This window comes from Candidatus Nanopelagicales bacterium, assembly GCA_030700225.1.
Lineage (GTDB): Bacteria > Actinomycetota > Actinomycetes > S36-B12.
In genome coordinates, this window is record JAUYJT010000056.1 from 1 (window position 1) to 55705 (window position 55705).

At 65.2% G+C, this 55705-nt stretch carries 59 protein-coding genes (1 of these 59 cut by a window edge); 21 read left to right on the plus strand and 38 right to left on the minus strand.

Features of this window, described 5'->3' with window-relative positions:
- Positions 1 to 162: 162 nt before the first annotated feature.
- Positions 163 to 687: a pentapeptide repeat-containing protein gene (locus tag Q8P38_08215; protein ID MDP4014580.1), complete on the plus strand. Its 525-nt coding sequence runs from the start codon at positions 163 to 165 to the stop codon at positions 685 to 687.
- Between the two features lie 216 nt (positions 688 to 903).
- Here Q8P38_08215 and Q8P38_08220 read toward each other — a convergent pair whose 3' ends face one another.
- From Q8P38_08220 to Q8P38_08250, 7 genes are read right to left on the minus strand one after another with little or no spacing between them, the layout of a single operon-like run.
- Positions 904 to 1545, minus strand: a complete 642-nt coding sequence (locus Q8P38_08220) for a hemerythrin domain-containing protein (GenBank protein ID MDP4014581.1) — start codon at positions 1543 to 1545, stop codon at positions 904 to 906.
- Between the two features lie 27 nt (positions 1546 to 1572).
- A complete protein-coding gene (locus Q8P38_08225) occupies positions 1573 to 2859 on the minus strand; it encodes a citrate synthase (GenBank protein MDP4014582.1) in 1287 nt (428 codons plus the stop codon).
- A gap of 22 nt (positions 2860 to 2881) precedes the next feature.
- Positions 2882 to 3325: a hypothetical protein gene (locus Q8P38_08230; protein ID MDP4014583.1), complete on the minus strand. Its 444-nt coding sequence runs from the start codon at positions 3323 to 3325 to the stop codon at positions 2882 to 2884.
- Positions 3322 to 4437: a succinyldiaminopimelate transaminase gene (dapC, locus tag Q8P38_08235; GenBank protein ID MDP4014584.1), complete on the minus strand. Its 1116-nt coding sequence runs from the start codon at positions 4435 to 4437 to the stop codon at positions 3322 to 3324. The genes Q8P38_08230 and dapC overlap by 4 nt, the downstream gene beginning before the upstream one ends.
- Positions 4438 to 4457: 20 nt before the next feature.
- Positions 4458 to 5498 carry a prephenate dehydrogenase/arogenate dehydrogenase family protein gene (locus Q8P38_08240; GenBank protein ID MDP4014585.1) on the minus strand — a complete coding sequence of 347 codons (1041 nt, stop codon included), beginning with the start codon at positions 5496 to 5498 and terminating at the stop codon, positions 4458 to 4460.
- Positions 5462 to 6406 carry a prephenate dehydratase domain-containing protein gene (locus tag Q8P38_08245; protein MDP4014586.1) on the minus strand — a complete coding sequence of 315 codons (945 nt, stop codon included), beginning with the start codon at positions 6404 to 6406 and terminating at the stop codon, positions 5462 to 5464. The genes Q8P38_08240 and Q8P38_08245 overlap by 37 nt, the downstream gene beginning before the upstream one ends.
- Positions 6403 to 6735, minus strand: coding sequence for a ferredoxin family protein (locus Q8P38_08250; GenBank protein ID MDP4014587.1), 333 nt, complete (start codon positions 6733 to 6735; stop codon positions 6403 to 6405). Before Q8P38_08250 ends, Q8P38_08245 begins: the two co-directional genes overlap by 4 nt.
- An 89-nt stretch (positions 6736 to 6824) precedes the next feature.
- On the opposite strand from Q8P38_08250, the gene Q8P38_08255 reads away from it, so the two are divergent.
- Entirely contained in the window at positions 6825 to 7823 is a 999-nt protein-coding gene (locus Q8P38_08255; GenBank protein ID MDP4014588.1) for a GNAT family N-acetyltransferase, read from the plus strand.
- On the opposite strand, the gene Q8P38_08260 is transcribed toward Q8P38_08255, so the two are convergent.
- Positions 7765 to 8202 carry a DUF6113 family protein gene (locus Q8P38_08260; GenBank protein MDP4014589.1) on the minus strand — a complete coding sequence of 146 codons (438 nt, stop codon included), beginning with the start codon at positions 8200 to 8202 and terminating at the stop codon, positions 7765 to 7767. The two genes, Q8P38_08255 and Q8P38_08260, sit on opposite strands and share 59 nt — an antisense overlap.
- The gene (gene mshB, locus Q8P38_08265) at positions 8199 to 9089 is read right to left on the minus strand and encodes an N-acetyl-1-D-myo-inositol-2-amino-2-deoxy-alpha-D-glucopyranoside deacetylase (protein MDP4014590.1); all 891 of its coding nucleotides are present in this window, start codon (positions 9087 to 9089) and stop codon (positions 8199 to 8201) included. Before mshB ends, Q8P38_08260 begins: the two co-directional genes overlap by 4 nt.
- Before the next feature lie 336 nt (positions 9090 to 9425).
- Here mshB and Q8P38_08270 point away from each other — a divergent pair, with 336 nt between their 5' ends.
- Entirely contained in the window at positions 9426 to 11504 is a 2079-nt protein-coding gene (locus Q8P38_08270) for a prolyl oligopeptidase family serine peptidase (GenBank protein ID MDP4014591.1), read from the plus strand.
- A 9-nt stretch (positions 11505 to 11513) separates the two neighbouring features.
- On the opposite strand, the gene Q8P38_08275 is transcribed toward Q8P38_08270, so the two are convergent.
- The 8 genes from Q8P38_08275 to Q8P38_08310 all read right to left on the minus strand — a co-directional run bounded on the left by Q8P38_08275 (position 11514) and on the right by Q8P38_08310 (position 20914).
- On the minus strand, positions 11514 to 12527 hold the full coding sequence (locus Q8P38_08275) for an ATP-binding cassette domain-containing protein (GenBank protein MDP4014592.1): 1014 nt from the start codon (positions 12525 to 12527) through the stop codon (positions 11514 to 11516).
- Positions 12520 to 13500 carry an ABC transporter ATP-binding protein gene (locus tag Q8P38_08280; GenBank protein ID MDP4014593.1) on the minus strand — a complete coding sequence of 327 codons (981 nt, stop codon included), beginning with the start codon at positions 13498 to 13500 and terminating at the stop codon, positions 12520 to 12522. The genes Q8P38_08275 and Q8P38_08280 overlap by 8 nt, the downstream gene beginning before the upstream one ends.
- Positions 13501 to 13506: 6 nt before the next feature.
- Positions 13507 to 14424, minus strand: coding sequence for an ABC transporter permease (locus Q8P38_08285; protein ID MDP4014594.1), 918 nt, complete (start codon positions 14422 to 14424; stop codon positions 13507 to 13509).
- Entirely contained in the window at positions 14417 to 15343 is a 927-nt protein-coding gene (locus Q8P38_08290; protein MDP4014595.1) for an ABC transporter permease, read from the minus strand. Before Q8P38_08290 ends, Q8P38_08285 begins: the two co-directional genes overlap by 8 nt.
- 23 nt (positions 15344 to 15366) lie before the next feature.
- A complete protein-coding gene (locus Q8P38_08295; protein ID MDP4014596.1) occupies positions 15367 to 16998 on the minus strand; it encodes an ABC transporter substrate-binding protein in 1632 nt (543 codons plus the stop codon).
- Positions 16999 to 17108: 110 nt separating this feature from the next.
- Entirely contained in the window at positions 17109 to 18353 is a 1245-nt protein-coding gene (locus tag Q8P38_08300) for a Coenzyme F420 hydrogenase/dehydrogenase, beta subunit C-terminal domain (protein MDP4014597.1), read from the minus strand.
- 5 nt (positions 18354 to 18358) lie between these two features.
- On the minus strand, positions 18359 to 19954 hold the full coding sequence (locus Q8P38_08305) for a hypothetical protein (protein MDP4014598.1): 1596 nt from the start codon (positions 19952 to 19954) through the stop codon (positions 18359 to 18361).
- A gap of 54 nt (positions 19955 to 20008) precedes the next feature.
- On the minus strand, positions 20009 to 20914 hold the full coding sequence (locus Q8P38_08310) for a polyphosphate kinase 2 family protein (protein ID MDP4014599.1): 906 nt from the start codon (positions 20912 to 20914) through the stop codon (positions 20009 to 20011).
- Positions 20915 to 21193: 279 nt separating this feature from the next.
- Here Q8P38_08310 and Q8P38_08315 point away from each other — a divergent pair, with 279 nt between their 5' ends.
- Positions 21194 to 21793, plus strand: a complete 600-nt coding sequence (locus Q8P38_08315; GenBank protein ID MDP4014600.1) for a methyltransferase domain-containing protein — start codon at positions 21194 to 21196, stop codon at positions 21791 to 21793.
- Positions 21794 to 22094: 301 nt separating this feature from the next.
- Here the strand turns inward: Q8P38_08315 and Q8P38_08320 are convergent, their stop codons facing one another.
- On the minus strand, positions 22095 to 22592 hold the full coding sequence (locus Q8P38_08320) for a hypothetical protein (GenBank protein MDP4014601.1): 498 nt from the start codon (positions 22590 to 22592) through the stop codon (positions 22095 to 22097).
- Positions 22589 to 23326 (minus strand): TIGR02391 family protein, encoded by a 738-nt coding sequence (locus Q8P38_08325; protein MDP4014602.1) that lies wholly within the window; start codon positions 23324 to 23326, stop codon positions 22589 to 22591. The genes Q8P38_08320 and Q8P38_08325 overlap by 4 nt, the downstream gene beginning before the upstream one ends.
- Positions 23327 to 23389: 63 nt before the next feature.
- Between Q8P38_08325 and Q8P38_08330 the strand changes: the two genes are divergently transcribed.
- Positions 23390 to 23635, plus strand: coding sequence for a hypothetical protein (locus Q8P38_08330; GenBank protein ID MDP4014603.1), 246 nt, complete (start codon positions 23390 to 23392; stop codon positions 23633 to 23635).
- A gap of 189 nt (positions 23636 to 23824) precedes the next feature.
- On the opposite strand, the gene Q8P38_08335 is transcribed toward Q8P38_08330, so the two are convergent.
- Together Q8P38_08335 and Q8P38_08340 are read right to left on the minus strand one after the other, a co-directional pair.
- Positions 23825 to 24604, minus strand: coding sequence for a hypothetical protein (locus Q8P38_08335; GenBank protein ID MDP4014604.1), 780 nt, complete (start codon positions 24602 to 24604; stop codon positions 23825 to 23827).
- 47 nt (positions 24605 to 24651) lie between these two features.
- Complete coding sequence (locus Q8P38_08340) at positions 24652 to 24912, minus strand: hypothetical protein (GenBank protein MDP4014605.1); 261 nt, start codon at positions 24910 to 24912, stop codon at positions 24652 to 24654.
- Between the two features lie 69 nt (positions 24913 to 24981).
- Between Q8P38_08340 and Q8P38_08345 the strand changes: the two genes are divergently transcribed.
- The 5 genes from Q8P38_08345 (at position 24982) to Q8P38_08365 (ending at position 30174) form a co-directional block, all read left to right on the plus strand.
- Positions 24982 to 26043 (plus strand): type I restriction-modification enzyme R subunit C-terminal domain-containing protein, encoded by a 1062-nt coding sequence (locus Q8P38_08345; GenBank protein ID MDP4014606.1) that lies wholly within the window; start codon positions 24982 to 24984, stop codon positions 26041 to 26043.
- Positions 26044 to 26115: 72 nt separating this feature from the next.
- Positions 26116 to 26709, plus strand: a complete 594-nt coding sequence (locus Q8P38_08350) for a hypothetical protein (GenBank protein ID MDP4014607.1) — start codon at positions 26116 to 26118, stop codon at positions 26707 to 26709.
- Positions 26706 to 27560 carry a nucleotidyl transferase AbiEii/AbiGii toxin family protein gene (locus Q8P38_08355; GenBank protein ID MDP4014608.1) on the plus strand — a complete coding sequence of 285 codons (855 nt, stop codon included), beginning with the start codon at positions 26706 to 26708 and terminating at the stop codon, positions 27558 to 27560. Before Q8P38_08350 ends, Q8P38_08355 begins: the two co-directional genes overlap by 4 nt.
- Positions 27557 to 29053 (plus strand): class I SAM-dependent DNA methyltransferase, encoded by a 1497-nt coding sequence (locus Q8P38_08360; protein MDP4014609.1) that lies wholly within the window; start codon positions 27557 to 27559, stop codon positions 29051 to 29053. The genes Q8P38_08355 and Q8P38_08360 overlap by 4 nt, the downstream gene beginning before the upstream one ends.
- Positions 29053 to 30174: a restriction endonuclease subunit S gene (locus Q8P38_08365; GenBank protein ID MDP4014610.1), complete on the plus strand. Its 1122-nt coding sequence runs from the start codon at positions 29053 to 29055 to the stop codon at positions 30172 to 30174. Before Q8P38_08360 ends, Q8P38_08365 begins: the two co-directional genes overlap by 1 nt.
- Here Q8P38_08365 and radC read toward each other — a convergent pair.
- Positions 30167 to 30823, minus strand: coding sequence for a DNA repair protein RadC (gene radC / locus Q8P38_08370; GenBank protein MDP4014611.1), 657 nt, complete (start codon positions 30821 to 30823; stop codon positions 30167 to 30169). The two genes, Q8P38_08365 and radC, sit on opposite strands and share 8 nt — an antisense overlap.
- A gap of 70 nt (positions 30824 to 30893) precedes the next feature.
- Positions 30894 to 31232 carry a DUF3024 domain-containing protein gene (locus tag Q8P38_08375; protein MDP4014612.1) on the minus strand — a complete coding sequence of 113 codons (339 nt, stop codon included), beginning with the start codon at positions 31230 to 31232 and terminating at the stop codon, positions 30894 to 30896.
- A 214-nt stretch (positions 31233 to 31446) separates the two neighbouring features.
- Between Q8P38_08375 and Q8P38_08380 the strand changes: the two genes are divergently transcribed.
- Positions 31447 to 32358, plus strand: coding sequence for a GIY-YIG nuclease family protein (locus tag Q8P38_08380; GenBank protein ID MDP4014613.1), 912 nt, complete (start codon positions 31447 to 31449; stop codon positions 32356 to 32358).
- A gap of 92 nt (positions 32359 to 32450) precedes the next feature.
- Here Q8P38_08380 and Q8P38_08385 read toward each other — a convergent pair whose 3' ends face one another.
- Together Q8P38_08385 and Q8P38_08390 are read right to left on the minus strand one after the other, a co-directional pair.
- Positions 32451 to 32651, minus strand: coding sequence for a hypothetical protein (locus tag Q8P38_08385; GenBank protein MDP4014614.1), 201 nt, complete (start codon positions 32649 to 32651; stop codon positions 32451 to 32453).
- Complete coding sequence (locus Q8P38_08390) at positions 32642 to 33226, minus strand: MarR family transcriptional regulator (protein MDP4014615.1); 585 nt, start codon at positions 33224 to 33226, stop codon at positions 32642 to 32644. Before Q8P38_08390 ends, Q8P38_08385 begins: the two co-directional genes overlap by 10 nt.
- Before the next feature lie 104 nt (positions 33227 to 33330).
- Between Q8P38_08390 and Q8P38_08395 the strand changes: the two genes are divergently transcribed.
- Positions 33331 to 33576, plus strand: a complete 246-nt coding sequence (locus Q8P38_08395) for a hypothetical protein (GenBank protein ID MDP4014616.1) — start codon at positions 33331 to 33333, stop codon at positions 33574 to 33576.
- 61 nt (positions 33577 to 33637) lie between these two features.
- On the opposite strand, the gene ychF is transcribed toward Q8P38_08395, so the two are convergent.
- Complete coding sequence (gene ychF, locus Q8P38_08400; GenBank protein ID MDP4014617.1) at positions 33638 to 34717, minus strand: redox-regulated ATPase YchF; 1080 nt, start codon at positions 34715 to 34717, stop codon at positions 33638 to 33640.
- 274 nt (positions 34718 to 34991) lie between these two features.
- Here ychF and Q8P38_08405 point away from each other — a divergent pair, with 274 nt between their 5' ends.
- Both Q8P38_08405 and Q8P38_08410 read left to right on the plus strand, forming a co-directional pair.
- On the plus strand, positions 34992 to 36293 hold the full coding sequence (locus tag Q8P38_08405) for a DNA recombination protein RmuC (GenBank protein MDP4014618.1): 1302 nt from the start codon (positions 34992 to 34994) through the stop codon (positions 36291 to 36293).
- A gap of 57 nt (positions 36294 to 36350) precedes the next feature.
- Complete coding sequence (locus Q8P38_08410; protein ID MDP4014619.1) at positions 36351 to 37139, plus strand: hypothetical protein; 789 nt, start codon at positions 36351 to 36353, stop codon at positions 37137 to 37139.
- Between the two features lie 24 nt (positions 37140 to 37163).
- On the opposite strand, the gene Q8P38_08415 is transcribed toward Q8P38_08410, so the two are convergent.
- Positions 37164 to 38144 (minus strand): 4-hydroxy-3-methylbut-2-enyl diphosphate reductase, encoded by a 981-nt coding sequence (locus tag Q8P38_08415; protein MDP4014620.1) that lies wholly within the window; start codon positions 38142 to 38144, stop codon positions 37164 to 37166.
- 142 nt (positions 38145 to 38286) lie between these two features.
- On the opposite strand from Q8P38_08415, the gene xseA reads away from it, so the two are divergent.
- Both xseA and Q8P38_08425 read left to right on the plus strand, forming a co-directional pair.
- Positions 38287 to 39630, plus strand: a complete 1344-nt coding sequence (gene xseA, locus Q8P38_08420) for an exodeoxyribonuclease VII large subunit (protein ID MDP4014621.1) — start codon at positions 38287 to 38289, stop codon at positions 39628 to 39630.
- A gap of 26 nt (positions 39631 to 39656) precedes the next feature.
- Positions 39657 to 39893: an exodeoxyribonuclease VII small subunit gene (locus tag Q8P38_08425; GenBank protein MDP4014622.1), complete on the plus strand. Its 237-nt coding sequence runs from the start codon at positions 39657 to 39659 to the stop codon at positions 39891 to 39893.
- A 5-nt stretch (positions 39894 to 39898) separates the two neighbouring features.
- On the opposite strand, the gene Q8P38_08430 is transcribed toward Q8P38_08425, so the two are convergent.
- Together Q8P38_08430 and Q8P38_08435 are read right to left on the minus strand one after the other, a co-directional pair.
- A complete protein-coding gene (locus Q8P38_08430) occupies positions 39899 to 40507 on the minus strand; it encodes a DUF4245 domain-containing protein (GenBank protein ID MDP4014623.1) in 609 nt (202 codons plus the stop codon).
- A 51-nt stretch (positions 40508 to 40558) separates the two neighbouring features.
- A complete protein-coding gene (locus tag Q8P38_08435; GenBank protein ID MDP4014624.1) occupies positions 40559 to 41335 on the minus strand; it encodes a DUF1707 domain-containing protein in 777 nt (258 codons plus the stop codon).
- A 69-nt stretch (positions 41336 to 41404) separates the two neighbouring features.
- On the opposite strand from Q8P38_08435, the gene Q8P38_08440 reads away from it, so the two are divergent.
- Positions 41405 to 43069 carry a fumarate hydratase gene (locus Q8P38_08440; protein ID MDP4014625.1) on the plus strand — a complete coding sequence of 555 codons (1665 nt, stop codon included), beginning with the start codon at positions 41405 to 41407 and terminating at the stop codon, positions 43067 to 43069.
- 21 nt (positions 43070 to 43090) lie between these two features.
- Here the strand turns inward: Q8P38_08440 and Q8P38_08445 are convergent, their stop codons facing one another.
- Complete coding sequence (locus tag Q8P38_08445) at positions 43091 to 44386, minus strand: PhoH family protein (protein MDP4014626.1); 1296 nt, start codon at positions 44384 to 44386, stop codon at positions 43091 to 43093.
- A 53-nt stretch (positions 44387 to 44439) separates the two neighbouring features.
- On the minus strand, positions 44440 to 45195 hold the full coding sequence (locus Q8P38_08450) for an isoprenyl transferase (GenBank protein MDP4014627.1): 756 nt from the start codon (positions 45193 to 45195) through the stop codon (positions 44440 to 44442).
- Positions 45196 to 45274: 79 nt separating this feature from the next.
- Between Q8P38_08450 and Q8P38_08455 the strand changes: the two genes are divergently transcribed.
- Both Q8P38_08455 and greA read left to right on the plus strand, forming a co-directional pair.
- The gene (locus tag Q8P38_08455) at positions 45275 to 45913 is read left to right on the plus strand and encodes a hemolysin III family protein (GenBank protein ID MDP4014628.1); all 639 of its coding nucleotides are present in this window, start codon (positions 45275 to 45277) and stop codon (positions 45911 to 45913) included.
- A gap of 87 nt (positions 45914 to 46000) precedes the next feature.
- Entirely contained in the window at positions 46001 to 46480 is a 480-nt protein-coding gene (gene greA, locus Q8P38_08460) for a transcription elongation factor GreA (protein MDP4014629.1), read from the plus strand.
- Positions 46481 to 46514: 34 nt separating this feature from the next.
- Here greA and Q8P38_08465 read toward each other — a convergent pair whose 3' ends face one another.
- The 7 genes from Q8P38_08465 to Q8P38_08495 form a co-directional block, all read right to left on the minus strand.
- On the minus strand, positions 46515 to 47609 hold the full coding sequence (locus Q8P38_08465; GenBank protein ID MDP4014630.1) for a lysophospholipid acyltransferase family protein: 1095 nt from the start codon (positions 47607 to 47609) through the stop codon (positions 46515 to 46517).
- A complete protein-coding gene (locus Q8P38_08470; GenBank protein ID MDP4014631.1) occupies positions 47602 to 48618 on the minus strand; it encodes an NAD-dependent epimerase/dehydratase family protein in 1017 nt (338 codons plus the stop codon). Before Q8P38_08470 ends, Q8P38_08465 begins: the two co-directional genes overlap by 8 nt.
- 64 nt (positions 48619 to 48682) lie before the next feature.
- Complete coding sequence (locus Q8P38_08475; GenBank protein MDP4014632.1) at positions 48683 to 48778, minus strand: AURKAIP1/COX24 domain-containing protein; 96 nt, start codon at positions 48776 to 48778, stop codon at positions 48683 to 48685.
- A gap of 129 nt (positions 48779 to 48907) precedes the next feature.
- Positions 48908 to 51448, minus strand: coding sequence for an ABC transporter permease (locus tag Q8P38_08480; protein MDP4014633.1), 2541 nt, complete (start codon positions 51446 to 51448; stop codon positions 48908 to 48910).
- Between the two features lie 2 nt (positions 51449 to 51450).
- The gene (locus Q8P38_08485) at positions 51451 to 52647 is read right to left on the minus strand and encodes an acetoin utilization protein AcuC (protein MDP4014634.1); all 1197 of its coding nucleotides are present in this window, start codon (positions 52645 to 52647) and stop codon (positions 51451 to 51453) included.
- A gap of 85 nt (positions 52648 to 52732) precedes the next feature.
- Entirely contained in the window at positions 52733 to 53530 is a 798-nt protein-coding gene (gene proC / locus Q8P38_08490; protein ID MDP4014635.1) for a pyrroline-5-carboxylate reductase, read from the minus strand.
- 29 nt (positions 53531 to 53559) lie between these two features.
- Positions 53560 to 54486 carry a proline dehydrogenase family protein gene (locus Q8P38_08495; GenBank protein MDP4014636.1) on the minus strand — a complete coding sequence of 309 codons (927 nt, stop codon included), beginning with the start codon at positions 54484 to 54486 and terminating at the stop codon, positions 53560 to 53562.
- Positions 54487 to 54563: 77 nt separating this feature from the next.
- Here Q8P38_08495 and Q8P38_08500 point away from each other — a divergent pair, with 77 nt between their 5' ends.
- Positions 54564 to 55037 carry a DUF2933 domain-containing protein gene (locus Q8P38_08500; protein MDP4014637.1) on the plus strand — a complete coding sequence of 158 codons (474 nt, stop codon included), beginning with the start codon at positions 54564 to 54566 and terminating at the stop codon, positions 55035 to 55037.
- Positions 55038 to 55063: 26 nt separating this feature from the next.
- A protein-coding gene (locus Q8P38_08505; GenBank protein ID MDP4014638.1) for an ATP-binding cassette domain-containing protein crosses the window boundary here: on the plus strand, positions 55064 to 55705 show its 5' portion. Its footprint extends 48 nt past the window's final position; the window shows 642 of its 690 coding nt (coding positions 1–642); its start codon is at positions 55064 to 55066; the stop codon falls past the right edge of the window.

Sequence of the window (55705 nt, forward strand, 5' to 3'; positions counted from 1 at the left end):
CCCGCTCCTCATGAGCCGCATGACCGCTGAGGACTCCGGTCTGGTCGTACGGCACAGCGGCGAGCCGTCCAGCCATCGCGGCGCGGCAGCCGACAGAATCGATCCGGCCACGGATCTGGCTGTCAGCGAGCGACCGTAGCCAAGCCAAGGCATACTGCCAACATGCACGGTAAACGAATAGGAATCGCAACCCTCGCCGTAGGCGCAGCCCTAGTACTGGGCGCGTGCTCAAGCCAACCCGACACCGAACCAGCCCGCGACGTCGGCCCATCACCATCCACGTCGGCCCCAGCCCTCCGAGACTGCACGAACATCCCAAGAACTCCCAGAGCCAACCTGTCCAGCTGCGACCTGCGCGCGGCGGACCTGCACTGGGAGAACCTGACCGAGGCGAATCTGGCCGGGGCGGACCTGACCAGGGCGAATCTGACCAGGGCGAATCTGACCGAGGCGAACCTGACCGGGGCGAACCTGCGCGGGGCGAACCTGACCGAGGCGGACCTGCGCGGGGCGGACCTGCCCATGGCGGACCTGCCCATGGCGAACCTGACCGAGGCGGACCTGCGCGGGGCGGACCTGCGCGCGGCCAACCTGACCGGGGCGAAACTGGCCGGGGCGAAGCTGAGACGCGCCACTTGGACAGATGGTCGGGTATGCGCGGAGGGATCAATCGGCGAGTGTAAGTAGGTCCTAGGTCTCCCGAGCCGCTGCGGGCACTCGTTTTCGGCAACGCCAATAGCTTGTAGTTCTAAGCGCGCCGGAATCGCCCGCCAACCCCGCCACGAGCGCGGAGCCACCCCCCGGCCGTTCCGTCAAACCGCGGCAGATGCATCTGCCGTCATGAGCTTCGTCGAGCGAACTGAGGATTCCCGAGGGAGCCGCCCTCCCCTACGCGGCGTCCTGTCAGCAGGCAAATGACCGGGAGAGTGCCCGGTACCTGCGCGTGCGAATCGGTCGAACAAACCAGCGCGCGAAGAACGGCACGGCTCGCCAGACAGTCGCCTGATCCGCGGGGCTCGCACCATCGCTCATCCAAGGCAGCAGGAGTCGGCCACACTCATGCGCACTCGAGAACTTCCGGTACTCGCGCAGGTCCTTCTCCGTCAGGTACTTCCGCAGGATCTTCGTGGCGTCGCGCTCCTCATGCGCGGCGTGCCCGGAGAAGGCAACAACCAAATCGTCGAGCCTGGCCAGGATCGCGTCTACGTCAGCGATGCGGCCGACTGCCAGCGCGGCGAACTCGTCATCCAAGCTCGCGATCGGTTCAGCGAGGACGTTGTGCTCGGCAACCATGGCGTTGATGACAACTAGCTCCTCAGGCTTGCGCGACCTCTCCCTGACGACAGGCCACATGTACTTGTCCTCGGCGGCTTGATGCGTCCTCAATTGACATGACACGAACTGCCACCTGGCCGCCGCTGAACACGCGCGCTCCCTATCGCCCTCCTTGATCTCCTTCAGGCAGCTTCGAACGCGGACGAAGTCCCGCTTGCAGGCGGCGTGCATGAGCCGGTTCGTGGTCAGGTCCGCTGGCTTGTCGCTCATCACCAAGCTCCTAAGCCAGCGGGCATCTCAGCGGCTGGCCATCGGCACGTAGTCGCGAGCGCGCTCCCCCACATACACCTGACGCGGACGCCCGATCTTGGTTTCAGGATCGTTGATCATCTCGCGCCACTGAGCGATCCATCCTGGTAGCCGACCCAAGGCGAACATCACCGGGAACATGCGGCACGGGAACCCCATCGCCTTGTAGATCAGGCCCGTGTAGAAGTCCACGTTCGGATAGAGCTTGCGGGACACGAAGTAGTCATCGGCCAAGGCCACCTCTTCCAGATGGAGCGCGATGTCCAGAAGCGGATCCTGCACCTTGAGGGCTTCAAGAACGTCGTGTGCCTTGTCCTTGATGATGGCCGCGCGCGGATCGTAGTTCCTGTACACGCGGTGCCCGAACCCCATCAGGCGGATCCCTTCCTCACGGCTCTTCACCTGCTCAATGAACTTGCTGGCTCCGACCCCGGACTGGTGAATCTGCTCCAGCATCTCCACGACCGCTTGGTTCGCACCGCCGTGCAGGGGTCCAAACAGCGCGTTGATGCCCGCGGACACAGAGGCGAACAAGTTGGCGCGCGCGGACCCCACGAGCCTGACCGTCGAAGTCGAGCAGTTCTGCTCATGATCCGCGTGCAAGAGCAGCAGCAGATCCAGAGCCTCTACGACTACGGGATTCGCCTGGTAGTCCTCAGCGGGCACGCCGAATGTCATTCGCAGCAAGTTGTGCACGTAGCCATACCGGTTGTCCGGATACAGGTACGGCTGGCCTACAGACTTCTTGTACGCGTACGCGGCGATCGTAGGCAGCTTCGCCAGTAGTCGGACCGTGGAGATCTCAACTTGCTCATCGTCGTCAGGATCAAGGGAATCTTCGTAGAAGGTCGACAGCGCGCTCACCGCGCTGGAGAGCACAGGCATTGGATGCGCCTCCCGCGGGAATCCGTCGAACAGGCGCCGCAGATCCTCATGCAAGAGAGTGTGCCTATTGATCCGCTGCTGATACTCGGCCATCTGACCGGCCGTCGGCAGCTCTCCGTAGATGAGTAGATACGCGACCTCGAGGTAGTTGGACTGCAGGGCCAACTGCTCGATGGGATAGCCGCGGTAGCGCAGGATTCCCTCGTCACCGTCGATGTAGGTGATCTTCGAACGGCACGATGCCGTGTTACCGAAGCCGATATCGAACGTCACGCCGCCGGTGGACTTCAGCAGCGACGAGATGTCGATCCCCGACGGCCCCTCCGACGGTGACACGACCGGCAGGTCCAAGTCCAGACCCGCATGGCGCAGACTCGCGATGTCGTTCACGCACGCTCTCCAACCATCGCCTTCACGCCGCTCCGGGTGGCAGATGGTCACTCGGTCCGCCCACGCCAAAGTACTCACGCGCTGCTCTTGTGTTGTTCAGCACTAGGGCTACCGCGTTGAGCGCCAACACGGCACAACCGGTGCCATAGGCGAGCGAGAATAGAGCGAAGAACAGGTTGATGACCATCAGAATATTGGCCAGCATCCACGACTGCGGATCTCCAGCGAGCTGCTGCCGGGCAACCCACAAGTAGATGAATCCAAGCAGCCCCGAAAGCATCGCTGCCAGAATCCAGTACCAGTCGCTGATCGGTGCCCCGTAGAACTCCTGGATTTCACCCGGCCGAATCGCCAGGACGGCATAGAGTCCTGCCGTGATGAACTGCAGGACAGCCCCCACTACGAACAGGACGGCGACTCCCGTCACGGAGCCGGGTCGGCTGGGCACACGTAGCTGACTACTCATGGTTCGCATACTAGACGCTCGGGTGACCCTAATGCCCAACCCCAGGTGAGTTCCGCGATCCTCGCCGCGGCCTCGTCGACCTGAGAGTCACTGGCAGTCAGCGACAACCTGATGTGCCGCCCGCCCAGCGCGCCATAGAAGTCTCCAGGGGCGACGACGATCCCGGCGTCGGCAAGCCTGCCCACAGTCACGTCACAGGGTTCATCCAGGGACGCCCACACGAACAGCCCGGCTTGGTCATCATCAACGACGAACCCGCGCTGCCGCAGGGCAGCGGCTAGGACTTCGCGCCGACTCTGGAAGCGCTTCCTTGCCAGCGCGGCCAGGCTGTCGTCGGACAGGGCGGCGGCCCCGGCGGCCTGCACAGGAGTCGGGACAAGCAACCCAAGATCGCGTCTGCGCTGAAGCAAGCGGCGAACCACGCCCTGGTCACCGCTGACGAATCCGCATCTGTACCCCGCCATCGAGTAGGTCTTGGACAACGAGTGGAGCGCTAGGACGTTGTCGAAGGAACCGCCGCTGACATCTGGATGCAGTACCGAGTGCGGGCGATGCCCAGTCGGCGCCAGTTCTATGTAGCACTCATCGCTGACTAGCAGGCTGCCCCGGTCCCGCGCCCACTGGACCATCTTGTGCAGATGCTCAGGCGGGAGCACCTGTCCTGTCGGATTGGACGGGGTGTTCACCCACACGATCGACACCCTCGCGGGCCCCAGCGCCAGCAGGGAATCGGAGACCACTACCCGACAGCTGGCAAGATCGGCGCCGACCCGGTACGTCGGATACGCCAGATGGGGAATCACAACAGTGTCGGCGGCTCCCAAGCCCAGCAGCGTGGGCAGCAGTGCGATCAGTTCCTTGCTCCCGATAGTCGGCACGACATCGCGTGGGTCTATCGCCGCGCCAATCCGTCGTGATGCCCAGCTCGCGAACGCCGACCGCAGGTCATCGGTTCCGTGGGCGGTTGGATAGCCGGGAGCATCGCCAGCGTTGGAAAGGGCATCCCGGATCGGCGCTGGTGTTTCATCGACCGGCGTCCCTTGCCCGAGATCGATCACGGCTAGGCCCGATGCGATTGCCCTCGGGCGCACTTCCGCGATCCGTTCAACCACGTTCCTCGGGGGAACCATGCTCACTGACCAGCCCGAGCCGACCACGTCGACGCCCAGGAGCCGGGCCCGTCACCGCGTAGATCCAGCATCACCGACCCCGTGTCAACCAGCCCGGCCATGTGAGCCCTGAGGTCAGCCGGGGAAGCGTGGCTGGCTGATTCCCCTGGGCTGCGCTCGAGCCGTTCGAGATCGAGCCGAGCCTCGTGAGCCGACTTCAGCCACTCCTGAAGCCCAGCGATGTCTCCATCATCTAGATACCGCGCCGCCCGCAGAAGTTCGGCACTTGCCAGGCGAGCCCGCTCGGCCGCGCACCGAGCGTTGGCGGCGACGAACTCCGCTGTGCGCGCTGGGGGTGAAGCGCACACCCGACTGATGTCGCGGAATGAGCCAGCCGCCAGCCGCAGCGCCAGTGTCCGGTGTGGTTCGGTGGCCGCCGCTCGCCCCAGCGCCCCGGCTAGAAGGTGAGGCAGATGCGACACCTCAGCGACGACAGCGTCATGTGTGGCCGCCGTGACCGGCACGGGAAACGCCCCGAAAGCCAGGACCGCCCTCAACACGACGATCAGCGCCTTCGGGTCAGTCAACTCGTCGATCACTACTGGCCACGCGGCTCCGACGAACAGGTCCGCGCTGCCCGCACCAACGCCGGAAAGCTGCGACCCGGCCATCGGGTGCGTCGCGACGAACGGGAACCGGCCACTGTCAGCGCGCCACACTTCGACAATGGGCGACTTCGCCGAACCCAAATCCATCGTCGGAACCCGCGGCCCCGACTCCTGCAACCGGGCCAGGATCTGCGCGTTCACCCCCGTCGGCGCCGCCAGCATCATCAGATCCACGCCGGACATCTCGTCGGTCGAAGCCACGGGCCTCACGCCGAACTTCAGCGCCTCATCCATGATCCGCGAGTCCAGATCCAGTCCCAGGACTTCAACCCCTTGGCCGGTCAGCGCCCGGGCGGCGGAGGAACCAATCAAGCCCAGGCCGCAGATGCCCACGACCCGCAACATCTCCGACCCCCCGCTCACGGTGCCTTGTGCTCCAGCAGTGAATCGATCCACGAGTCCAGCGTGGCGGCCCCGACAGACCCTGGGGGCGGAAACTCTCCGATCCGGCCTTCGCTGACAGCCGGATTGAGCGGGTAGCAGCCAAGGATCTTGACCTCGGCCGGAACTCGCGCGGCGCAGGCCAGAGCTTCGCGAATCCGCGAATCCGCGAGGTGCCCGCGTGCGGTTAGCAAGAAGCAGTACTCCCCCAGGCGAGTTCTCAACCGTCGGGAGCTGATCGAGGTCAGTGCGATGTCTCTGCTTGAGAAGCAGGCGAGGATGTCCGCCAGGACGCCTGTGCGGTCCCCCACGGGCGTCACCACGACGGCCGTTGTGTCATGCCCAGTCGCAGGAGCTGGCTTACGCCTCAGAACGGCCATGCGCGTGGCCACGCCGGAGTGGTCTTCCGCGACGCCGCGCAGAACAGCGAGCGCGTGCAAACGGCCAGCCTTCGCGGAAGCTATCGCCGCGACAGCCGGGTCGTCCTGACCGGCGACGCGAGCGCAGGCCTCCGAGACCGACTCGACTAGGGTCAGTTCCGCGCCAGAGGATTCGATGAACCGCCGGCACTGAGCCGCTGCGGCCTGGGTCGTGATCAGGCGCCGAACTCCCGCCGCACGGGCGCCGGCCAAGCCGACGACCACGTAGCTGATGGGCACGACGAGTTCTTCGTTTATGAAGCAAATGGATGACCGGAAGATCAACTCGTCGATAGTGCTCGACACGTCCCCCTCGACCGAACTCTCCAGCGGCACAATGCCAGCCGCGGCCTCTCCCGCTTCGACGCTGAAGATCACATCAGGCACGCTGGCACGCGGCGAGACCTCGCCAACCCACGGAACCGCCAACATGTCGACCGCGGAGTGCGTGAACGATCCCGGCGGGCCAAGGTAGGTCAGCAACTCCCCCGCACCATCAGTCACTCGTCGTGTTCCTGCGGCGGCAGGGCAGTCACGAGAGGAACGTCCTTCTCCCATGGCCCATGCTTGGCCGCGCCGCCGAGGTCGGAATCGGGGATTCCTGTGAAGAACTCCGCGTTGGCGTCGGTGTATGGCGTGTACTCGTCCGGAACGTCGTCTTCGTAGAAGATCGCCTCCACGGGACATACCGGTTCGCAGGCGCCGCAGTCGACGCACTCATCAGGGTGGATGTAGAGCATGCGGTCGCCCTCATAGATGCAATCCACCGGACATTCATCCACGCAAGCCCTGTCCTTGAGGTCAACACAGGGCTGGGTGATGACGTAGGTCATCTGTCCTCCTCGCCAATTCTCGAACGCGGATTGGGCACCGCTTGGACCTAGTATCGTCAATTCCACCACGCCTTGTACAAGGGGGCACCGTGCCGTCATTCCCTGCCGCCAGGGGTTCTATCAACGCGTCGCCGTCAGACATCGGCCGTCGGCTCACCGTTCGCTATCGGGATGGCTTCGCGAAGCCGGAGCGTGAAGCCGCTGGAGTCCTTGACCGCTGGACCGGTGGACTCGCTGACGGGATCCTGCAGATCCGGAGCCGCGATGGCAGCGAACTGAGGATCCGGGCAGAGGACCTAGTCGCGGCCAAAGTCATCGAGCCTGAGATCTCGGCATACGAACTCCAGTGGCTCGCCGAGCAGGCGTGGCCGCCGATGGAATCGCAGTCCCTCAACGGCTGGGAGCTCCGCGCATCTCAGGGAGCCACCTGGCGAGCGAACAGCGTCCGCGTCGCGGGCAGGCCGCCGAAGTCGCTGGCTGACACGTTGCGCAAGGTCGAGCGGTGGTACGCCAAGTTCGACGTCACGCCCAAGCTGCAAGTCCCGGCGCCATCAGGACTCGACTCGGAACTGGACGAACTCGGCTGGACTGTCGCGCGGACGAGTCGAATGATGATCGCTTCGGTGTCGCACTTGGCTGCCACGGCTGGAGCCGCGCGCAGCCGGTCCGATCTGGACATCGAGGTCCGCGACGGCCAGAACCCGGAATGGATACGTCTGATCGCCAGCTATAGGCCAGAGGCCGCCCAGGAATTCGACCACATCATGGACGCGCCAGGTCCTGCCGCGTTCGTGTTCTGCCGAAACGCCGACGGAGTGCTGCTGGGAGCCGGGCGGGGCCTGGCCCTTGGCGACTGGGCGAGCATCACGAACATCGACACGCTCTCCCAGTCGAGGCGTGAGGGGATAGCGACAGCGATCTTGGCACGCCTTGCCCAGTGGGCCGTGGAACAGAACGCCAAGAACTGGTTCCTGCAGGTGTCAGCCGACAACACCGCCGCCCGCGCCTTCTACGAGAAGCACGGGTTCGTCAAGCATCATCGATACCAATACCGCAGTCCGACCCAGTCTCAGCCCCCGGGGGAGTGACGGGCTCCGGACTCCGGTCCGCGGGTCTGATCCGGGCGGGAAGCGAAGCTGCCGCGGCCCCAAGCACTGCGCCGCCAAACAGGTAGACGACGGGCACGACGCCTTCGGCGATCACGACGTTCCCGCCCGGCAGCGGCACCGCCAGCACCAGAGTCATCACTAGCCATCCAACGAACCAAGCCGCGGCCGGCGTGCGGGATTCCCAGCTGTGGACTAGCGCTCGCTGAGTCGCGCCCAACGCGGCCAGAACCAGCACAAGTCCGACGGGGATCTGAACGCTCGCGACGTTGGCGCCGATCGCCTGGACGAACCCACCCAAGAGTCCGAGTGCCGCGCCTCCGAGGACCACCGGCAGCAACCACCAGCGGGACTCACTCATAGGACTACGCCGCTGAACAAGTCATCTTCCGGCTGTCCGCTGGGGCCGTCCCCGCGCTGGCCCTTGGCTAGACGGAAGTGCTCAAAGGCGAACACTGGGGTGCCGACATTGTCCGCAAGCGCGAAGAAGCCGCTTCCCATGTTGATCTGGCTGGCGTGCGCGTGCAGGGCCGCGACCTTTCGGTCCATCACGCTCGAGACGTCGATGGACGCCCCGATCCAATCCGTGGGGCAGGCGAAGGGCAGATCGTCGGCATCCAACGACGCGAAATCAGACTGGTCCCCCATGGCCCTGAGGGCCTCGATACCGGCGCGGACCATGTCGATTGGGAATGCCGTCCAGTAGATCTTGGGTACGTCCCAAGCCGGTCCGATGTCAGGCCGGTACGACGCGACCTGAGCCAGGGCCGCGGCATAGGTCGTGACGCGGTGGGCCTGGATGTGGTCCGGATGACCGTAGCCGCCGAAGTCGTCATATGTGACGAGCACGTGCGGCCGCGCGTCCCTGATCACCTCAACCAAGTCGGTCGCGGCCTCGCGCAGATCGGCCCGCCAGAAACTGTCCGGGTCCTCGTTCGACGGCTCGCCCATCATCCCCGAGTCGCGGTACTTGCCCGCACCGCCGAGGAACCGGAAATCCGTCACTCCCAGGGCTGACATCGAGGCCGCCAGCTCCGACATCCGGTGTTCCCCCAGCCCACCCTCGGCGCTTGAGCGCAGGTGTTGGATTCCGGGGAGCAGAATCTCGCCCTCTTCGCCGAGAGTGCAGGTCACCAGAGTGACGCTGCCCGTCCCAGCGGCATGCTTGGCCATCAGGCCACCTGTGGTGATGACCTCGTCGTCCGGATGCGCGTGCACAACCATGAGTCGGCGTCCGTGTTCAGCCATTGACACACACTAGAGCCTGCCCCTGACCCGCCCGTGGCCTGCCGGCGGCCTGCGGGCGGCCATGGCCTGCCCCCGCCTGACGAAGCGGCCGTTTCCGACAAACGCGACCGTTACGCAAAGAAACGCTCGTTGTAACGGGCGCGTCTGTACCCAAACGGGCGCGTTTGCGCGAAGCGGCCGGTTCCGCGGGGGCGGGCGGGGCGGGCGGGGCGGGCGGGTAGGGCGCGCGGGTCGGGCGGGTCGGGCGGGCGGGGCGCGCGGGTAGGGCGCGCGGGTCGGGCGGGTCGGGCACGGGGACGCGAGCAACGCCCCCCAGGTTTGCGGCAGGATCCTGGCATGGCAAGCGACTTCCCACGAAGGCACGCGCTGACTAGAGGGTTCCGGCTTGGAGCGCCCCGCAACCTGGCTATCCCCCCAGGCGGCTCTGGCGTGATGTTCCTCAGATCCAGTAGCGGAGTAGATCCGGTCAATGACCTGTGGATCGCGGAGCTCGCCACATCCGGGGACATCCGCGAGGAGCGACTGGTGGACGCGCGGTCACTGCGCGATGGCGTCGACCACGAGTTGCCAGCGGCGGAGCGCGCGAAGCGGGAACGCGTCCGAGAGATCGGTGAGGGCATAACGTCGTTCTCGGCTGACGAATCCGGAGCCCGCGTCTGCTTTCCGCTGACGGGCAGGCTGTTCGTGACGGAGGTGTCGGCACGCGAGACTCGGCGAATCGGCAGTGACACAGATGTGGCTGAATGCCGGATCGCGCCAACCGGCGAAGCCGTCGCGTACACCACTGGGGGTTCGGTCAAGATCGCCGACCTACGCACAGGCCAGACCCAGGTTCTGTGCGCCCCGGAGACTCCAGAGCAATTCTGGGGGACAGCGGAGTTCATCGCCGCCGAGGAGATGAACAGGTTTGACGGCATGTGGTGGTCGCCAGCGGGGGACCGCCTGCTGGTGACTCTGACCGACGAGTCGGAGGTGCCGGTTTGGTGGATATCGGACCCCGCGAACCCAGCCACGCCGCCAGTCCAGCATCGCTACCCCGCAGCCGGCACAACCAACGCCGACGTCTCACTCTGGCTGGTGAATCTGGCCGGTGACAGGGTCCGCGTGGACTGCGGCGACTTCGAGTACCTGACCCGCGTGAGTTGGTCGATGCATGGCGACCCGATAGCGCAAGTACAAAGCCGCGACCAACGCACCTGCCGCATCCTGTCAGTCAACCCCGCCGACGGCTCCACGACATGCGTTCGGGAACGCACGGGCGACTCCGTGATCGAGCTAGTCCCGGGAGCCCCAAGACTCACCGAACATGGCGTGATCGAAGTTGTCGACGACCTCGAGACGGATACGCGCAGACTGGTCCTCAATGGCACGCCTATCTCCGAGCTCGGCCTGCAGATCGGGGCGGTCCTGTCCGATGACAGCCGTGGTTGCGTCGTCTTGGCGAGCACCGATCCAACGACAACTGACATGTACTTCATAGATTGGGATGGCGAAGCTCGGCGCCTAACCCAGCCGGGAGGCCGAGTCCTCGGCCGGGCGAGCGGTAACGTGTGCGTGACGCAACGATCAGACCTGACCGAGCCGATCACGATGACCACCGTGACCGTCGCCGACCTGGTCACCCAGATCAGGTCCTACGCCGAGCGGCCGTCGGTCACGCCGAGGCCGCGGTTCCTGCTGGCAGGTCCGGATCGGATCCGAACGGCCGTGCTGATGCCAACCGAGCCACGCCCCGGCGCCCTCCCGATCCTCATGTCGCCATACGGCGGACCGCACGCCCAGAGGGCCATCGCCTCTGCCGCCTCCTACGTCACTGACCAATGGCTCGCGGATCAGGGATTCTGCGTCGTCGTGGCTGACGGTCCCGGGTCCCCCTACCGGGGCCCTGCCTGGGAGGCGCGCATCCAGGGGGACCTCGCCGCCGGCCCGCTGGCCGGACAGATCGCCGCGCTCGAAGCGGTCATCGAGGATCTCGGAGATCGAGTGGACCCTGGCAGAGTCGGGATCCACGGCTGGTCCTTCGGCGGCTACCTTTCCGCCCTGGCGGTCCTGGAGCGACCTGACCTGTTCCACGCGGCCGTGGCGGGAGCGCCCGTCACCGAGTGGGCGCTCTATGACACCCACTACACCGAGCGGTATCTGGGGATGCCGTCGCAGGAACCGGGCGCCTACGAACGATCCAGCCTGCTGGTGCGGGCGGCTCAACTCCGGCGCCCGCTACTGATCGTGCACGGACTCAGCGACGACAACGTAGTCGTCGCGCACACGCTGCGCCTGTCAGCCGCACTGCTGGCGGCCGGTCGCGAACATTCGGTTCTGCCGTTGTCGGGAGTGACGCACATGACCCCACAGGAAGTCGTCGCGGAGAATCTGCTCCTGCGCGCTGTCTCGTTCTTGCGCGACGCTCTGGCCTGAGGCGATCCGTCATTCTCCGCTGTCGCCGGCGTCCGGGCAGTAGCAGGCCACCAAGTGGTCCGGCGAGCTTCCCGGAACCGGCTCCAGTTTCGGAGGGGATCCAGAGCACGCATCGTAGGCCTTCCAGCACCGCCACCGGAACCGGCACCCAGCGCCGAGAGTCGCGTCGGACCCAGACGCTCGCCCAGCGGTGTCCGTTAGGCTGCTCGGGACGGCCCCGGCCCTTCGTCGGGCCGCGGCCAGCAGCGACCTCGTATACGGGTGGGCCGGGCGGCTGTAGATGTCATCGCGCCCCCCCGTCTCGACTATGGAGCCCGAGTACATCACCGCCACCTTGTCGGCGATCTGGCGCACGACGGCCAGGTCGTGACTGATGAACACGTACGACAAGCCCAACTCGTCCCGCAGATCGAGCAACAGATTCATGATCTGCGCCCGGACCGACACGTCCAGGGCCGAAACCGGTTCGTCAGCAACGACGATCTTCGGCCGCAAGGCGATCGCCCTGGCGACTCCGATGCGCTGACGCTGGCCGCCGGAGAACTGATGCGGGTACCTGTTGGCGAACTCCGGGCCCAGTCCGACCTGCTCGAGCAGCCCAGCGACGGCCTGCCTGGACGATCGGTTCGGTGCCAGCGCGTCCGGATGGATGGCGAAGGGCTCTCGAAGGATCGCCGAGATGGTCATCCTCGGATTCAGCGACAGGTACGGATCCTGAAGCACGATCTGGATGTCCCGCCGCTTCCGGCGAAGCTGACGGGCCGAGAGTCCAGCCAGGTCATCCCCGGTTACTTCGACGGACCCAGAAGTCGGGGCCTCCAGCCCGAGCAGCAACCTGGCCGTGGTCGACTTCCCAGACCCGCTCTCACCGACTATTCCGACGGACTCCCCCGCGCGCAGTGTCAGCGTCACTCCGTCTACCGCCCTGACTTCGCCGATAGTGCGTTTCCAAATGACTCCGCGCCGGATCGGGTAGACCTTTGTCAGGTTCGTCGCAGCCAGGACGATCGGGCGCTCAGCCATGCGACATGACCTCATCAGCCCGCCAGCAGCGGCTCCAGTGATCTGGCGCCGCCAGGGACCACTCGGGCTCCCGCGCGCACAGATCGATCGCGAGCGCGCACCTGGGCCGGAACAGGCAACCGGACGGCAACTTCATCAGGCTTGGGGGAAGGCCAGGGATCGCGGGCAACCTGCCTAACCCGTCGTCCAGCGACGCCACGGACCGCATGAGCCCCTGGGTGTATGGATGAGCTGTGTTAGCGAGTACAACGGCCGTCTCGCCCTGTTCCATGGCGCGGCCCGCGTACATGACGGTGACCCTGTCGGCCGCGCTGGCGGCAACACCGAGGTCGTGGGTGATCAACACCAGTCCCATTCCGGTCTCAGCCCGGAGCTCTGATAGGAGGTCCATGATCGCGGCCTCGACCGTCACGTCCAAGGCCGTAGTCGGCTCGTCGGCGATCAGGACTTCGGGTCGCAGCGCGATCATCATCGCGATCAGGATCCGTTGCCGCATGCCCCCAGAGAACTGATGAGGGTAGTCCCCGTACCGCTTGTCCGCGGAGGGGATTCTCACGCGTGTCATCGCGTCGATCGCGGCCGCGCGCGCGTCCGCGTGCCCGAGATGCTCATGGACCGTGAACATCTCCGCCACCTGCCGACCCACGCTGACTACGGGGTTCAGAGCCGACAAGGCGTCCTGGAAGACGATGGCGATTCGCCGGCCTCGGATCTGCCTGTACTCCTTCTCTGTCGCGCCCACTAGCTCCGTACTCGACAAGCGGATGCTCCCGGAAACTATGCGTGCCCGTTCGGGCAGCATCCCCATCACAGCCAGCGCCGTCATCGACTTACCCGAGCCGGACTCCCCCAGCAGCGCGACGGCCTCGCCAGCGTTCACCGAGAAGCTGATCCCGTTCACCGCGCGGGCCTCACCATCCCTACTCGAGATGCGAACCGAGAGATCCGAAACTTCAAGCACTGGATCAGCCATCACTGCTCACGCCCTGAACTTCGGGTCCATGGCGTCACGTATCGCGTCGCCGAGCAGGATGAAGGCCAGCACTGTCGCGCTCAGGAACGCGGCGGGGAACAAGAGGGTCCACGGCGCCTGGAAGAACACCGATTGAGCGTCACTGATCATGGTTCCCCAGGAGAAGTCCGGTGGTCGGATCCCAAGCCCCAGGAACGAGAACGTGGCCTCCGCCGCGATGAAACCGCCCAACGACAGCACCGCGATCACGATGCCGGGACCCGCGGCATTGGGCAGGATGTGCCGCACCATGATCCGCGCGTTTCCGGCCCCCAGTGCCCGCGCGGCGAGCACGTAGTCCTGCCCTTTGGCCTCGATGGTGGTGGATCTGACGATCCGGGCCGCTGCCACCCACCCCAGGACCGATAGCACGAACACGACTCCCCAGATGCCGGGCAACGAGATCGCGCTCAGCGCCACGATCCCGCCAAGGATCAACGGCAGCCCGAAGAACACATCAACGACGCGAGACAGCACCGAGTCCAGCCACCCGCCGGAGTATCCCGCGATCAGTCCGACTGTGGCACCCAGGACCGTCGTGGCGATCGTGGCGATGACACCGACGGCCACGCTCGGCCTGGCCCCGTACACGCTCAACGCGTACACGTCGCACCCCTGCTGATCGGTCCCGAACCAATGCTCACCGCTCGGCGGTAGCAGGGAATCCGCCAGGGCGCAGCCGCCCGTCAGTGATGACGTGTGCTCGACGTCTGAGAAGAAACCTGGGAACAACACCATCCCGGAGACCAACACGATCAGCACGGCACTGATCCAGAACACGAAGCTGTGCCGCAGGTCAAACCACGCGTCACGTGCCAGAGTGCGCGTCGGCCCGGTGTCGGCTCCAGCCAGGGCGACCTCTGCGGTGGGGGTGAGGTCAGTCATACCGGATCCTCGGATCCAGAACGGCGTACAGCACATCAACCAACAGGTTCATCAACAGGTAGGCGATCACCAACGCCGTGACCGTACCGACGACCACGACAGCCTCACCCAGCCGGATGGACGAATACAGCTGCTGACCGATTCCGGGCACGTTGAAGATCCCCTCGACTACGACCGCTCCCCCCATCAGGGCCGCAAGGTCAGCGCCCAGGAAGGTGACCACGGGGATCAAGGAGTTGCGCAAGCCATACTCCCTGATGATCCGGCGCGCTGGCAGACCCTTGGCCCGGGCTGTGGAGAAGAAGTCCTGATTCACCGTTTCCAGCAGACTCTGCCTAGTCAGCCTGAGCACGTAGGCCAACGACAGCAGCGCCAGGACCGTGGCCGGCAGCAAGTAGCTGACCGGCCATCCGTCCGCGATCCCGGACGCGGGGAGCCAGCCCAGCTTCACGCCTATGACCCACTGGGCGACGTAGGCCAGCACGAACACAGGGATCGAGATCACGACCAGGGTTCCGCCCAACGCCAGTGAGTCGATGACTCCTCCCCGGCGCAGCGCTGCCCATACCCCGAGGGAGACGCCGATGAGTATCTCGATGACTAGGGCAGTGAGGGCCAGCTGCACGGTTACTGGCCAGCGTTCGGCGAAGATCTCGGTGACGGCTTGACCAGAGAAAGTGGTTCCCAGATCCCCGGTGAATATCCCCATTAGGTACTTCGCGTACTGAACGAAGAAGGGGTCATCAAGATTGAACTGCGAAGTCAGATACTCCAGGTAGGCCGGGTTCTCCTGCCGACCCCCGGCCAGGTTGTCCAGCGGGTCACCGGGCACCGCGAACATCAGGAAATAGATGAGGAACGTCGTGCCCAGAAACACCGGAACTACCTGCAGCAACCGCCGCAGAACGTAGCGACCCAAGGTCCCTCACTTCGAGGTTGGGGTTACTTCACGACCCTGATCTCGGCCAAGTTCACGAACTGCTGCGAATTCACCTTGACGTTGGACACGTTCTGAGAGTACCCGGCCACAATGTTCGGGAACTGAGTCGGAGCCAGCCAGAAGTCGTCCATGGCCACCTGCTCCGCGCGTTGCCAAATGGCCACCTGCTCGCCGGGGGATTGGGTGGCGTTGCCTTCCTGCATCAACTTGTCGAACCGGGGATTGTCGTATCCGAAGTCATTGCCACCGCCATCCCGGCTGAAGAGCGGCCCGATGGTGCTCGCCAGAGTCGGGTTGTCGGCCGCCCAACCGGCTTGGAAGAGGTCCCCGGGTTCAGCGTTGTCGAGGGCGTCGAAGTACGCCTGATAGTTGGGCAGCACCTTGATGGTGCATTCGATCCCCAAGTTGCGCTGGAGCTGGTTACAAATCGCCTTCTCCACTTGCTGCGTCGCACTCGCGAGCGACATGAGCCGGACCTTACCGCCGGGCAACCCGCCGGCCTGCTGAAGGCTCTTCTTCGCGGCGGCGGCATCAAATACGCACTTGTCGCCGCACAGGTCCGTTCCGCCGCCTGGAGCGGCATCCGACACGAAACTGAGCGCCCGCTGACGAGTGCCATAGAACAACTTGGAGTTGATCTCCGCCCAGTCGATGGCCTTGGAAATGGCCACCCGAGTGGCCTTGTCCTTGAACGCCTCGCCTTTGGGGAACCCGAAGAAGCTGACTAGCAGGGAGGCGCTGTCGTTGATGAATCGATCGCCGAGCACTTGCTCGGCATTGGCCAGCGCGTTTTGCGGAAGGATAGGCGCGACATCGAGCGTCCCGGCCTGCAAATCGGACCAGAGCGTGTTGTTATCCGCGTAAACCCGGAACTCAATGTTGTCGGCATTACCCGGGGTTCCGGCGTATCCGGAGTTCTTGGCCAGAGAAACTTCGGTGGCGCTCCACGGCCTCTTCAACTGATATGGACCGTTGCCGATCGGCTGCTTGCCATATGCCTTGATGTCCTTGAACGCGACCGATGGCATCGGTAGGACAGGCGGCCCCGCCAGGAAGTTCTTGAACAGCGCGTCGCCCAGCGGTGAGACAAGCGACACCTGAATCGCGTTCTTGCCCACAGCCTTCAATCCTGACATTGTCTTGGACTTCGGCTCGGCCTTCGGGTTGGAAGGCGCCACGTCCGCGTAGCCCTTGACGTTCAACTGGCTCGGTCCGAAGACGAACCCGAGTTGCTGGCCGTTGGGTGCGTACGCCGTGAAATTCCATGTGTCGATGAACGTCTTCGCCGTGATCGGCTCCCCGTTGGTGAACTTCCATCCGGAGTTGAGCTCGATCTTCCACGTCTTCCCGTTGTCCGCCGTGGACACCTGGCTCGTCAGGCCCGTCTGCTCCGGAACCAAAGTCCCGTCATCTTGAGTCTGGAACGCGAACAGACCCGTGAACAGAACACTGAGCACATTCGCGCAGTAGATGTCGTAGCAGTTGCTCGGCACGAAGCTGCGCGAGGACTCGATGGCAACCGAGTAGGTCCCGCCAGTCGGCCCCGGCGTCGGCTGGTCATTCTTTCCGCATGCGGCCAAGACCAGAGCCCCCGCTACGACACCACACGCTAGCAACTTGACGCGGTTCCTCATTGTCACTCCTCACGACTCGACCAAGCCTAGCGCCGCGACTCCCTGATTGGCGTTCCGTCGGATGCCTGGGCCGTGCGCGGTGCTGCGCGCGGCGACCTCACCGAGGCTGCTCAGCAACTGACTTGATAGTGCTGACTGCGATACGCCGGAGGCGCGGCTGCCGCGCGCGAGGTCCCAGCGTAAGCCGCGATGTGATCCGGGTAGCTGATCCAAAGCTCGCCAGTCGGATCGAAGTCGCGTTCGAGAGCCCGCTCCGCGCCGCGCTGGTCTCGCGTCGCCAGCTTCGCGACCAACCCCAGGTCGGGCGCGGGTTTGACCTCCAAAGCGGAGGCCGCGAACTCCATAGCCGCGCGCCCGGCGTCTGTCCTGGCGAGCACCGTGGTCCAGCCCGGGTCGCTGCCGATGCTGCCCACGGCGATGTCAGCCGACCGACCGGCGAAGTCAGCGCATTCCGCGCACCCCCGCAGGGCAGCGCTCCGGATGTCGCGGACCGGCAAGCGCAGGAGCTCTTCGCCGCCCTGTGCCCAGCCGATCATCTCGCCTGCACGCACGTCGATCCGGGCCAGTCGCGTCACGTCAACACCTGTGGCTGCCAGGGCCTCCGCGAGCTTGTCCCCGTCGAATGACCGCGTGCAGAACAAGGCGACCGTGAGCACCACAGCGTCCGCGGCGGTCTGGCGGTATCGCCACGGGAAGCGCTGGAGCGCCCGCAACACGCTCACCTGGCATGGCGTTCCAACGAAAGCGAGCCGGTGGACGTCTTCCGGCAAAGGTGAGTTGAGCTCAACGAGCGCCTGTGATTGCGTATATACACTTCCGGCGCACGCCCGCAGCTCGTCCTCGGTCCGCGCGAGAACGGGATTGCCGGCGAACACTCCATCCGGCCGGTTGACGATCGCGCCGTCGATGACCTCGTCCTTCAGGAGCTTCGACAGCAGCGCGGTCACGACACCGCCGTCCTGCGCACTCTCGACTCGAGCCGCGGCCCTGGCCGAGGACGCGTCGAGGACTTCGATCATGCCCGATTCTTGGGCGCTGTCAGCCTGGCCGTCCAAGACGGACGCGAGTCTCTCGGTGCGAAGCCCTCCCATCGGGCAGTAGTCCCAGCACGCCGAGCATCCCGTGCACATTTGGACCAGCGTCGGGCGACCGTCCTCGCCGACATTTATCGAACGCGACGGGCACGCCGCTATGCAGCCGCCACATCTGATGCACCGATCGGCGTCGATCACAGCCGCCGCGGTCCTGTGGAACCAAATCTTCTCCGGCAGCTCCGGCACGCCACTGGCCGCCGCGATCTCGTCGCGCACATCCGCGGCAGGATCGATGAACGCCGCCGGCGCCGACGTGGCCACCGGGTTCACCTCTGGCTCCCCGATGTCGCGTCAACCCTGTCCAAGACATCACCGAAATCTCGAGCATCCAGTGAGCCCAGGCTGGCTTCGCCGCTGGCGACCTCAACTAGCGCCGACGTGATCGCGTCGAAGGTCGTGCTCGCTGGCGCTCCCAGACAGGCCCAGCTCCCCAGTCTTCCCGCCCCCGAGTCTCCCCCGACGGCGACGTCAAAGGCGTCGAATATCTGAGTATCCGTCTTGCCCATCGTCGCCCTCAAGCCGATGTGAGCCAGCGGTATTTGGGCGCACGAGGCCTTGCAGCCAGACATATGAATTCGCAGACCCTCCAGACGATCCCATCCCCCGACTGGCACGTTGCGGCGAAGGTGCTCGGTCAGCTGCGTGCCGTAGGTCTTCATCGGCAGGATCGCGAACTTGCAGAATGGAGCGCTCGTGCATGCCACGACCGCGCGTTCGAACGGATCTGGTTCAGGTCGGAAGCGCTCCAGCAGTGGCTCAGCTAGCAGCCGAGCCGTGTCGCTAACGCCGGTCAGCACCAGGCTTTGGCGTTGCGTCAGGCGCACGTTGCCATCCCCATGAAGCCGGGCCAGCCGCGAGATCTCGCGCAGGTCATCAACTCCCACTCGCCCCACTGGCACCGACAGCCCAACGTAGGAAGTCCCGAACTTGTCAGTGTTCACGCCGAGGTGATCGGCGGTTTCCCATGTCGACAGATCCTCGCCACGGGGCTCAAGCGACCCGTCGGGCACGCGAGCGCGCAACTCTGAGGCGATGCGCACCGGACCCAGCCGATGGACAAGTGCCCTGAAACGATTGACGCTTGAATGCTCGTAGTCGCCTTCGGCTCGGAACAGATCCAGAAGGGCCGCGACAACTTTCGGTGCCACCGCCGGCTCGATGAACATGTCCAAAGCGGTCGCCAGCCGCGGGTAGTCGGACAGTCCGCCCCCAACGTGGACGCCGAACCCGACGCGGCCCGCGCGCCGAGCCGGGGTGAAGGCGACGCAATTCACTCTGGCCACGACGCAATCGGTCGGGCAGCCAGTCACCGCGACCTTGAACTTGCGCGGCAGGAAGGCCGTCAGACGCTCGTCGCTGCCCATCAGAGCCTCGATGGCTTCAACTACCGGGCCGACTTCGAGCAAACCTCGGCCATCGACCCCATCCACGGCACACGCCGTCACATTGCGCAGGGTGTTGCCACAGGACTCGACCGAACCAACGCCTACCGCGCCGAATCGAGCCCATATCTCGGGCAGGTTCTCGAACCGTATCCAATGGATCTGCAGGTCCTGCCGAGTTGTGATCTCGGCGAAGCGGTCGGGGTCTGAATGTCCCGGCGAGCGCACGCAGAAGTCATTGACGACTCCCACGATCGCATCCAGCTGGTCAGCGTTGAGTCGGCCGCCGGGGATCCGGACCCTCATCATGAACGTGTCTTTGAAGCGGTCGTCGTAGACGCCGACCATGCGGAGTTTGCCGATGCCAAGGGGGCCACGGTCCGACGGATGCAGATCCGCCAATTCTGTCGGGCCTGACCTCAGGATCGCCGCCATCACGTCCGACGGAGCCTGATCTTCAGCGAAGAGTTGTGTTTTCATGCCTTGAGTCCGAGCGAATGGAAGACCCGAGCATAGCAACGCTTGTACGCGGCCTCACTCGGCCTCGAGTGCTGCGCGCGCTGCCTTCAAGGCGATGCGCTCATCCGCGCTCACCTCGGGGTAGCGCAGACCCATCCCGGTGACGGTTGTGCTGACGATGTCGGCCACCAGTGCGCGCATAGCCCATTTGCGGTCCGCCGGGATAACCCACCAGGGGGCCCGATCGGTCGATGTCTCCTGGATCATCTCTTCGAACGCCACCTGGTACGCGTCCCAGAAGCCCCGCTCTTTGACATCCGCGGATGAGAACTTCCAGTTCTTGTCCGCGTGATCGAGTCGTTCGAGGAACCGCTTCCGCTGCTCTTCCTTTGACAGGTGCAGGAAGAACTTCAGTACAACTGTTCCGTTGCGGTCCAGATGCCGTTCGAAAGCGTTGATGTCCTCGTAGCGCGCCCGCCAGAAGCCCTGGTCCCGCGGTCCAGGCGGCAGTTTCTGCGACTGGAGGATCTCTGGATGGACCCGCGTGATCAGGACTTCCTCGTAGTGGGACCGGTTGAAGATCCCGATCCGGCCGCGTTCGGGTAGGGCCTTGGCCGCGCGCCAGAGGTAGTCATGGTCCAGTTCCTCAGCGCTCGGCTGCTTGAAGGACGTGACGCTGCATCCTTGAGGGTTGACGCCGCTCATTACGTGCTTGATGGTCCCGTCCTTGCCCGCGGCGTCCATCGCCTGGAACACCAGCAGCAGCGCGAACCTGTCATCGGCGTACAGGATGTCCTGAGCCGCTTCTAGCTCCGCTTTGCTCGCGGCCAGAATCTGTTCGCCCGAAGCCCGCCGCTCGTCTTTAGGCATAGCCTCCAACTGATCCGGCAGCCACTTAGTGTCGAAGGCACTCAGCCGGAACCCGCGGCTTTCCTTGTGGTCGATGCGCAATCTCTCCAGGGTGTCCCGGCTCAGCGCCATCTTGTCCCTCTCCTCCGACAGTCGATCGGTTCAAGGCATGCTCGCACGTCTGGGGGCGGGCCGCGCGTTAGCCTGAGCCCCCGCCGGGCCGCCGTCATTCGCCCCTGCGGAGGCCCAGATGGTGCGAAGCCTCTGATGATCAAGCTCGTCAGCGAGCTTCCCTTCCTGGGTGATCGTCGACCCCCATGATCAGCAGAGGATTTGCATCATCTAGCTGCCTTGAGCCTGAGCTCGCCGACCGATCACACCCGTCTGTGGATTCAGGATTAGCCTGGCTGGGTGTACCAGGAAGTCTGGCAACAGCGATACTCCGAGCCCGGGCGCGTCTGGTCCCGGACGCCGAACCGGTGGCTCATCGACCTCGCCAACACGATGCGTCCAGGATCCGCGCTCGACCTGGCCTGCGGCGAAGGCGCGGATGCGATCTGGCTGGCACTCAACGGCTGGCAGGTGACCGCTGTGGACTTCGCCCCGGCCGCTATCGAAAGGGCAGCCGCTACGGCAGCGGAGGCGGGCGTCGGTGATCGGATGACCTGGGTTTCGGCAGACGTTGACTCCTGGGAGCCCGGCCGCACGTTCGATCTAGTCAGCGTTCAGTTCCTGCACAGCCCCGCTGAGTGCAGGCGCCGCATCCACCGCAAGGCGTGGCAGGCGACAGCTCGGGCGCTCATCGTCGTCGGTCACGATCCCCGGAACGAGGCCGAGGGTCATTGCGGGCCATCCGATCCTGCGTTGCTCTACGACGCGGCGGACGTGCTCGCGAGCTTGGGCCTGTCGGAGTCCAGCCCGGAAGTCAAGGTAGCGGAATGCCGCGTCCGGAGCCCCGGGGATCCAGAGCAGATCGCGTTCGACAGCGTCGTTGTCGTGCGCCGGCTTTGAGGATCGACGCCCGCTCAAACGTTGAAGCGGAACGATCGCGTGGGGTTTCGGCTGTCGTTGGTCACCGCTGGGTGATGCCGGAGAACATGGCTTGACCTGCGGAAACGCGTTCACGGGAGCTCGGGCGTCGTCGACGATCGTCGGTCTCGGCTGGACTTCTTGCGGACTATTTGCGGACCGCAGGATGTCCGGAGCCCCTTCCGCATCTGGTCGAACTCGGCCGCCATGCGTCGACCTCAGAGCCCGAATCTGCGGGCAAACACTCGTAGCCGGGGCGACAGGGGATCCGCATCGCGACGATTCACAGCTGCGCGCCGTCGAACCTCTCGAAGAACCACCCCGCCTGGTCCGGGACGATCTCCGCCAACTCGTCGGAGACGTCAAGGTCGTACGCGGCAGCGATCTCACCCACCTGGACGCCAACGAGGGCCCGGAGGCGACCAAGAGCCATTGAGAGCGGATCTGTTCCCATCGGCCGATAGTGGCGGTCCCAGTCGTCGCCTGCGGAACCCACCTGGTCCATGAACTCGCGGAAGAGACGCTGCAGCAGCTGAACCCGTTGAATCATGTCCGGGCCAATCTCTGGGTTGTCGAGGTGCACGCCCAGCTGCTTGCGTACGTGATCCGCCGACTGCACGCAATGCTCCTCGATCTCCATCGAGAAGTCCTTCCAAAGCATGCGTCGGTCGGCCAGCAGGTTGAGCGCCCGTCGCGCAATCTCACGGTCGTCGTCCTTCCGCTCCCATTGCGCTCCGCCGAAGGGTCCAACCGATCCGCCGGTGACTCGATATCTGGTCACAAGCTGACTTCCTCGACGTCGGCCTGGTCTACCCATCGAGCCAACAGGCTGAACGCGGCCAGCTGCTCAAGAGCCAGTTGCTCCTCGCCACCCGCGCTCTCCTGTGGCTTGTGCATACCGGGGTTCCGAATCGCGGTGTAGAGCCCGTCCGCGAAAGCGCGGGCTCCCCGATGGAGATTCTGGTAGGTCTTGCCGCCGTCATCCTCCGCCAGGCGAAGACGAGGTGCTCCTTCCTTAGGCTCGTCAAGCGAGAACGCCTCGTTGAACAACGCCGTCTCCGACACGTCCATCCGCCCCAACTTGGCCTGCGTCTCCGCATTGATCCGGATCGCCGCCTGCATGACTGCCTGGTGGCAGTGGCCGGTGTTCCAGTACGACCTTCCGTTCTCCCACGACCACGGGTGGAGATTGGCAGCGTCCATGTCAGGTGCGTTGTCGCCCAACTTCTCAGCCAACTCCCCCTGACGCTGGAGCGCAGCCTTGGCACGGGAGGCCTGGTCTCGGAGCCAGTCGAAATCCTCGTCCTTCTTCGGACGCTCGCGCGACCAACCGGGAAGCACGCGGTCGAGAATCTGCTCCACAACATGCGCGCGTTGCGACGCCTCGGTTGCCGGGCCACGCATGACGGTTCCGAAGTAGGCGATGCCCGGTCCCATGTCAGGGACGACCTGTGCCGTCACGCCCAGGAACGCGTCGATCTCACTGATTGCCCACTCGGGATCCAACTTCGCCACGGAGACATCTTGCCGCGATGCGCCGACCGAACGAGTGTCGGAGGCGCGTGTCACGCTCTCTGCATGAGTAACCGTCGCAAGCCGAAGCGCCGCAACCCCGACCCGGCCTCACGCCGCGCCGAGGCGGAAGCTCTTGTCGACAAGATCCTTCATGACACGCCGGAAGGTCGAGTAGACCCGGCAATCTCAGAGAACCTGCGGCAACATCTTGCGCGGAACCCCGGCCAGCCCGACCGCGCTCTGCTCAATCACTTCAAGGACCAGATTCCCGACTTCGACGCGGCGTTCCCGGAGGACCTGGAGAAGTAGCAGGGCGGGGCTCTCACGCCCCATTGAAACGGAACGACCACGCGGGATTTGGCCGTTGGTGGTCATCCTGGGTCGATGCCGAAGAGTGCCGCTTGTCCCGCAGCAACGCACTCTCCGGTCCGTTGAGCGTCGTTGGCGCCCTTCAGGCTCGGCTGGACTTCTCGCGGACTGCTTGCGGACCGCTGGCAATCAGTCATCGGCTTCCAACTCAAGGATGGCGTTGGCGACCTCGGACGGGAAGAGCGTCGACCAGATGATCTCGCCCGAGCCAGGGTTCATCTCAGCGAGTGGCGACGGTTCGGGCTGCCAGTCCTCGGGTGTCACACCCGGGACACAGTCGAGGAGCAGCGCGAAAATCTGCGGATCGGGAACTCCCTCGGCGATGATCGCGAGGTAGGCCTCATGGCCGTTCTCTGCTCGCACAAGAGCCTTGATCCGATGGCTGCGGAACTCGGCGACGGCGAGGTGGCCGTTCTTCAAGGACATCGAGACAAGGCGGATGACCATCCGCTTCATCTCACGCCGCCAAGCAACGGCCTGTTCCGCTGCGAGGCGCTTCCAGTCCCAATCGGCCGGAAGAAGGTGATCTGAGGAGACGGTCTTCCCCGTCGTGCACTCTCGCTGCAGGGTGGCGTAGAAATCGCGCTGAGGGCTGTCCGCTTGGCGTCGACCAGCCGCTCCGATCCACCACGCCCCTCGGCTCGGGCGCACCCAGTCCGGGAGTTCCTCGCCGCGAAGCTCTGTGACGGCGGCGCGATGGTCACTGGTCTTGACCTTGAACCAGACGCGGTCGGCGAGCGCAACGACGCGCTCTGCGCCACCGGCATCCCGCTGCTCTGGAACGCTCTGAGCGTTAGCCACGACCGGGTGATCGATCTCTTCCAACCGGATCCCGAGGTCCGGCAGACCAGCCGCAAGGTCACCGAGGCAGCGCTTCGTCGGACGCACGCCGATCGGTTCCGAGACCATGGCGCGAATCTAGCGGCCAGGTCCGACGGTCAGCGGGCCGTCATGGGCTACTTCGGCAGCCCGCCGAGGTCATCGAGCTCTTCGGCGCTGAGGCCGGTCATAAGCGACACAGCAGCAGCTTCGGTGCCTTTGAGCTGACCGAGCGCAGCCTTGACGCCAGCGTTGATCTCATCGCGGTGTGCGTCGATGTACTCGCGCACGGCGGCATCGACGATGTCCTTCTTCGAGCGGGACATGAAGTGAGCTGCGTGCGACACAAGCTCGTCAGTCGCGGCGTCGACCTTGATCGGCGCAGTAGCGGTAGCCATAGCGCTGCCCTCCTTCTCGGGTACCAAAGTACCAGTATCTACCGTCATGGCAAATCCGCGTGGATGGTTATGCGTCCGGCCGCACGTCGCCGATCCGCCTGTGGGCGCCAGTGCACGCCGATAACCTCAGAGGCACCATGGGTTACCGGGGACGACGACGCCAACCGCCTTGCCGCCCAAGCGCGCGCCCGCGTGCTCATCGACCGGCAGCTCGCCGAGGCGGGCTGGTCGGCGCAGGACCTTAAGTACGTCGTCCTGTTCCGCCCGATCGGCTCGATGGTCGAGTTCAAGCAGATCGTCGGGCGAGGGTCACGTCTCTACCCCGAGAACGACAAGTACTCCTTCGAGATCGTGGACTACGTCGGCGCTTCGGTCCTTTTCTCCGATCCAGGCTTCGACGGTGAGCCGGTGCGCATACGGACCGAGCGCATCGACGAGTCCGGCGAGATCGTCGAAGACGAACTCGGGGACGTTGCCCCCGAGATGCCGTCGCTTGGCGAACCCGAGCCCCCCTTCGACCGAACCCAGTCCGAAGGAGAGCTCGAACAGCCGTCGGCGAGGAAGCATTACGTCGACGGCACAGAGGTCACTGTGACTGCCGAGGCGTACTACGTCGCTGACACGAGTACCGGCGCTCTCCGCCTCGTGGAATACACGGACTACCTGGCCGGCCAGGTGCGCGTGCTGTGTCCGACCATCGATGACCTTCGCGCACGCTGGGCCGATCCTCAGCTACGTGCGGTCTTGGAGGAGGGCCTCGCCTCGCGCGGCGTGTCCATCGAAGAGATGTCGAGGCGCCTCGAACTTGCGCCCGACACGGACCCCTTCGACGTCCTCGCACACGCCGCCTGGAACGTTCCTCAACGGACGAGGGCGGAACGCGCTCGGCTGGTGCGCGAAGACCACGCGAGCGACCTCAAGGCGCTGGTGCCGACCGCGCGCGAGATCATCTCCGCCCTCCTCGACCGCTACGAGGAGTACGGCGTCGAGGAGATGACCCACATCTACGCCTTCCAGGTGCCGCCGCTGAGCAACTTCGGCTCACCCGTCGAAGCGGCACAACACTTCGGCGGCGCTGAAGGCTGGCGCCAAGCCGTCAGCGAGCTCCAAGGTTGGCTGTACTCAGCGTGAGTTTTATTTTAGCGACGGCCGACTGCATAGAACTAAAGTCTAGATTGAGTTCGAATGCGCTATGCTTGGCCCATGGCCGGCACTCGACAGGATCTGCGGCTGGCGCTCCAACGCCTTGCCTTCAGCCAGGCTGGCTACTTCACCGCCGCCGAGGCTCTCGACCTCGGGTACAGCTATCAGGCACAGAAGTACCACGCCGATAGTGGCAACTGGCTGCGAGTCGACCGTGGTCTGTTCCGACTTCCCGACTGGCCCTCCGCTCCCGAGGACCAGTGGGTGCGCTGGACCCTATGGAGCGAGGGCCGTGGCGTCGTGTCCCACGACTCGGCCGCGCTCGTCCACGACCTCGGCGAGCTCGATCCCCGCCACGTGCACCTGTCCGTTCCCCCCGGATTCCGGGCCGTGGATCCGGCGGTGGTCACGCATGTGTACGATCTGCCTGCCGCGGACGTTCTCGACCGCGGCGCCTGGCGGGTGACTACGCCGCTGCGCACACTGCTCGATCTCGCGGGTGGCGACACCACGCAGGAGCAACTCGAGGCTGCGGTCGCCGCCACGCTGGAGCGGGGCCTGACGACCGCGCGCCGGATCCGCACTCGCTCGGACGAGGCCGGAGACCGGGCGGCGCTCCGCATCGAGCGGGCGCTCAAGGCAACGACGACATGACCGACAACCAGGCGCTCAGAACCAGCATCGAGCAACGGCTCGCCAATCTGGCGGCCGAGCGACAAGTCTCGCTCGATCGGTTGCGCCGCCACTTCGTTTTCCAGCGGATCCTGGTTCGACTGTCCGCGGACGACAACTGGGTACTCAAAGGCGGCTTCGCCCTCGAGGTCAGGCTCGGCCTCGACGCCCGGGCGACCAAGGATCTGGATCTGGCCATGCTGGAGGACCTCGACGGCGTCGAGGCGCAGGATCGTCTGCTCGATGCTCTCGACGTCGACGCCGGTGACGGATTGACCTTCCAGGTGTCCGCACCGCGAGCGATCGCCTCGGACGATGCCGGAAACCCCGGCTGGAGGTTCACCGTCACATCGGTCCTAGGCGGCAAGGTCTTCGCATCGCTGCGCCTCGACGTCGTCGCGCGGAGCGCGGAGATCGTCGGCGCCATCGGCACCATCGAGGTACGCCCGCCGATCCTCGCGGAACTCCTGAGCAGCACCGCGATGCCGACGGTGGACATCGCCCAGCACGCCGCGGAGAAGTTCCACGCGATGGCCCGGACGTACGCCGGAGATCGACCCAGCAGCCGCGTCAAGGACTTGGTCGACGTCGTACTCCTCGTGGAAGCGGGGCTGCTGCCGAATCCGGACCTGCCCGGTCGGCTTCAAACGGTCTGGCAGGTGCGGGACGGCGTGCCGCCACCGGCACAGCTCCCCGATTTCCCGGCGTCGTGGCCCAGCGACTTCGCCGCAATGGCCGCTGAACTCGATCTGGCCGTCGACTACCCCACCGCCCGCTCCACCGCCGAACGACTCTTCGCCGAGGCGGTCACCACCGAGGAGAACCAATCGTGAGCCGTGCCGCCAAGAGCGTTGCCCAGACCCCGCAGGCGCGTCTCGCGTCGGTCATCAAGACCAGTCGGGACATCATGCGCAAGGACGCCGGCCTCAACGGCGACCTGGACCGGCTTCCTCAACTGTCCTGGCTCCTCTTCCTCAAGGCCTTCGACGACCTCGAGCGGAACAGGATGATCGTCGACCCCAGCTACCGGCCAGCACTGCCGGAGGAGCTCCGATGGAGCGTGTGGGCGGCAGATCCGACCAAGCGCAAGCAGGGTGACGCCCTCATCAACTGGGTCAACGGAACCCTGCTCCCGGGGCTTGGCCGACTGAAGGGATCCGGCCGGGCGGGCGACCCTCGCACCACGCTCGCCACGGTCTTCAAAGAGACCAACAACCGAATGCTGTCCGGCTACCTGCTCGGTGACCTGATCGACCAGATCGACAAGGTGCACTTCACGTCGGCCGACGACATCCACACCATGGCCCATCTGTACGAGTCGATGCTGCGCGAAATGCGGGACGCAGCCGGAGACTCGGGCGAGTTCTACACACCCCGGCCGGTGATCCGGCTCATGGTCGAGCAGGTCAATCCGCGCTTGGGCGAGACGGTGCTGGACCCGGCTGTCGGCACAGGCGGATTCCTGGTCGAGGCATACGAGCACCTCCGCGCCCAGGCGCGGTCCGCGACCGAGATCGCGACGGCGAAACGCTCGATCAGCGGCTTCGAGAAGAAGCCACTCCCCTACCTGCTCTGCCAGATGAACCTGCTCCTGCACGAAGTGGAACAGCCCAACGTCACCCGCATGAACTCGCTGACCTTCTCGTTGGCTGACCAGCGCAAGGCCGGCGTCGACGTCGTTCTGACCAACCCGCCGTTCGGGGGTGAGGAGGAGAGCAGCAGCCTGGGGAACTTCCCTGCCGACTCGCGGACGGCAGAGACCGCCTGGCTGTTTCTCCAGGTGGTGATGGCGCGCCTGGAGAAGAGGAAGGGCCGCTGCGGGATCGTCGTCCCCAACGGGGTCCTCTTCGCCAACGAGGGCGCGCCGGCACGGATCAAGAAGAAGCTGCTCACCGACTTCAACCTGCACTCTGTGGTGCGGCTGCCCAACGGCGTCTTCGCTCCGTACACCCTCATCCCCTCCAACCTGCTCTTCTTCGAATACGGCGGGCCAACGAAGGACATCTGGTTCTACGAGCAGCCCCTGCCGGAGGGGCGGAAGAACTACACGAAGACAAGACCGCTGCGTTTCGAGGAATTCGCCGATGTCCAGGCATGGTGGGGTGGCACGGATCGAGTCGGCCGAGTCGAGAACGAGCACGCGTGGAAGGTCGACGCCGCCACACTCGCGGAGGACGGCTACAACCTGGATCTCCGCAACCCGCATCGTGCCGACGATCTGACGCATCGCTCGCCCGAGGAACTCGTCAAGGAACTGATTGCCGTGGAGGAGCAGATCCTCGCAGCCCTTCAGGACCTCCAGTCCAACCTCGGGAACGACGCCTGATGGCGGTGCGGCAGGTGCGAGTAGGGGACATCCTCTCGCTTCACCGCGTTCCCGTTCAGATTGACGAGGCAGATAGCTACAGGCAAATCGGCCTCTACTCCTGGGGCAAAGGGTTCATCCATCGACCTTCGTGTCTCGGCTTCGAACTCAGCAAGCTTCGTTACTTTCAGATCCCAGCCGGCGCTCTCGTTCTCAGCAGCATCCAGGCATGGGAGGCGGCCATCGCCGTATCGACCAACGCTGAAGCTGAATTCATCGGGTCGAACCGGTTCCTTAGCTATGTACCGCGCACCGACGACGTGGACGTGCGCTACTTACTGCACTACTTCCTCTCCGAACCTGGTCTCCACCAGATCAAGCAGGCTTCGCCGGGAACGCAGGTACGAAACCGAACGCTGGGGCAGCAACTCTTCGAGCGCCTAGCAATTCCCCTGCCCGACGTCACCGAGCAGCAGTGCATTGCCGCACGCCTCGACCGAATCGTGGCAATCTCGACGTCGTTCGGCGAACCTCCGACCGCGGCCCTTCGAGACAACTTCCTCGATAGGGTCTCGCAGAGATCACGGATCGGGCACATCATCACGCTTGCTCGACACCCTGTGAGCGTCAAAGCGAGCGAGGCCTACCCGAACCTCGGCATCCTCAACCGGGCCCGTGGTGTGTTCGCCAAGCCGCCGATGCTGGGTTTAGGGACGAAGTACTCGACCTTGTATCGGGTGCGCGCCGGACAGTTGATCTATTCGAAACTGTTCGGCCGGGAGGGATCGCTCGCCATCGTGCCCGAGTGGGCGGACGGGTGGTTCGTCTCCAGCGAGTTCCCCACGTTCGACGTGAACACCGACGCAGTAGATCTCGACTACTTCGGCCAGGTGTTGCGCTGGCGCGGTCTCGCGGAACAGCTGGCCGCCGCGACGTCAGGGATGGGTCAGCGGCGACAGCGCGTGCAGATCGACCAGTTCGAGGCGCTCGAGGTCCCGTTGCCAGACCTCCCGACCCAACGCCACATCGGCGCCGATCTCCTCCGACTCGCCGCAGTCGAGGGCCTGGTGGCCCACAGGGCAACGCTGTCGGCCGGCCTACTTCCTGCCGCTCGGAATCAAGCGTTCGCCAGCCTCACCTGACGCTGCGCCATGAACTTCCCGCGATTACTACGTGGTCAAGGAACCGGAGTCCGGCCGCATCGGCGGCCCGGCCTACGGCGCCAGTGGCCTCACGGTCGTAGATGCTTGGGGTCGGATCTCCAGAAGGATGATTGTGCGCGAGGGCGAACGCTCGACCGTCGTACCGCAGCACGGCGTGCAGCACCTCTCGGACAGGCAACGGACTCGAGTCCAGGCCTCCAGTTGCAACGGGTACAAGGCGAAGCACGCGGTTGGCGGCGTCGGCCACCAGGACCACGACCTTCTCCCGCCGTTCGCGGGCGAGCACCGGGGCGACCAGCTCAGCGATCGCGGCTGCGGAGTCCACGACACGGTTGGCCGGTGAAGCTGTAGCCCGAGCCGCTAGTTCGAATGCGGCTGTTAGGCGCACTGCCTCTGCGGGGCCGATGCTTGATGACCGCATCAGCTCCTCAGGAAACGCGGCTGCCAGGCCACTCAGTCCTCCGCACTCGTCGATCAGTTTCCGACCCACCGCAACCTCGTCGCATCCCTGTGGTGCTACGGCGGCTACCAGGGCAACAAGCTCGGCGTCGCTGAGCGCGCCAGGTCCCAGACTCAGGAGACGCTCGCGGGGCTGGTCGCCGGCGAACAGCCGCGACGTGATCGACATCCCGCAACGCTAGGTCGCAGAGCCGACGAGCACTATCGCGCCCGAGACACCTGTGGAAAGGCTAGCTTCGTCAGCCCTTGAAGATGCAGGTCGGATCGTTGTCGTACTCGGCCAGCAGCCGCTCGATCGGCTGATCCGGCTCGAGAAGGTCGTAGGCATGGGCTCGGGAGTTCCGATCGAACCAGTACAGGGTCCAGCCCTTCGTTTGCTCGTCGTACTTCATCCGAGCCTGCGGAGTGTCGGTCCACTCCGGGCCTAGCGCCGGATTCCACGGCGGCCGATGCTCGACGATCGTCACGGTGCGACCGCGCACGCGGTGCTCCACACGCACCTGTTCCCGCATCTCGGGCGGGACCTGCGTCTCGCAGAACCGCCGGATCCGCGCGAGATCGGTCTCTGGGACGGCCATGGGCTCAGTATCTGATGAGTATCGCCGGGGCCGCCATCCGCGTCCCACCCTTCCCGCTCTCGTGCCCCTCACTGACTACCGCCGACTCCTCACCGTCGCGAGAATCTCTCCCACGTCGCACCCGCCTTCGCCCTCAACCCCTTTGAGTGGCACCCATCAGACAGAACCCGCGAACCTTGCCGATTGGTCGGCCCTGGCTGCAAAGATCGATGTCATGAGCGGCAAGCACATCGAGCTCTTCCTCGTCGACGGCACCCCCGGCGGCCTGACGACTGCGGAGATCCTGAACTGGACGGGGCAGGTCTTCAGTGCTCCGCGATCGGAGATGAGCGCCCTCGTCCGCCGCGCCGAGCTCGCGGGCACGTGCGTGTACCTACTGCTCGGTCCCGACGAGCAAGGCGGCAGCCGTTGCTACATCGGCGAGACCGACGACTTCAAGGCACGCCTTCGATACCACGATGCGAACAAGGAGTTCTGGCGCAAGGCCGTGGTGATCACCTCGAAGGACGCGAACCTGACGAAGGCACACGGCCGCTATCTGGAGTCCCGCCTGATCGCACTCGCTCTCCAGGTCGGCCGCGTCGTCCTCGACAATGGGACGACTCCTCCGCCACAGGCACTGCCCGAGGCGCACGCCTCCGACATGGACTACTTCATCGACCAGCTGCAGATTGTCCTGCCGGCCCTCGGAGTCGATGCCATCCGCGGTCGGGAGACCGTCGCAGTGACGGCAGCGCGGCAGGAACAGCTGGTGTCGCCGGTCTTTCGTCTCGTGAACATGAAGCTCGGCGTCGCTGCAACGGCTCAGCAGATCGACGGGGAGTTCACGATGCTGGCCGGTTCTACCGTCGTGGGTGACTGGCAGGGCGTGGGGAAGGCCGACAGCACGATCAAGGCGTACGACTCGTACCGAACCCAACACCTCAAGCTCATCGCCGACGGCTCGATCATCGTCGAGAACGGTGTCGGTCGGGTCGCGAAGGACATCGTCTTCGGCTCCCCATCGACCGCTGGCGCGATCGCTCAGGGGCGCTCCTGCAACGGCCGGACCTCCTGGGCGGCGGAGGACGGCAGCACCTTCGGCTCCTGGGAGAGCCGCGGTGTCGGGACAACGGAGGTCTCCTGACCATGGCTGGCATCCAGCACCTGTCCATGCGCGCGCCATGGCGCGACCGACCGTGGGACCAGTTCCTCTGCGACGACCCGCTCGGCAACTCCTCATGCACTCTCCTCGCGGCGATCGGCAAACGTCGTGACGACGACACTGGTGAGGAGCGGCAATTGATTCAGGCGCTCCTCGGCCTGCCGGAGGAACGACGCCGCACGCGCGACGTCTGCGGGCACGACATCGAGACGTCCCGCCTCGACCAGCGCGAGCACGGTCGCCTGCTGGACGCGGGTGAGCGGGGTCAGCGCCACGGCAGCTCCCCGATCACGGCGACCGCCGGGCCGCTGCGCACGTTGTCCAGGAAGCCGGAGGGAGCGGCGAACTCCGCATCTGTGAGGATCGTCGGGTTCACGGGCCGGTGCACCGCAGCCTCGATCCGGGCGCACGCCTCGTAGACCGCGTCCACGTCGGGCTCACCGAGCACCATGACGTCGATGTCGTGCGGTGCCGGACCGGCATCCCCGAGCATCCGCGCGGCGAAGGAACCGTAGAGGAACGCCGACTCGATCCCGTCGATGCGAGCAAGCTCCTCGGCCAGGATCACCACCGGACCAGTAGCGACCGTGAGGATCTCGCGCAACGGCTCCACCAGCGGGCTCTCGCCGTTGGCGCGGATCAGCCTCGTGCGGCCCACCTGCCGCTCGCTCAGGATGCCAGCGTCCACCAGGCGCGCGACCTCGCGGTGCGCGGTCGGGTATGCCAGGCCCGCCCGTTTGGCCAGATCGGTGACGCTGAGCTCCTCGCCGGTCAGCAACAAGGTGGAGAGCAGGCGCGCTTGGCCGTCCGACCGGAAGATCGGAGCGAGGAGCGGTGCCTCAGTTCTCATATAACTGAGATTATCCTCCACTATATCGATAGTCAACGCCGGGGAATAGTCAAGACCTGTGGATTGGCGTGTCTCATGCTGCGGTGATCCCGTCGGGGCGCTCGATGAGTTTGAACGCCATCGCCACGCCATCTGCCCTCGAGCCTGGACCTTTGGTGACTTTGGTCCGCAGCCGGACGGTCGCGAACACGGACTCCATCGTTCATCGTTATCTGGAGGCGTCCAGCAGGGGGGTCCTTGGAGGTCTGATGCTCGTTCAGCGGGTGGCGGCACTACGAGCCGTGCTTGAAGCCGAAATCGCGCAGAATGTCGGACCCGTAGTACACAATGAGGAGGTCAACGCAGCCTAAGCGATCAACGGGCCGCTACCGAAGTTCCACGGAACTCGGGACATCCTCGAAACGCGCCGATTCACACGTTGAAGCGGAACTCCACGACGTCCCCTTCGGCCATGACGTAGTCCTTGCCCTCGATATGCAACTGGCCGCGCGCCCTGGCCTCGGCCAGGGACCCGGCCGCGACCAACTCATCGAAGGACACGACCTCGGCCTTGATGAACCCGCGCTGGAAATCAGTGTGAATGACGCCGGCGGCCTCCGGTGCCGTGGCGCCCCTGCGAATCGTCCAAGCGCGCGATTCCTTCGGGCCAGCTGTCAGGAAAGTCTGCAATCCGAGCGCGTCGAAAGCGACACGCGCCAAAGCCGCGATGCCTGACTCCTCCTGCCCGACCGACCGCAGAAGCTCAAGGGCTTCCTCTTCGGGCAGCTCGGCCAGCTCCGACTCGACCTTCGCGTCCAGAATCACGGCCTCCGCCGGGGCCACCAACGCACGTGCCTGGGCCGCGAAGTTCGGGTCCGCCAGCTCCTGCTCATCCGCGTTGATCACGTAGAGGAAGGGCTTGGCCGTCAACAAGAACAGCTCCCGGATCGCGGCGGCGTCGACGCCGGATCCGAACAGGGTCCGCCCAGAGTCCAGGATCTCCTGCGCCCGCAGGGCTGCGGATAGGGCCGCACCGCGCGACTTGTCGTTTCGAGCCTCCTTCTCCAACCTGGGGATCGCCTTCTCGAGGGTCTGCAGGTCCGCCAGGATCAGCTCAGTGTTGATCGTGTCCATGTCATCGGCGGGCGATATCCGACCCTCCAGATGGATCACATCTGGGTCCTCGAACGCTCGCAGTACCTGGCAGATCGCGTCGGACTCGCGGATGTGAGCCAGGAACCTATTCCCCAACCCCTTGCCCTCGCTGGCACCGCGCACGATCCCCGCGATGTCGACGAAGGTGACCGCCGCCGGTACGACCCTCCGCGAGGCGAAAACCTCCGCCAGAACGTCCAGCCTGGGATCCGGCACCCCAACGACGCCAGTGTTCGGCTCGATCGTCGCGAAGGGGTAGTTGGCGGACATGGCGGCCGCTGAGTTGCGAGTCAGGGCGTTCAGCAGCGTCGACTTTCCAACGTTAGGCAAGCCGACGATTCCGACAGTGAGTCCCACTAGGGCAGTCTAGGTGGGCGAAGCGGTGCGGGATTCGCGCCAGCATCGCCCAGACCCCCGCAGCCCGCGTCGGCCGACGGGGTTAGCTATCCGGACGACGGGGTTGGCGGCCGTTCCTGACAAACGCGACCGTTAGGGTACAGACGCGACCGTTGCAACGGGAGTTTCTTTGCGTAACGGTCGCGTTTGGCGGGAACGGTCGCTTCTTCACCCCAAATCCGCTTGAAGCGTGTCCCGGTCCACGTCTGTCGGACCCCTGAGGCATGGTTGCCCCATGAGCAACAGCATCGCCCAGCTTGTGGTTCCCCTAGTGATAGTCGCCATCGGGGCAGCCCTCGGCGTCGCGGCAGCAACGATCGCGGCTCGCTCCCGGATGCGGATTCAGCTCGCTGAGTTCGAGGCGGAACGTGCGACGTGGGGGCGGCGTGAGGCGGAAGTCGCCGCGCAACTATCCGTCACCCATGGCGAGCTCAAGGCCGAGACCCGCGCCCACGACGCCACTCGGATGGAACTGGCCGAGGAGCGCCGAGTCAACGGTCAGCTCGACAAGACAGTGCAGCCGCTCCGCACAGCGGTCGACGAGCTCGGCAAGAGGGTAGGTGAGGCCGAAGCGGCCAGATTGAGGGCGCGCACGGAGTTGCAGGCTCAAATCACGCAGATGGGCGTGAAGTTTGGGGAGGCAACCGCGAGTGTTCAGCAGGAGGCAAGGCGACTAAGTCAGGCCCTGACGCGCAGCGAACGGCGGGGTTCGTGGGGGGAAATGCAGCTGAAGAGGCTCGTGGAAGCGTCGGGCATGATCGAGAACGTTCACTTCGTCACTCAAGACCGGACGACCACAGATGATGGCACCTGGGTCCCGGACATGATCATCGACCTGGCGGGCGGCCGCAAGGTCGTCGTTGATGCGAAGGTCTCCCTGGATGCCTTTCTCGCGCTCGAGCAGGAACCTGGCAGCCAGGAGATGTTCAAGAAGCACGCGGATGCCGTCATTTCACACGTCGACCGGCTGTCACGCAAGGAGTACTGGAAGCGCTACGAATCCCCAGAGTTCGTAGTCCTGTTCCTGCCGGCCGAGGCATTGCTGCAACCGGCCTTGGAGGTTCGCCCGGACCTTCTGCAGTACTCATTCGAGAAGCGCATAGTGCTAGCCACACCAACAACGCTGATGGCTCTGCTACGCACGATCAGCTTCGCTTGGCAGCAAGCCGATGTGGCAGCCCAGGCAAAGGAGATACAGAGCTTGGGCGCGGAGATGTACGAGCGGCTGCTGCGGATGGCGGAGCACTTCGACTCCCTGGGCAAGTCCATCGGTATGTCAGTCAACCGCTACAACGCGACAATCGGGTCGCTGGAATCCCGTGTTCTACCCGCGGCTCGTAGGTTCCAGCCAATGAGCGCCACGTCCAAGGACCTGCCCAAGCTGCCCGGGATTGACAACACAATCCGCCCGCTCCTGCCCGAGTTGCAGCTGAATGCCGAGATCGCCCAGCCCGATGACGGCTCCGGGGACGACTCCGGGGATGATGACGCTGCCGAGGGCGATACCGGCCCGGAGCCTGGCCTGCGCAGCGCATAGCCAGACACTCGGGAGCCGCTACCGGGAACAGTCAGGCGCGCCGCCTAGAGTAGCCAGGTGACGACGCAGCCGGTCCCGGACGCTCCACCTGAGGACGACGGGTCCTCGCCCTGGTGGGAGCCTCGAACCGCGACCAACGGCGTCACCAACATCCTCCGGCGCCACGTGCTCGCCACAGCGCCGACCGCCCCCGAAGACCATTTGCCCGACCCCGAGGAGCCCCTGGGCGCTGACCCGGATCAGCCAACTACGAGCGACAAGCCGCGCTCCACCCGCCTTCAGGTGATTGAGACCCACAGCGAGCCCGAGCCACCGGCGGAAGCCCAAGCACCCGAAGCGGATGCGCCCCCCGACCAGGCCAAATCGCCCACTTCATGCGCGAAACAGCCCTCGGTCGTCAGTCTTGGTCGCGGTCTTGTGTCGCCATTCGGCTCCCTGTCACCGCGCGCTGTGCTAGTCGTCGTCCTCGCGGCGGGAGCACTGGGGTGCGTGCTGGGCTTCGTCATCTCGGGAGCGACCTTGATCCCCGCTTCCGCGAGCTGGGGTTTGGTGGCCGGAGCGTTCGTTGGCGCCGCTCTCGTGCGTCTCAGCGACACATGGGCAGCCATCTGGGCTCCGCCGTTGGCCATGCTGGGGATAGCGGCGACGCTTGGACAGATCACGCTTCTGGGTGGACCGGTGACGGTGGCGCGGGAGACCGCGATGATCTTGACCGCCCTCGCGGGAAGCGCGCCGGCACAGGTCATCGCCGTCGTCGGTGCCGCCGTGATCTGCGCCGCCCGGCGGAGATCACAACAGCACTCCACCCAGCCCAGCGAGCCGAAGTCGCCTACGGAAGCCAGCTAATCGCAGCCCCCCGGTTCAGCGGACCTAAGACCTGCTGTCCCGAATGCGCCTGTCGGCGCCACCGCCCCTCAGCTCCTTGGGTAGCGCGAATGTCAGCGTCTCCTGAGTCGCACTGACCGTTTCAACATCTAAGAACCCGCGTTCGGCCAACCACGCCAACACTTCCGAAACCAAGGATTCCGGTACCGACGCCCCGCTGGTCACGCCCACGGTCCTCGCCGACCGCACGTCCGCGTCCGTCATCTCCTCGGCCCCATCCACACGAACCGCCGCCCTCGCACCGGCCTCCAGCCCAACCTCCACTAGCCGGACGCTATTGGAGGAGTTCGCCGAGCCGACAACCACGAGGAGGTCACAATCAGGCGCCATCCGCTTGACCGCCATCTGCCGATTCTGTGTGGCGTAGCAAATGTCGTCGCTCGGCGGGTCCATAAGGCCCGGAAACCGCTCCCTCAGGACAGCGACAATCGCCATGGTTTCGTCCACGGACAGGGTGGTTTGTGACAGCCATGCCACCTTGTCCGAGTCAGCAGCGACGGTTCGGGCGGCCTCGACGCTCTCCACGAGCGTCACCCGACCCGGCGCCTCGCCAGCGGTCCCCACGACTTCCTCATGACCCTGGTGACCGATGAGGAGGATCTCGAACCCCTCTCTGGCGTAACGGCGCGCCTCGTTGTGGACCTTCGTAACCAAAGGACACGTGGCATCAATGGTCCGCAAGCCCAGCGCGGCAGCTTCCTGGCGAACAACCGGCGACACGCCATGTGCCGAGAAGACGACCGTGGCACCGCTAGGGACCTCATCGGTCCGTTCCACGAAGACCGCCCCCCGCTCGCGCAGCGCCCGCACGACGAACTGGTTGTGCACGATCTGCTTGCGCACATAGACCGGTGGGCCGTACTCGATCAGCGCCCGCTCAACCGTCTCGATCGCCCGCTCCACGCCCGCGCAGTACCCACGCGGTGCCGCCAGGAGTACCCGCAGCGGAGTCGCCGGCTCGCTCATTGCTTCATTCTACGACCCGCCACTACCTGACAGGCCGGGCAAGATCTCCCTGGCCTGCCGACTAGCCAGCGACCCAGAACCTCGACTCGCGCGCGGTCCACAGGGGTTATGCCGACTAACGCGCAGGCCATACCCTGCCCCAATGGGGTTGGAAACATCGCCGGACAGCCCGATCCAGGTGGAGAAAGCCTCCAACCTGATGAGGGACTGGATTCGCAGGCTGGGATCGATCTGGGTCGAGGGCCAGATCGCGCAACTGCGCGTCCGCCGGTCCTACGTCTGGATCACTCTGCGGGACACGGACGCCGACGTCTCCATCCCGCTTGGGTGCAGCCGGTCCGAAATCGAGAGCGCCGATGGCGGGATCACCGAAGGCCAGCGGGTCGTGGTCTATCTCAAGCCCGACTACTCCATGCGGCGGGGAGACATTCAATGGCGCGCGACCGACTTCAGACCGGTTGGCCTTGGGGAGCTGCTAGCCCGGATAGAACGGCTGAAGAAACTCCTGGCAGCTGAGGGGATCTTCGCCGAAGAGCGCAAGAGGCCGCTTCCGTTCCTGCCTCGACGGATCGGACTGGTTTGCGGCAGGGCCAGCGCGGCCCAGCACGACGTAGAAGTCAACGCGCGCCTCCGCTGGCCCGGAGCGCTCTTCGAGGTCAGAGAGGTGCCGGTGCAGGGACCGTCCGCGGTCGCCCAAGTCATAGCCGCGATCACGGATTTGGATCAGACCCCCGAAGTGGATGTCATCGTCGTCACCAGGGGCGGCGGTTCGGTGGAAGATCTGCTGCCTTTCAGCAACGAGGCCCTGGTCCGGGCTGTGGCGGCCTGCGCAACGCCCATTGTCAGCGCGATCGGACATGAGGATGACGTGCCGCTGCTGGATCTAGTCGCGGACCTGCGGGCCTCGACCCCCACCGACGCTGGCAAACGCATCGTTCCAAGCCTGAAGGAGGAAACTGCCAAGGTCGCTGACCTTCGCGAACGCGCTCACACCGCTTTGGAGACGAGGGTGCGCACAGAAAGACGACACCTCACCTCCCTGACATCGCGTCCCGCGATGTCACGGCCCGGCGCACTCGTCGATAGAGAGAGAGCGAGCTTGCGGCTAACGGCCGAGCGAGGCCGCAGAAGCCTGCGGTCGCGCGTCGTTTCCCAGAACGAGAAGATGACCGTGCTCCTGTCCAGACCGGCCTTCGCGCACCCAGAGCTGGCCATCGCGCGACGCGTCGATCTCCTCGCCGGACTGAGGGACCGGTGCGCCCGGGCCTTCTCGGGCCAGTGGCAAGCCACCGTGGTGGATCTGCAGCACCAAACGGCCAGGCTCCAGTCGCTGTCACCTCTAGCCACGCTGGACCGGGGGTACTCGGTCGTGGAGTCCAACGGCGTGATCCTGCGCGACAGCTCCGAGGTAGCGTTGGGCTCCAAACTGCGGATCAGACTCTCTCGCGGACAGCTCGGCGCCGTCACAACGTCGGTTCGCCAGTAATAGCCGCTCAACCTAGGGGAACACAGATGACCGACGAATCGCTGCGAGAACTCCTCACCGCTGACCTGGCGACACTGTCATATGAACAGGCCAGAGACGGTCTGGAGCGAATCGTGGACAGACTAGAGGAAGGCTCGGCCTCGCTGGAGGATTCCCTGGCCCTTTGGGAACGCGGCCAGCAACTCGCGAAGCGGTGCGCCGACTGGCTGGACGCGGCGCAGAAGCGCCTAGATCAAGCCGCACCCGCCGCCGAGCAGGAGTAAACGGCTCAAGAACGCGACCGAACATCGACGGGCCGCAGACTGCCCGCGAACTCGGTCAAGTCACTCCATCTCCCGGTACCGGTGACGATGATCGTCTGGTCCGGGGCCACTCGGACCAACGAACGCTGCTCCCCCGATTCGTTCTCATACGCGACCCATGTGTCGTTCCCGACCGGCGGGCCCTGCCAGGGCCAATCAGCCGACTGGACGCGCTGCCCGCCAAGCGTCTGTTCGGTAATGAAGACTTGGCTAGTGGCACTGGACTGCACAACGGCCGCCGAGCGACCACGCGGCGAGACCCAACCGTTGAGCCACACCGCCTTGCCCATCGATTCCTCGCTGGGGTCCCATCGAGCTGACGTTGAGCGCCATCCTGGTCCAGGGTTGGCCAGGAGGATGGGGAACGACGCTTCCCGGGCAGCGAGCCGGGCCACGGGTTGAACATCCAGCTCGCGGACAGGTCCAAGTTCCGGCCGCCAGTTGAAGACCATCAACACGACAATGGCGACTGTCACTAGGCCCATGGAGACCGCGATGTCCGAGACCGCTCTGCCCGATCCGCGACCCCGCCGTGCGACCGTCACCCCTTGGTCTATGGCGACCCGTTCAGCCATGTACCCATGGTGCATCAACGAAGTGCGCGCGACCGCGAACTGAACCGCTCGTCAGCGCGTGTCGTCGTCCCTGGCTTGTTCCGGGTCTCTCGCGGCGATCGGCTTGCGCACTGGGGGCGGGGGCAGGACGCGCTCCGACCGTGATCCAGGTGGGGGTTCATCGGCCACAACCGTGACAGTCACACCGCTGAACAGCGCGGTACCGGTGACCCGGATCAGCGGAGCTCTAAGGGGCGGCGGCAGTTCCCTCTGCGCCGACGAGCGATGGTCCCGCAGCGCGAAGCCCCCGAACAAGCCGCTGCCTGTCACTTCGACCCGCATGTCGCCGGGAACCGTGATCTCGATACGCCCGAAGACCGTGACGGCCTTGACCTCGATGACAGGGGATTCCAGCATCGCGTGGGTCAGGTCCAGCTTGACGCTCCCGAACGATGCCACTGAGACGAGAGAACTAGGCACCGCCCAACGACCGTCGCGGACGACATCGCCGAAGATCGCCACAAGAGGCGACGAATCGACCTTCACCCCGCGCGGCACAACGCGCCAGTGGTCCGCGGCCGATGATCCCGCCGAACCGCCCGGCCCGGCAGCGACTGGCAAGGACACCGGAGGGCCGGGAATGTCGCCAGGCGGGATCGGCAGGTCCGACAGCAACGGCGCCAGATCGGCGTAGGTGGACGCCCGGTACGCCAGGTCCATCCGTTCGTCGTACTCATCGCGGGAGAGCCGACCCTCCAGGAACGCGGACTGCAGCAGCGCCACGTACTGCTCGCGGTCAGCATCAGCGGCTCGAAGGAGCCAAGGATCGCGTTCCGGCTCGGTAGACACAACTGTGACGGTACCCACTGCCCGCGCCGCGCCGCGCGCCGCGGCCGCGAGATCCATAGGCTTGGCCCCATGCCTGATTTCGCCTACTCCCCAATGTTGCCCCTCGGACATGACCAGACGCAGTATCGACATCTGTCCAGCGAAGGTGTCGAAGTCATCCGGCTCGGTGATCAAGACTTCCTGTCGGTGCGTCCAGAAGCCCTCACGTCACTAACATTCCAGGCGATCCGGGATATCGAGCACCTCCTCAGGCCGAGCCATCTAGCCCAGCTCCGCGGCATCATCGACGACCCGGAGGCCAGCCCCAACGACCGGTATGTGGCGCTGGACCTGCTGAAGAACGCCGTCATCGCCGCGGACGGGGTTCTGCCCATGTGCCAGGACACCGGGACGGCGATTGTCATGGGCAAGCGCGGGCAGCGCGTGCTGACAACGGGTCCGGATGAGGAGCACATCGCGCGAGGAATCTACGACGCGTTCGGCCAGCTCAACCTGCGCTACTCACAGCAGGCGCCGCTGACGATGTGGGAAGAACGCAACACCGGGACGAACCTGCCAGCCCAGATCGACCTCTACGCCGCGACTCACCCTGACAACGCCCTTGACTACAAGTTCTTGTTCATGGCCAAGGGCGGCGGGTCAGCGAACAAGTCCTATCTGTTCCAGAAGACACCAGCCGACCTCAACCACCGCGATCTGATGCGCTTCCTGGACGAGCAGTTGCGCCAGATCGGCACCGCGGCATGTCCTCCCTATCACCTCGCGGTCGTCATCGGAGGCACCAGCGCCGAAGACGCACTGAAGACAGCGAAATACGCCAGCGCCCGGTATCTCGACAGTCTTCCGACACAGGGAGACGCGTCCGGGCACGCGATCCGCGTTCCGGAGATGGAGTCGGAAATCCTTCGGATGACTCGCGCTTTCGACCTGGGCGCCCAGTTCGGGGGCAAGTACTTCTGCCACGACGTGCGTGTCATCCGGCTTCCCAGGCACGGAGCGTCCCTGCCGGTCGCGGTCGCGGTGTCGTGCTCCGCTGACCGCCAGGCCAAGGCGAAGATCACGCCCGACGGGGTGTTCCTGGAACGACTGGAACAGGACCCTTCGCAGTACTTGCCGGTGTCCGGCAGCGCCGGAGGAGACGACGATGCTGTGAACCTTGACCTCAACCAGCCAATGGCTTCGCTCCGGGAGCAGCTGTCCGGACTGGCTGTTGGTACGCGCGTCAGCCTCACCGGCCCGCTGACGGTCGCCAGGGACTTGGCCCACGCCAGGGTCCGTGAGGCGCTCGACCGTGGCGAGGAGATGCCCTGGTACTTCCGTGACCAGTGCGTCTACTACGCAGGTCCCGCCAAGAAGCCTGAGGGCTACGCGTCAGGATCGTTCGGGCCGACTACCGCTGGCCGAATGGACTCCTACGTCGACCAGTTCCAGCGAGCGGGCGGATCACTGGTGATGCTGGCGAAGGGGAACCGCTCACCCGCCGTGGCTGAGGCCTGCAAGCGAAACGGCGGGTTCCACCTCGGATCGATCGGCGGACCCGCTGCCCGGCTGGCCAAGGACAACATCACTTCCGTTGAGGTTCTGGACTTCCCCGAGCTAGGTATGGAGGCGGTCTGGCGGATCGAAGTCCGCGACTTCCCCGCGTTCGTGATCATCGACGACAAGGGGAACGACTTCTTCGCCGACCGGTTACGCCCGATCCAGATCATCACGAACCCGTCACGGAAGGCCTGATACCCCGCCGCCTCTAGCGACTCAGCGCGGAACGTCCTCGAGTATCTCTGTGACTAGCGCGGCGATGGGAGAGCGCTCAGCGCGCGTCAGCGTTATGTGCGAGAACAAAGGGTGGCCCTTCAGGCGCTCGATGACGGCCGCGACGCCGTCGTAGCGCCCAACGCGCAGGTTGTCCCGCTGGCCCACATCGTGGGTGAGAATGACCCTGGAGTCCTGGCCGATTCGGGACAGGACCGTCAGAAGGACGTTGCGTTCCAGCGATTGGCACTCGTCCACGATCACAAACGCGTCATGAAGCGAACGACCGCGCACATGGGTCAGCGGGAGGACTTCGAGCATCCCCTGATGGACGACTTCCTCAACGACATCTGGCGAAGTCACTGCCGACAGCGTGTCGAACACGGCTTGACCCCAGGGCGACATCTTCTCATTCTCCGACCCAGGCAGATACCCCAGTTCCTGACCACCGACGGCGTAGAGCGGCCGGAAGACCATGACCTTGCGGTGGCGGCGCCTCTCCAATACCCATTCCAAGCCGGCCGCCAGCGCGAGAGCGCTCTTGCCGGTGCCAGCCCGTCCCCCGAGTGACACGATGCCGATTTGTGGATCCATCAGGGAGTCCAGGGCTAGCCGCTGCTCTGCGCTGCGGCCATGCAGGCCGAACACTTCCAGGTCGCCGCGGACGTGACGGACGCGCTTGTCAGCCGTGGCCCGGCCCAAGGCGCTGCCCCGATCGCTGAGCAGCACCAGTCCGGTGTTGACTGGAACGTCGACTCCGACCGGCAGATCGATCTCGCCGGTGCGGTAAAGCTCGTCGATGGCGCCGGAGCCCACGTCGATCTCGGCTATGCCGCTGTATCCGGAGGTCACGACCAGCTCGGCGAGGTACTCCTCCGCGCTCAGTCCCACAACCGAGGCTTTGACCCGCATTGGCAGGTCCTTGGAGACCAGAACGACCGACCGCCCGTCCTTGCTCAAACTCAGCGCCACGGCGAGAATGCGCGAGTCGTTGTCCCCGACACGGAATCCGGGCGGCAGCACACCCGGATCCGAGCGGTTCACCTCAACGCGGATCGTTCCCCCCTCATCGCCGATCGGCAGTGCCTCGTCCAACCGTCCGTGGGTCTGTCGCAGGTCATCCAGGAATCGGAGCGCCTCTCGGGCGAAGTAACCCAGCTCGGGGTGGGTCCGCTTGGCTTCCAGCTCGGCGATCACGACGAGTGGCAGCACGACGTCATGCTCAGCGAACCTGCTCATCGCCAGTGGGTCACTCAGCAGAACCGAAGTGTCGAGTACATAGGTCCTGCTGGACTGCATGATCCGACGCTACGGGGAACACCTCTAGTAGTCGCAGAGCCACGCCGCGTGGGCTACGCGCCGAAACGCCGCTGCCTTTGCTGATAGGACCGCAGCGCGCGCAGGAAGTCCACCTCGCGGAAGTCAGGCCAGAACGCTTCACAGAAGTAGACCTCCGAGTGAGCGCTCTGCCACAACAGGAAGCCGGATAGTCGCTGCTCACCCGATGTCCGAATGACGAGGTCAGGATCGGGCTGTCCCTTGGTGTACAAGTGATCCGCGATGTGCTCGACATCAATGATCCGGGCCAGGTCGTCCAAAGACGTGCCCATCGCAGCGTGCTCCTGGAGAAGCGCCCGGACCGCATCGACGACTTCGCGCCGCCCACCGTAACCAACCGCTACGTTCACTGTCAGGCCCGGGGCGTTCTCGGTGGCTTCCTCAGCTTCCTTCAGTGACGCCGAGACATCCTCGGGCAGGAGATCGAGCGCTCCGACAGGCCGGATCCGCCAGCGACCAGCCTGAACAAGATCCAGGACTGTGGTGTCGATGATTCCCAGAAGCGCCCGCAACTCCGCTGGGTCCCGGGCGAGGTTGTCCGTCGAAAGAAGCCACAGCGTTACCAGTTCCACACCGGCGTCTTCGCACCAGCCGAGGAACTCCGCGATCTTGGCCGCGCCCGCGCGATGCCCGACGTCGCTGGGAGACCCCTGCGAGCTGGCCCACCGACGGTTGCCGTCGAGGATCACTCCCACATGGCGTGGCGCCTGGCTCGCGTCGAGCCTGCTTCGCAGCCGACGCGCGTACGCGGAATAGACCGCATCGCGCATGCCCACGTGTGTCACCCTTCCGACTGCCTGAGGCTAACCGACGGGTGATCGACGCCACACCGCCAGGTAGATTGCGGGGGTGACGGCCACCCATACAGAGCTACGCCCGGCTCTGCGGGGCTGGCTGCACGCCACGGCCGCACCGATCGCCGCCACGACCGGCACCGCCCTAGTGGCGTTCGCGCCAGTGCATCGGTTCGCGTCATCCATCTACGCTGTCGCCGCCACCGCCCTGTTCTCCGTCAGCGCTGTGTACAACCGAGGGCGTTGGAGCGGCATGGCGATGGCGGTCCTCAGCCGCCTGGACCACTCGATGATCTTCTTCATCATCGCCGCGTCCTACACCCCAGTAGCGATGGTCGTCCTGCCCACCGACTCGGCCCGGCTGCTGCTCATCCTGGTGTGGACCAGCGCCGGCATCGGAACGCTGTTCAGAGTCGCGTGGTTCGCCGCCCCACGGTGGTTGTACACGCCGCTGTACGTCGTGACGGGTTGGGCGCTCGTGCCGTTCCTTGGACAGCTCAACGCCAACCCGGCTGGGATGGCGTTCATCGCGATCTCCGGCCTTTGCTACACCAGCGGAGCCGTCGTGTACGGCTTGCGGCGGCCAGACCCGGTGCCGCACATCTTCGGCTTCCACGAGCTGTTCCACGCCCTGACCATCGGTGGCTGGGCACTTCACTATGTGGGACTCTGGCTCGTCGTCGTACCCATGTAGTCGGCGCGAACCTACTAACCGGAACCTGCGGCGCGTTTGGGCGAACGTGTGCCGGACTTGTTACGCTCCGCGTGCCGGAGGTGAGTAATGGCAGACGTGAAATGGCTGACGCAGGAAGCGTACAACGCGTTATGCGCCGAGATAGCCCAGCGTGAAGGACCGTTGCGCCAAGAGATAGTCCGGCGGATCGCGGCGGCGCGTGAAGAGGGCGACCTGAAGGAAAACGCCGGCTACCACGCCGCGAAGGACGAGCAGGGCCACAACGAGGCCCGCGTGCGGCAGTTGCGATCGATCCTTGAGTCAGCCCAGGTCGGCCAACCGCATGCCGCCGACGACCAGGTGGCTCACGGCCGGGTCGTCACAATTCGGATTCCCGACCTTGACCACGAGGAGACGTTCCTGCTCGCTTCCCGGGAAGAAGCCGCCCACGCGGAAATCGAGGTCTACTCGCCAACTTCGCCTCTTGGCTCCGCCGTCGACGGACGCCGGGTCGGCGAAACGGTCACCTACGAGCTGCCTAGCGGCAAGGTGATAGAGGCCCAGATCCTCGCCGTCGCGGAGTCCTAAGCGTTCTCCCCCGCAGGGTGCGCGGGCAGACCCGTTACATGAACACAGACCGCCGCTGGACCAGCAGCCGGTACAACTGCTGCTGGATCGTCTCGCGCACCTGATCGGTCAGGTTGAACACCAGCATCGGATCGTCATCTGCTCCCGCCGCGAAGGCCTCGGTGTGAATCGGCTCGCCGAACATGATGATCCACTTGCTGGGTAGCGGCACAAGCCCGAGCGGCCCGAGCCACGGGAAGGTCGGGGTGATCGGGAAGTACGGCAACCCGAGGAGACGGGCAAGAAGCCTGAAGTCCCCAATCATCGGGTAGATCTCCTCCGCGCCGACTATGGCCGTGGGGATGATCGGGACGCCCGCCTGGAGCGCAGCGGCCACGAATCCGCCCCTTCCGAACCGCTGCAGCTTGTAGCGCTCCGCGAACGGCTTGCCTACGCCCTTGAAGCCCTCTGGCCACACCCCCACCAGCTCGCCCTTGTTCAGCAGCCTTTCGGCATCGGGATTGCAGGCCAGGGTTGAGCCACTCTTGCGGGCCAGTTCACCCAGGACCGGCGTGCTGAAAATCAGGTCCGCGCCGAGCATCCGCAGCCTCCGGCGCGCCGGATGGTGATCCAACAAGGCGACCTGCGTCATTACCGAGTCCACGGCGATCGTGCCGGAATGGTTCGCGACCACGAGCGCGCCACCTGTGTCCGGGATGTTCTCCAGGCCCCGCGTCTCGACTCGGAACCACTTTTCGTAAAGCGGGCGGAACGGCGCCATGAGCACGTGTTCCTGCAACTCCGGGTCGAATCCGAACTCGTCGATCTCGTAGTCGCCGGTGACTCGGCGGCGCAGGAAGGCCAGGGCAGACGCCACGCGTTCATCCCACTGGGGCGGCTCATAGACATTGCCCGGCAGGGGCTGGAAATTCGATCCGTCGGCGATCGGGCCGCGACGCCTGCCACTGCTGTCGTTTCTGACTGTGCGGCGCCTGTTCTCGGTGCCCCGGCGCCGCTCAGCACCTGCTGGGGAGGATGACCCAGCCTGTCTGGACCCTGAGCCCGGCTCAGGCGCGACCGCGGCCGCCACGGGGCGCACTGGCTCCGGCGAGTCGTCGCCTCCGATCGCGATTATTCGAGCCTCAGGCATTCACGGCCCCCTTCCGCGTCAGCAGGTTTGTCAGTGACTGTTCAACCGACGCGACTCGTTCCGGCTTCAGCACCCTGTTCAACCCGCGCCCTTCAACGAAGGACATGAACGCTTCCCTCGTCGTGTACTCAGGGACGAACTCCAGAACTTCACGCATCCGCGTGGTGTCCACGCCCCTGCCGAACGTCAGGAACCGAACCTGTTCCGGCGAGAAGTCAGCCAGGCCGAGGCGGATCACCGCACGTCCCACTCCCCCAACGAGCAGCGGAGGCACCGGGAACGGGAGTCTGCCCGCCAGCCGGATCGCTTGGGACAGCGCGATGACGCCATCGCCCGCGATATTGAACAGCCCGGGATAGTCGTCGACCGCAGCATGGTGGATCGCCGCGAGCCCGTCGTCCTCGTGGATGAACTGCAGCCTGGCGTCGAATCCGGTCACTACCGGAACCAACGGCAGGGTGAAGTAGGCCGTCATGGGGGTTTGGACGATCGGTCCGATGAAATTCGCGAATCTGAGCGTCGTGGTCACGACGTCGGGCCGTCTGCGAGCGAAACCGCGCACATATCCTTCGACCTCGACGGAGTCCTTCGCCCAGCCGGATTCTGGAGCGTGGCGCGGCTCAGTCCCCTCAGTGAACATGGCCGGGTCTTGGGAGCCGGCCCCGTAGACCGAGGAGGTCGACTTCACGACTAGGCGGCGGATCGAGGGCGACTTCTGGCACGCGGCCAGAAGCTGCATCGTCCCGATGACGTTGATCTCCTTCATCGCCATGCGACCACCGGCCTGGACCGGCGTGGCGATCACTCCCATGTGGACGACGGTGTCTACGTCCGCAGCGGCTATGACTTTCGAGATGATCGGGTTCCGGATGTCGGCGCGAGCGAACTCGGCCCTGCCTATGTCAGTTCTCGGAGGGACGACATCGACTCCAATGACCCGGTCAATCCGAGGATCGTCGGTCAGCATTCGTGCCATCCGCCCGCCAAGATAGCGGGATACCCCCGTCACAAGAACTACCTGACCCACGCCTATCCCTTTCCCCGAAACCGGAAACTGATCCCTGACCCGGCTACTACTTGTTCCGACGCTGGACCCTAGTCCGCTTCAAGAGCTTGCGGTGCTTCTTCTTCGCCATCCGCTTGCGACGCTTCTTGACAACGGACCCCATGCATACCTCACTTGTTGCGCCGCATGACCTCAATGGGCGCCGCGGCAAGTCGAGCTGACGACCTAGCCTACTGCCACTGGGGCGTGTGTCCCACTCGGCGAGCCCGTGATCCCCGCCGTAGCAAAACCGTTACTCAGCGGAGATCGACTCCAACATCGGCAACAGCGCGGCCCTGCGCGCTGGCAAAGCCGCGGCAGCCACACCTATCAGCACGGTCAAGACCAAGATCACTACCAGCACGGAGACGGGCGCATCCAGGACGCTGATCCCTGACTCGGCCAGGGCGCGTTGCAGGATCACACCCGTGCCAACCCCCACCGCGATACCCAGGATGCCGCCTGTCACGGCCACCAGAATGGCCTCCCAGCGGATCATTCGGCGGACCTGCCGCCGCGTGGATCCGACCGCTCGCAGCAGACCGATCTCCGCTGTGCGTTCCAGAACCGACAGCGCCAGCGTGTTCACGACTCCCAGTGCCGCGATGATGACCGACAGTGCGAGCATCGCGTAGACCAGTAGCAGCAACTGATCCAGGGCAGCGGAGTTCTGTTCCTTGATCGCTGTTTGATCGAGAACCTGAACGAGCGGATTCGACTCCGCGACGCTTTCCAGGCCCGCTGTCACATCAGCCAGATTGGCCCCGGGCTGAATCGTGACAAGTAGGGTGCGGTCCTGCGCGGCGCCGCCGCCCGCACGGTACTCGTCCATGGGAATCACCAAGCCGGTCAGCAACGCGCTGGGCTCGTACACGCCTCCAAGCAGAAACTGCCGCTTTCCACCGCTGGGGAGCGTGACCTCGACTGTCTGGTTCAGGCTCCAGCCCATTTCGCCAGCAAGGTCCTTGCTAACGACCGCCACTCCTGGGGAGAGCTCGAACTTGCCTTCCACTCCGGATACGGCGTGCGCGGCCTCGAGCGGACCGCCGCCGACCGCGGTGACAGTCAGCTCTGACCCGTCCGCCAAGGCTGGCCCGGTCGATTCGCTCATCACATACTTGACCCCAGGCACGTCCCGGGCCCGCTCCGCGATGGACAAGTCGAAGGGCTGCATCGTCTGCGTTCCGATCATCAGATCCCCACTGAACGACTCGTCCACGAGCTTCGAGATGGAAGCCTTGGCCGAAGCGGTCACGATCGTGACGCACACGACCAGTGCCAGACCGATGGTCAGAGCGCTGACGGTGGCCGCGAGCCGCCGGGGTGAGCGAGCCGCATTCCGCCCGGCCAGACGGCCAGTGACCCTTCCGAAAGCATCCATGACAGGCATCAGGGCCCGGATCAACATCACGCCGATCCACGGTGACATAAGCACTGCGGCTATGAGCAACGCGCAGGCCCCAAGTGAAGCCGCCAGAGCCCTGCTGCCGGGATCATCACTTCGCAGGCCAACAACGACAAGCGCCACCGCCGCAGCCAGCGCGAACGCCCCAGCCGCGATCCTGCCCCCACCGACACGGTCACGGGCGCCAGCTGCCTCCCTGAGGGCGGCGACTGGAGGCACCCGCGCCGCCCGGATCGCCGGAAGCAGCGCGGCTGACACCGTCACCAGCACGCCGACCACGGTCGCCCACCAAACCGCCTGGCCCGTAATGGCCACACCGGATGTCAGGCTCAGACCCATGCTGGCGAACAATCCCGTGAGTCCCAGCGCCAGCAAGTACCCAACGCCGATGCCGATCAGGACTGACCACACGGCCACGAACAGCGCCTCGATCAGCACCGACGCCAGCACTTGCCTGCGGGTCATCCCTATCGAACGCAGCAGGGCCAATTCCCGCTCGCGCTGGGCCACGAGCATCGAGAAAGTGTTGTGAATCAGGAACGCCGCCACCAGCAGCGACACCGCGGCGAAGCCGATCATGAAGTAGCTGAAGAACGCCAGACCTTCTCGCAATGCGCTGCTCTGCTCGTCGACCTGCTGAGCCCGAGACTTGACCACCACGTCGCCGCCAAGCGTCCCCCCGATCGCTTCAGCGACCTCATCGTCGCTGTAGCCGTCGGCCACAGCTACATCTATCGCGGTCCACTTGCCTGGCTCGGCCAGCAGCTTCTGCGCCTGCTCGGGAGTGAAGGCCGTGAGCGTGGCTCCGGCCAAACCGCCGCTCTCGCCGAACTTGAAGCTCCCAACCAGGGTCGCGTTCACGCGGCCAGCCGGTGTGACTACTGGGACCCGATCGCCGAGCTTGACTCCCAGCTTCGGGAAGGTTGTCTCGTCGACGACGATCTCGTTGTCGGCAGCTGGTGCCCTGCCGTCCACGATCCTGACCAGGCTGAGCTGACTGTCGTCCTCCCAGCTGACACCCAAGGCCGGCGGGCCCATGGCGCCCACGACCTTGCGATCTCTGTCGATCAGGTACACCCCGAATCTGCTGACGGTCCCTGCTGCTGCCTCCACGCCTTCGACCTGGCGGACCCGAACCACCGACTCGTCGGGTATTAGCAGGGGAGCGGAGTCGCCAACATGTGTCAGCACGTCTTGTGAGACCGCTGGGGAGCGTGTCACCTGCACGTCCTGAGCGCTGCCCTCAACCATCTCGACGAACGTCCTGTCCAGCGCCGATGTCAGCATCAGCGTTCCGGTGACGAAAGCCACGCCGAGAACGATCGCCAACGCGCTCAGCAGCAAGCGCCCCTTGTGCGCCAACGCCGTACGCCAAGTAGCCCGGAACATGATCAGAACCCTTGCCAGCCGTCGACGGGAAGCCCGTGATACGGAAAGACGGCCCGCCGGGTCGCCGCGATCGCCGCGTCGACCGGGTCATCCGGGTCATATCCCAAATCCCACAGCTTCGGCCACGGTTCGAAACCATCGGTCATGAGCGCGGGCGGTTCCCGCCCAAGTAACTCATCGCAGTAGGAGCGGAATCCATCTGGGACTGGCGTTTGCGGGTCGATCGGCCTGCCGATCGCCTCGGCCATCAGGTGCGTCCACGCACGAGGGACCACGTCAACCCACTCGTAGCCTCCACCTCCGAGGGCGAGCCAATTCCCGCCAGCGAACCGGTGAGCCCAGTTGTGCGCTGCCACCGCGCCCAGGCGCTCGCCGTCGATCGAAACGGTGAGGTTTCCCAGCGGGTCCTCGAAGTGCGTATCGCACCCGTGCTGGGATACCAGGAACTGCGGCTTGAACTCGCGAAGCAGCGAAGGAGCCACAGCGTGCAATCCCCGCAACCATCCCTGGTCCCCTGTCCCAGCGGGCAGGGCGATATTCACCGCCGAGCCGAGCGCGCGCGGACCGCCGATCTCAGTTGGCCACCCTGTGCCGGGGAACTGGGTAGACGGGCTCTCGTGGATCGAAATCGTCAACACGCGGGGGTCATCCCAGAAAGCGACCTGAACCCCGTCTCCGTGATGAACGTCGACATCCAGGTACGCGATTCGCTGCAGGCCTTGGTCCAAGAGCCAGCGGATCGCGACCGCGGCGTCGTTGTACACGCAGAACCCCGACACGCGATCCGGCATCGCGTGGTGCAGCCCACCTGAGATGTTGACCGCGTGCCCGGCCCGTCCGGACAGGACCGCCTCGGCGCCGACGACGCTGGCTCCGCAAATCCTGGCGGCCGCGCTGTGCATGTCCGGGAACACCGGGTTGTCCGGCGTCCCGAGGCCGAAGCTCGGGGCCTCGAAGTCCGGGTCAGAGGAAGCGGCCTTCACCGCCTCCAGCAAGGCCGGGCGATGCACTGTGAGCAGGGTCGCGTCGCCTGACACGGGGATCTCGGACACCACTGAGACGTTGGAATGGTCCAGCAGTCCGAACTCCTCGACCAAGCGCATCGTCAACTGCTGGCGGATCGGGCTGAACGGGTGGCCGGGGCCGAAGTCGTACTTCTGCAGCGACTCGTGCCACACCACGGCCACCGAGTCGCTCACCGAACCTCCCTGATCAACGACACCATCTGTAGCGCCCCGATGATCTCGCGCCGGTTCGACACGACTACCGGGGAGGGCGCGAGCTTCAGGAGCCCAGTTCCTTCGACCGATCCCGCGCCGCCTCCATCGCGGCCAGGAACGCCGCTCTGACGCTGTGCTTCTCCAGCTCGCGCAGGGCCGCGGCCGTGGTCCCGGCGGGCGATGTGACTTGCTCGCGCAGGACAGTGGGGTGCTCGCCAGTGTCACGCAGCATCTTCGCGGCACCGAAAGTCGTTTGGACGGCCAGCTCCGTCGCGGTTGAGCGCGGCAGACCCAGGTGGACGCCAGCTTCGATCATTGACTCCACAACGAAGAACACGTAGGCCGGACCGCTGCCAGAAACGGCCGTGACCGCATCCTGCTGATGCTCGGGCACCCGGATGACTCGGCCAACCGCCGAAAGCAGCGCCTCGGCTTCGGCCAGGTGCTCCTCATCGCAGGAGCAGCCAGGCGATATAGCGGCCATGCCTTCGTCGACTAACGCTGGCGTGTTGGGCATGACACGCACGACGGCTGTGCCCGCCGGTATGTGGCTTTCGATGAACGGCGTGGTGATCCCGGCCGCCAGGGAGATGATCAGGGTGTCGGGCTTGATGTGTCCGGCGATTTCGGCAAGCAGGCTGGACATGTCCTGAGGCTTTACGATCAAGACCAATGTCTGAGCCGAGCTGGCAGCCGTGACGCTGTCCACGACCTCGACTCCGTAGCGTTCGCTCAATTGAACCGCGCGCTCGGGACGGCGTTCGCTGATCAGCACGTCTTGCGCGTGGCGCCCCGCCCGCAACAGCCCAGACAACAGCGTCTCGCCCATCACGCCGCCGCCAAGCAGCGCAACCTTCGCCATCGGAACCTCCCCTCAGTCAACGCGCGGAACTACTTCTTCGATGACAGCGACTTGACCAGCAGCGCCAGGTTCGCCGGCTTCTCAGCCATTCGCCGAACCATGTACTCGTACCAGTCAGGGCCGAACGGCACGTACACGCTAACGCGTTCGCCTTGATCCGCGAGCCGCTGCTGCTCCTCCGGGCGCACGCCGAGGAGCATCTGGAATTCGTAGGAGCCTCGCGGCCTGTCATTGTGGATGGCAAGAGCCTGGGCAATGTCAACCAGTCTGGGGTCATGCGTGGCCACCATCGGGTACCCGGTGCCCTCCATCAGTATCCTCAAGCACCGAACGTAGGCCAGATCTATTTCGTGCGGAGCCTGGTACGCGACCGACTCCGGCTCCCGGTAGGCACCCTTGCACAGTCGTACGCGAGATCCCTCGCCGGAAAGCTCACGGCAGTCGGCCTCGGTCCTGTACAGGCAGGCCTGCAACACGACGCCGATACCGGGGTAGTCCTTCCTCAGCTCCCGGACAGTGGCTAGGACCGTGTCGGTCGTCGTGTGGTCCTCCATGTCCAGGGTCAACGTGGTTCCGGCCTCGTCCGCCGCTTCGGCGATCTGGCGCGCGTGCCCCAGAGCGATCTTCTCCCCGTCCGGCAGGGCCAATCCGATCGAGGACAACTTCAGTGAGACTTCAGCCTCGTCGGCCAGGCCATTCGCGGCCAGCGACTCCAGTAGCTCCAGATACTCGTCGCGAGTCTCCTGGGCCTGGGACAGCTCGACGATGTCCTCGCCCAGCCGGTCGATCGCCGAGTACCGTCCGCTGGCAGCCAGGTCGGCGGCTACGCCGATCGCGTCTGGGATCTGCTCTCCGGCCACGAAGCGGTTGACGATCTGTCGCGTTCCAGGCATCGCGACAGACAAACCCCGGATCCTGTCGCTGCGCGACACTGCCAGCAACGTTCGGCTCAGCACTGGCCCTCCTCGGTGTGCCCGACCCGCATCGGCAACCCGCACCGCGGCCCGGCGTTCGTCCCTTCGCAGGCTAGTCCGTGACACTGCCCCTGTCGCGGAATGTGGCGACACCGCAGCGCGCCCGCGCCCGCACCAGAATCCCACAGGTTCATCGGATCTTCACAGATTCGCCACTCGGCGTGCGGCGCGGGGCCACAACGATGGACGTGCCGGTCGGCGTCGGCGCCGAAGGTACTGGCACCGCAGCGGCGGGGTTGCCCGCACGACTTGAGGAGAACAGCATGGGAAGACGCAACATCGGCCTGGCGGCTGTGGCAGCCGGAATCGCGTTTCTAGTCGCACTCGCGCTTGGCGTGCCCGCAGCCAGCATCGCTTCGTTCGGCGTGTTCCTCATCTGCCCTCTTATGATGATCTTCATGATGCGCGGTATGCATGGCTCGCACGGCTCAGGACATGGCGGCGGAGGTCACAGCTGCTGCGCGGGAGACTCATCCTCGACGCCGCAAGGCAGCCAGACGTCAAGGCCGCACGATCAGGCAACACCCCACTAGCCCATCGCGAGCCAAGGAGGCCGAAAGTGGCAATTCTGAGGCAAACTGGCGACATCGCAAGTCCAAGCCCGGCCTCCGACCCAGACGTCGTCCTCGAAGCCGTCGGCATCGCGAAGTCGTACAGGAGCGGTATCTGGCCGTTCCGGGCAACCAAGAGCGTGCTCCGGGGCGTGGATCTGACTCTCTACGGCGGAGAGGTAGTCGGACTCGTCGGTGAGAATGGCGCGGGCAAGTCCACGTTGATGAACATCCTCGTGGGCGCGCAGAACGCCGATGACGGCACTGTGGAGCACGCGGGAGCGCTGGGCTTCTGCCCGCAGCAGCCCCTTGTGTACGCACGACTCACGTGCGATGAGCACTTCGAGCTGTTCGGCCGCGCGTACCGCATGACCCCGGCCGCTGAGCGTGTAGCTCGGCGGAACCTGTACGCATCCCTCGGCTTCGCCCAGTACGCCACAACGCGCGCGGATCAGCTCTCCGGCGGAACGCTGGCCAAGCTCAACCTCAGCCTGGCGCTACTCGCCGACCCAGGTCTGCTTCTTCTGGACGAGCCATACGCGGGGTTCGACTGGGACACGTATCAGAAGTTCTGGACCCTGGTTGCCGAGCGGCGCACGTTGGGTCGCACTGTGCTGATCATTAGCCACTTCGTGACCGATGAGCAGCGT

What these genes read in the sequence shown, in the direction of transcription:
- Q8P38_08215 (MDP4014580.1), top strand. Translation starts at nt 163, where the DNA reads ATGCACGGTAAACGAATAGGAATCGCAACCCTCGCCGTAGGCGCAGCC.
- Q8P38_08220 (MDP4014581.1), bottom strand. Translation starts at nt 1,545, where the DNA reads ATGAGCGACAAGCCAGCGGACCTGACCACGAACCGGCTCATGCACGCC.
- Q8P38_08230 (MDP4014583.1), bottom strand. Translation starts at nt 3,325, where the DNA reads ATGAGTAGTCAGCTACGTGTGCCCAGCCGACCCGGCTCCGTGACGGGA.
- Q8P38_08250 (MDP4014587.1), bottom strand. Translation starts at nt 6,735, where the DNA reads ATGACCTACGTCATCACCCAGCCCTGTGTTGACCTCAAGGACAGGGCT.
- Q8P38_08260 (MDP4014589.1), bottom strand. Translation starts at nt 8,202, where the DNA reads ATGAGTGAGTCCCGCTGGTGGTTGCTGCCGGTGGTCCTCGGAGGCGCG.
- mshB (MDP4014590.1), bottom strand. Translation starts at nt 9,089, where the DNA reads ATGGCTGAACACGGACGCCGACTCATGGTTGTGCACGCGCATCCGGAC.
- Q8P38_08270 (MDP4014591.1), top strand. Translation starts at nt 9,426, where the DNA reads ATGGCAAGCGACTTCCCACGAAGGCACGCGCTGACTAGAGGGTTCCGG.
- Q8P38_08275 (MDP4014592.1), bottom strand. Translation starts at nt 12,527, where the DNA reads ATGGCTGAGCGCCCGATCGTCCTGGCTGCGACGAACCTGACAAAGGTC.
- Q8P38_08280 (MDP4014593.1), bottom strand. Translation starts at nt 13,500, where the DNA reads ATGGCTGATCCAGTGCTTGAAGTTTCGGATCTCTCGGTTCGCATCTCG.
- Q8P38_08285 (MDP4014594.1), bottom strand. Translation starts at nt 14,424, where the DNA reads ATGACTGACCTCACCCCCACCGCAGAGGTCGCCCTGGCTGGAGCCGAC.
- Q8P38_08295 (MDP4014596.1), bottom strand. Translation starts at nt 16,998, where the DNA reads ATGAGGAACCGCGTCAAGTTGCTAGCGTGTGGTGTCGTAGCGGGGGCT.
- Q8P38_08305 (MDP4014598.1), bottom strand. Translation starts at nt 19,954, where the DNA reads ATGAAAACACAACTCTTCGCTGAAGATCAGGCTCCGTCGGACGTGATG.
- Q8P38_08310 (MDP4014599.1), bottom strand. Translation starts at nt 20,914, where the DNA reads ATGGCGCTGAGCCGGGACACCCTGGAGAGATTGCGCATCGACCACAAG.
- Q8P38_08330 (MDP4014603.1), top strand. Translation starts at nt 23,390, where the DNA reads ATGAGTAACCGTCGCAAGCCGAAGCGCCGCAACCCCGACCCGGCCTCA.
- Q8P38_08335 (MDP4014604.1), bottom strand. Translation starts at nt 24,604, where the DNA reads ATGGTCTCGGAACCGATCGGCGTGCGTCCGACGAAGCGCTGCCTCGGT.
- Q8P38_08340 (MDP4014605.1), bottom strand. Translation starts at nt 24,912, where the DNA reads ATGGCTACCGCTACTGCGCCGATCAAGGTCGACGCCGCGACTGACGAG.
- Q8P38_08345 (MDP4014606.1), top strand. Translation starts at nt 24,982, where the DNA reads ATGCGTCCGGCCGCACGTCGCCGATCCGCCTGTGGGCGCCAGTGCACG.
- Q8P38_08350 (MDP4014607.1), top strand. Translation starts at nt 26,116, where the DNA reads ATGGCCGGCACTCGACAGGATCTGCGGCTGGCGCTCCAACGCCTTGCC.
- Q8P38_08355 (MDP4014608.1), top strand. Translation starts at nt 26,706, where the DNA reads ATGACCGACAACCAGGCGCTCAGAACCAGCATCGAGCAACGGCTCGCC.
- Q8P38_08365 (MDP4014610.1), top strand. Translation starts at nt 29,053, where the DNA reads ATGGCGGTGCGGCAGGTGCGAGTAGGGGACATCCTCTCGCTTCACCGC.
- radC (MDP4014611.1), bottom strand. Translation starts at nt 30,823, where the DNA reads ATGTCGATCACGTCGCGGCTGTTCGCCGGCGACCAGCCCCGCGAGCGT.
- Q8P38_08375 (MDP4014612.1), bottom strand. Translation starts at nt 31,232, where the DNA reads ATGGCCGTCCCAGAGACCGATCTCGCGCGGATCCGGCGGTTCTGCGAG.
- Q8P38_08380 (MDP4014613.1), top strand. Translation starts at nt 31,447, where the DNA reads ATGAGCGGCAAGCACATCGAGCTCTTCCTCGTCGACGGCACCCCCGGC.
- Q8P38_08390 (MDP4014615.1), bottom strand. Translation starts at nt 33,226, where the DNA reads ATGAGAACTGAGGCACCGCTCCTCGCTCCGATCTTCCGGTCGGACGGC.
- Q8P38_08395 (MDP4014616.1), top strand. Translation starts at nt 33,331, where the DNA reads ATGAGTTTGAACGCCATCGCCACGCCATCTGCCCTCGAGCCTGGACCT.
- Q8P38_08405 (MDP4014618.1), top strand. Translation starts at nt 34,992, where the DNA reads ATGAGCAACAGCATCGCCCAGCTTGTGGTTCCCCTAGTGATAGTCGCC.
- Q8P38_08415 (MDP4014620.1), bottom strand. Translation starts at nt 38,144, where the DNA reads ATGAGCGAGCCGGCGACTCCGCTGCGGGTACTCCTGGCGGCACCGCGT.
- xseA (MDP4014621.1), top strand. Translation starts at nt 38,287, where the DNA reads ATGGGGTTGGAAACATCGCCGGACAGCCCGATCCAGGTGGAGAAAGCC.
- Q8P38_08425 (MDP4014622.1), top strand. Translation starts at nt 39,657, where the DNA reads ATGACCGACGAATCGCTGCGAGAACTCCTCACCGCTGACCTGGCGACA.
- Q8P38_08430 (MDP4014623.1), bottom strand. Translation starts at nt 40,507, where the DNA reads ATGGCTGAACGGGTCGCCATAGACCAAGGGGTGACGGTCGCACGGCGG.
- Q8P38_08440 (MDP4014625.1), top strand. Translation starts at nt 41,405, where the DNA reads ATGCCTGATTTCGCCTACTCCCCAATGTTGCCCCTCGGACATGACCAG.
- Q8P38_08445 (MDP4014626.1), bottom strand. Translation starts at nt 44,386, where the DNA reads ATGCAGTCCAGCAGGACCTATGTACTCGACACTTCGGTTCTGCTGAGT.
- Q8P38_08450 (MDP4014627.1), bottom strand. Translation starts at nt 45,195, where the DNA reads ATGCGCGATGCGGTCTATTCCGCGTACGCGCGTCGGCTGCGAAGCAGG.
- greA (MDP4014629.1), top strand. Translation starts at nt 46,001, where the DNA reads ATGGCAGACGTGAAATGGCTGACGCAGGAAGCGTACAACGCGTTATGC.
- Q8P38_08465 (MDP4014630.1), bottom strand. Translation starts at nt 47,609, where the DNA reads ATGCCTGAGGCTCGAATAATCGCGATCGGAGGCGACGACTCGCCGGAG.
- Q8P38_08475 (MDP4014632.1), bottom strand. Translation starts at nt 48,778, where the DNA reads ATGGGGTCCGTTGTCAAGAAGCGTCGCAAGCGGATGGCGAAGAAGAAG.
- Q8P38_08480 (MDP4014633.1), bottom strand. Translation starts at nt 51,448, where the DNA reads ATGTTCCGGGCTACTTGGCGTACGGCGTTGGCGCACAAGGGGCGCTTG.
- proC (MDP4014635.1), bottom strand. Translation starts at nt 53,530, where the DNA reads ATGGCGAAGGTTGCGCTGCTTGGCGGCGGCGTGATGGGCGAGACGCTG.